At 60.0% G+C, this 57,671-nt stretch carries 47 protein-coding genes, 1 tRNA gene and 2 pseudogenes (2 of these 50 running past the window's edge); 29 read left to right on the forward strand and 21 right to left on the reverse strand.

The genetic code is table 11. The features are described 5' to 3' along the window. The 11 genes from BLS61_RS07875 to BLS61_RS07925 form a co-directional block, all read left to right on the forward strand. Positions 1 to 466, forward strand: the 3' portion of a protein-coding gene (locus BLS61_RS07875) for a DUF4411 family protein (protein ID WP_090429597.1). The gene continues 35 nt to the left of window position 1, outside the view; only the last 466 of its 501 coding nucleotides appear in the window; the start codon falls outside the window, past its left edge; it ends in the stop codon at positions 464 to 466. A 394-nt stretch (positions 467 to 860) separates the two neighbouring features. Further along, positions 861 to 1,634, forward strand: coding sequence for an ABC transporter ATP-binding protein (locus BLS61_RS07880; protein ID WP_090429599.1), 774 nt, complete (start codon positions 861 to 863; stop codon positions 1,632 to 1,634). Positions 1,635 to 1,649: 15 nt separating this feature from the next. After that, positions 1,650 to 2,402 (forward strand): ABC transporter substrate-binding protein, encoded by a 753-nt coding sequence (locus BLS61_RS07885; protein WP_004374017.1) that lies wholly within the window; start codon positions 1,650 to 1,652, stop codon positions 2,400 to 2,402. A 54-nt stretch (positions 2,403 to 2,456) separates the two neighbouring features. Continuing rightward, a complete protein-coding gene (locus BLS61_RS07890; RefSeq protein WP_090429601.1) occupies positions 2,457 to 3,152 on the forward strand; it encodes an ABC transporter permease in 696 nt (231 codons plus the stop codon). A 77-nt stretch (positions 3,153 to 3,229) separates the two neighbouring features. Continuing rightward, positions 3,230 to 3,919: an ABC transporter permease gene (locus BLS61_RS07895; RefSeq protein WP_090429892.1), complete on the forward strand. Its 690-nt coding sequence runs from the start codon at positions 3,230 to 3,232 to the stop codon at positions 3,917 to 3,919. A 50-nt stretch (positions 3,920 to 3,969) separates the two neighbouring features. After that, positions 3,970 to 5,208 (forward strand): methyltransferase, encoded by a 1,239-nt coding sequence (locus tag BLS61_RS07900; RefSeq protein ID WP_090429604.1) that lies wholly within the window; start codon positions 3,970 to 3,972, stop codon positions 5,206 to 5,208. 270 nt (positions 5,209 to 5,478) lie between these two features. Then, a tRNA-Thr gene (locus BLS61_RS07905) sits at positions 5,479 to 5,554 on the forward strand. A 631-nt stretch (positions 5,555 to 6,185) separates the two neighbouring features. Continuing rightward, the gene (locus tag BLS61_RS07910) at positions 6,186 to 7,358 is read left to right on the forward strand and encodes an NDP-hexose 2,3-dehydratase family protein (RefSeq protein WP_167358707.1); all 1,173 of its coding nucleotides are present in this window, start codon (positions 6,186 to 6,188) and stop codon (positions 7,356 to 7,358) included. A 10-nt stretch (positions 7,359 to 7,368) separates the two neighbouring features. Next, positions 7,369 to 8,205 carry a glycosyltransferase 61 family protein gene (locus tag BLS61_RS07915; protein WP_090429608.1) on the forward strand — a complete coding sequence of 279 codons (837 nt, stop codon included), beginning with the start codon at positions 7,369 to 7,371 and terminating at the stop codon, positions 8,203 to 8,205. Positions 8,206 to 8,328: 123 nt separating this feature from the next. Continuing rightward, on the forward strand, positions 8,329 to 8,928 hold the full coding sequence (cysC, locus tag BLS61_RS07920; protein ID WP_090429610.1) for an adenylyl-sulfate kinase: 600 nt from the start codon (positions 8,329 to 8,331) through the stop codon (positions 8,926 to 8,928). Positions 8,929 to 9,036: 108 nt separating this feature from the next. Then, positions 9,037 to 9,741, forward strand: a complete 705-nt coding sequence (locus BLS61_RS07925; protein WP_090429613.1) for a hypothetical protein — start codon at positions 9,037 to 9,039, stop codon at positions 9,739 to 9,741. On the opposite strand, the gene BLS61_RS07930 is transcribed toward BLS61_RS07925, so the two are convergent. The 15 genes and pseudogenes from BLS61_RS07930 to BLS61_RS07995 all read right to left on the reverse strand — a co-directional run bounded on the left by BLS61_RS07930 (position 9,728) and on the right by BLS61_RS07995 (position 25,183). Next, positions 9,728 to 10,405: a sulfotransferase family 2 domain-containing protein gene (locus tag BLS61_RS07930; RefSeq protein WP_090429615.1), complete on the reverse strand. Its 678-nt coding sequence runs from the start codon at positions 10,403 to 10,405 to the stop codon at positions 9,728 to 9,730. The two genes, BLS61_RS07925 and BLS61_RS07930, sit on opposite strands and share 14 nt — an antisense overlap. Before the next feature lie 21 nt (positions 10,406 to 10,426). After that, positions 10,427 to 11,605 carry a hypothetical protein gene (locus BLS61_RS23370; RefSeq protein WP_139205540.1) on the reverse strand — a complete coding sequence of 393 codons (1,179 nt, stop codon included), beginning with the start codon at positions 11,603 to 11,605 and terminating at the stop codon, positions 10,427 to 10,429. A gap of 169 nt (positions 11,606 to 11,774) precedes the next feature. After that, the gene (locus BLS61_RS07940; RefSeq protein WP_090429619.1) at positions 11,775 to 12,440 is read right to left on the reverse strand and encodes an HAD family hydrolase; all 666 of its coding nucleotides are present in this window, start codon (positions 12,438 to 12,440) and stop codon (positions 11,775 to 11,777) included. Between the two features lie 7 nt (positions 12,441 to 12,447). Then, a complete protein-coding gene (locus BLS61_RS07945; protein ID WP_090429622.1) occupies positions 12,448 to 13,194 on the reverse strand; it encodes a 3-deoxy-manno-octulosonate cytidylyltransferase in 747 nt (248 codons plus the stop codon). Positions 13,195 to 13,206: 12 nt separating this feature from the next. Further along, positions 13,207 to 14,814 (reverse strand): aldolase catalytic domain-containing protein, encoded by a 1,608-nt coding sequence (locus BLS61_RS07950; RefSeq protein WP_394328138.1) that lies wholly within the window; start codon positions 14,812 to 14,814, stop codon positions 13,207 to 13,209. Between the two features lie 41 nt (positions 14,815 to 14,855). Then, positions 14,856 to 16,670: a hypothetical protein gene (locus BLS61_RS23375; protein WP_139205541.1), complete on the reverse strand. Its 1,815-nt coding sequence runs from the start codon at positions 16,668 to 16,670 to the stop codon at positions 14,856 to 14,858. Positions 16,671 to 16,719: 49 nt separating this feature from the next. Next, positions 16,720 to 17,991, reverse strand: a complete 1,272-nt coding sequence (locus BLS61_RS07955) for a rhamnan synthesis F family protein (RefSeq protein WP_090429623.1) — start codon at positions 17,989 to 17,991, stop codon at positions 16,720 to 16,722. A gap of 100 nt (positions 17,992 to 18,091) precedes the next feature. Then, complete coding sequence (locus tag BLS61_RS07960; protein WP_090429625.1) at positions 18,092 to 18,559, reverse strand: hypothetical protein; 468 nt, start codon at positions 18,557 to 18,559, stop codon at positions 18,092 to 18,094. 29 nt (positions 18,560 to 18,588) lie between these two features. Then, positions 18,589 to 19,188 (reverse strand): annotated as a pseudogene (locus BLS61_RS07965) (ABC transporter ATP-binding protein); the annotation flags it as partial. Positions 19,189 to 19,286: 98 nt separating this feature from the next. Beyond that, complete coding sequence (locus BLS61_RS07970) at positions 19,287 to 20,738, reverse strand: ABC transporter permease (protein ID WP_090429628.1); 1,452 nt, start codon at positions 20,736 to 20,738, stop codon at positions 19,287 to 19,289. Between the two features lie 14 nt (positions 20,739 to 20,752). Then, positions 20,753 to 21,298, reverse strand: coding sequence for a dTDP-4-dehydrorhamnose 3,5-epimerase (rfbC, locus tag BLS61_RS07975; RefSeq protein ID WP_090429630.1), 546 nt, complete (start codon positions 21,296 to 21,298; stop codon positions 20,753 to 20,755). Next, positions 21,298 to 22,182: a glucose-1-phosphate thymidylyltransferase RfbA gene (rfbA, locus tag BLS61_RS07980; protein ID WP_090429632.1), complete on the reverse strand. Its 885-nt coding sequence runs from the start codon at positions 22,180 to 22,182 to the stop codon at positions 21,298 to 21,300. The genes rfbC and rfbA overlap by 1 nt, the downstream gene beginning before the upstream one ends. 2 nt (positions 22,183 to 22,184) lie before the next feature. Beyond that, positions 22,185 to 23,081 carry a dTDP-4-dehydrorhamnose reductase gene (rfbD, locus tag BLS61_RS07985; protein ID WP_244157923.1) on the reverse strand — a complete coding sequence of 299 codons (897 nt, stop codon included), beginning with the start codon at positions 23,079 to 23,081 and terminating at the stop codon, positions 22,185 to 22,187. Further along, positions 23,078 to 24,148 (reverse strand): dTDP-glucose 4,6-dehydratase, encoded by a 1,071-nt coding sequence (gene rfbB, locus BLS61_RS07990; protein ID WP_090429635.1) that lies wholly within the window; start codon positions 24,146 to 24,148, stop codon positions 23,078 to 23,080. Before rfbB ends, rfbD begins: the two co-directional genes overlap by 4 nt. Before the next feature lie 3 nt (positions 24,149 to 24,151). After that, complete coding sequence (locus BLS61_RS07995) at positions 24,152 to 25,183, reverse strand: glycosyltransferase family 2 protein (protein WP_341844481.1); 1,032 nt, start codon at positions 25,181 to 25,183, stop codon at positions 24,152 to 24,154. A 383-nt stretch (positions 25,184 to 25,566) separates the two neighbouring features. Between BLS61_RS07995 and BLS61_RS08000 the strand changes: the two are divergent. After that, positions 25,567 to 25,884: pseudogene (locus tag BLS61_RS08000) on the forward strand (sugar nucleotide-binding protein); the annotation flags it as partial. Here BLS61_RS08000 and BLS61_RS08005 read toward each other — a convergent pair. Beyond that, positions 25,866 to 27,491, reverse strand: coding sequence for a methyl-accepting chemotaxis protein (locus BLS61_RS08005; RefSeq protein WP_090429639.1), 1,626 nt, complete (start codon positions 27,489 to 27,491; stop codon positions 25,866 to 25,868). The pseudogene BLS61_RS08000 and the gene BLS61_RS08005 sit on opposite strands and share 19 nt — an antisense overlap. Before the next feature lie 231 nt (positions 27,492 to 27,722). Here BLS61_RS08005 and BLS61_RS08010 point away from each other — a divergent pair, with 231 nt between their 5' ends. The 6 genes from BLS61_RS08010 (at position 27,723) to BLS61_RS08035 (ending at position 35,140) form a co-directional block, all read left to right on the forward strand. After that, positions 27,723 to 29,537 (forward strand): sensor histidine kinase, encoded by a 1,815-nt coding sequence (locus tag BLS61_RS08010; RefSeq protein ID WP_090429896.1) that lies wholly within the window; start codon positions 27,723 to 27,725, stop codon positions 29,535 to 29,537. After that, positions 29,534 to 30,919 carry a sigma-54-dependent transcriptional regulator gene (locus tag BLS61_RS08015; RefSeq protein ID WP_090429641.1) on the forward strand — a complete coding sequence of 462 codons (1,386 nt, stop codon included), beginning with the start codon at positions 29,534 to 29,536 and terminating at the stop codon, positions 30,917 to 30,919. The genes BLS61_RS08010 and BLS61_RS08015 overlap by 4 nt, the downstream gene beginning before the upstream one ends. A 305-nt stretch (positions 30,920 to 31,224) precedes the next feature. Further along, positions 31,225 to 32,217 carry a C4-dicarboxylate TRAP substrate-binding protein DctP gene (gene dctP / locus BLS61_RS08020; protein ID WP_090429643.1) on the forward strand — a complete coding sequence of 331 codons (993 nt, stop codon included), beginning with the start codon at positions 31,225 to 31,227 and terminating at the stop codon, positions 32,215 to 32,217. Between the two features lie 137 nt (positions 32,218 to 32,354). Next, entirely contained in the window at positions 32,355 to 32,981 is a 627-nt protein-coding gene (locus tag BLS61_RS08025) for a TRAP transporter small permease (protein WP_090429646.1), read from the forward strand. Further along, entirely contained in the window at positions 32,981 to 34,261 is a 1,281-nt protein-coding gene (gene dctM / locus BLS61_RS08030; protein WP_090429648.1) for a C4-dicarboxylate TRAP transporter large permease protein DctM, read from the forward strand. The genes BLS61_RS08025 and dctM overlap by 1 nt, the downstream gene beginning before the upstream one ends. A gap of 207 nt (positions 34,262 to 34,468) precedes the next feature. Continuing rightward, positions 34,469 to 35,140 (forward strand): DUF502 domain-containing protein, encoded by a 672-nt coding sequence (locus BLS61_RS08035; protein ID WP_090429650.1) that lies wholly within the window; start codon positions 34,469 to 34,471, stop codon positions 35,138 to 35,140. Here BLS61_RS08035 and BLS61_RS08040 read toward each other — a convergent pair. Continuing rightward, positions 35,137 to 35,604, reverse strand: coding sequence for an Lrp/AsnC family transcriptional regulator (locus BLS61_RS08040; RefSeq protein WP_090429652.1), 468 nt, complete (start codon positions 35,602 to 35,604; stop codon positions 35,137 to 35,139). The genes BLS61_RS08035 and BLS61_RS08040 overlap by 4 nt on opposite strands. Positions 35,605 to 35,731: 127 nt before the next feature. On the opposite strand from BLS61_RS08040, the gene BLS61_RS08045 reads away from it, so the two are divergent. Continuing rightward, complete coding sequence (locus tag BLS61_RS08045; protein WP_090429654.1) at positions 35,732 to 36,058, forward strand: hypothetical protein; 327 nt, start codon at positions 35,732 to 35,734, stop codon at positions 36,056 to 36,058. Positions 36,059 to 36,181: 123 nt separating this feature from the next. Further along, positions 36,182 to 37,966 (forward strand): type IV pilus assembly ATPase TfpB, encoded by a 1,785-nt coding sequence (tfpB, locus tag BLS61_RS08050; RefSeq protein WP_090429656.1) that lies wholly within the window; start codon positions 36,182 to 36,184, stop codon positions 37,964 to 37,966. On the opposite strand, the gene BLS61_RS08055 is transcribed toward tfpB, so the two are convergent. Next, positions 37,941 to 38,615 carry a murein L,D-transpeptidase catalytic domain family protein gene (locus BLS61_RS08055; protein WP_208598781.1) on the reverse strand — a complete coding sequence of 225 codons (675 nt, stop codon included), beginning with the start codon at positions 38,613 to 38,615 and terminating at the stop codon, positions 37,941 to 37,943. The genes tfpB and BLS61_RS08055 overlap by 26 nt on opposite strands. 165 nt (positions 38,616 to 38,780) lie before the next feature. Between BLS61_RS08055 and BLS61_RS08060 the strand changes: the two genes are divergently transcribed. After that, complete coding sequence (locus BLS61_RS08060) at positions 38,781 to 39,035, forward strand: NfeD family protein (RefSeq protein WP_090429658.1); 255 nt, start codon at positions 38,781 to 38,783, stop codon at positions 39,033 to 39,035. A gap of 88 nt (positions 39,036 to 39,123) precedes the next feature. Beyond that, positions 39,124 to 39,453 carry a DUF2388 domain-containing protein gene (locus BLS61_RS08065; RefSeq protein ID WP_090429660.1) on the forward strand — a complete coding sequence of 110 codons (330 nt, stop codon included), beginning with the start codon at positions 39,124 to 39,126 and terminating at the stop codon, positions 39,451 to 39,453. Between the two features lie 96 nt (positions 39,454 to 39,549). On the opposite strand, the gene BLS61_RS08070 is transcribed toward BLS61_RS08065, so the two are convergent. The 3 genes from BLS61_RS08070 to desA all read right to left on the reverse strand — a co-directional run bounded on the left by BLS61_RS08070 (position 39,550) and on the right by desA (position 43,506). Then, positions 39,550 to 40,812 carry an OprD family porin gene (locus tag BLS61_RS08070; RefSeq protein WP_090429661.1) on the reverse strand — a complete coding sequence of 421 codons (1,263 nt, stop codon included), beginning with the start codon at positions 40,810 to 40,812 and terminating at the stop codon, positions 39,550 to 39,552. A gap of 424 nt (positions 40,813 to 41,236) precedes the next feature. Then, positions 41,237 to 42,208, reverse strand: a complete 972-nt coding sequence (locus BLS61_RS08075) for a GGDEF domain-containing protein (RefSeq protein WP_090429900.1) — start codon at positions 42,206 to 42,208, stop codon at positions 41,237 to 41,239. Positions 42,209 to 42,315: 107 nt separating this feature from the next. After that, on the reverse strand, positions 42,316 to 43,506 hold the full coding sequence (desA, locus tag BLS61_RS08080; protein WP_090429665.1) for a delta-9 fatty acid desaturase DesA: 1,191 nt from the start codon (positions 43,504 to 43,506) through the stop codon (positions 42,316 to 42,318). A gap of 169 nt (positions 43,507 to 43,675) precedes the next feature. On the opposite strand from desA, the gene dibA reads away from it, so the two are divergent. The 7 genes in view from dibA to BLS61_RS08115 are tightly spaced (at most 9 nt apart) and all read left to right on the forward strand, a layout consistent with a single transcriptional unit that may run on beyond the window. After that, complete coding sequence (dibA, locus tag BLS61_RS08085) at positions 43,676 to 45,976, forward strand: phosphodiesterase DibA (protein ID WP_090429667.1); 2,301 nt, start codon at positions 43,676 to 43,678, stop codon at positions 45,974 to 45,976. 2 nt (positions 45,977 to 45,978) lie between these two features. Further along, the gene (locus BLS61_RS08090; protein ID WP_090429669.1) at positions 45,979 to 47,100 is read left to right on the forward strand and encodes an HDOD domain-containing protein; all 1,122 of its coding nucleotides are present in this window, start codon (positions 45,979 to 45,981) and stop codon (positions 47,098 to 47,100) included. A 9-nt stretch (positions 47,101 to 47,109) separates the two neighbouring features. Next, complete coding sequence (locus BLS61_RS24045; protein ID WP_090429671.1) at positions 47,110 to 50,991, forward strand: PAS domain S-box protein; 3,882 nt, start codon at positions 47,110 to 47,112, stop codon at positions 50,989 to 50,991. Next, complete coding sequence (locus BLS61_RS08100) at positions 50,988 to 52,910, forward strand: ATP-binding protein (protein ID WP_090429673.1); 1,923 nt, start codon at positions 50,988 to 50,990, stop codon at positions 52,908 to 52,910. Before BLS61_RS24045 ends, BLS61_RS08100 begins: the two co-directional genes overlap by 4 nt. Further along, positions 52,907 to 55,792 (forward strand): CHASE domain-containing protein, encoded by a 2,886-nt coding sequence (locus BLS61_RS08105; protein ID WP_139205542.1) that lies wholly within the window; start codon positions 52,907 to 52,909, stop codon positions 55,790 to 55,792. Before BLS61_RS08100 ends, BLS61_RS08105 begins: the two co-directional genes overlap by 4 nt. Then, positions 55,789 to 56,175: a response regulator gene (locus tag BLS61_RS08110; protein ID WP_090429675.1), complete on the forward strand. Its 387-nt coding sequence runs from the start codon at positions 55,789 to 55,791 to the stop codon at positions 56,173 to 56,175. The genes BLS61_RS08105 and BLS61_RS08110 overlap by 4 nt, the downstream gene beginning before the upstream one ends. After that, a protein-coding gene (locus BLS61_RS08115; RefSeq protein ID WP_090429678.1) for a diguanylate cyclase crosses the window boundary here: on the forward strand, positions 56,168 to 57,671 show its 5' portion. 173 nt of this gene lie beyond the right edge of the window; the window shows 1,504 of its 1,677 coding nt (coding positions 1-1,504); the start codon lies at positions 56,168 to 56,170; its stop codon lies off the right edge, out of view. Before BLS61_RS08110 ends, BLS61_RS08115 begins: the two co-directional genes overlap by 8 nt.

The following is a 57,671-nucleotide window of genomic DNA, read 5'->3' on the forward strand; positions in this document are numbered from 1 at the left end:
AGCCAAGAACCGCTACTACGGTATGGCCTTCTGCCCTGCCTTCTGGCAATGGTTGCTCTTGCAGAACCAAGCACTGGAGTTAGCCAGCATTACATCTGTGATGGATGAGATAGCCAAAGGCAAAGACGAGTTGGCGGAATGGACTGCTAAAAACCCTGAGTTCTTCCACGCTATCAGCGATGAACAGACACAAGCCGCCTACATAGATGTCGCTGCGCATGTAGCGCAATTGGCGCCCAACATGAAGCCAGGAGCACTTGAAGAATTTCTGTCTGGAGCAGACCCGTGGCTGATCGCCAAAGCCATATGCACAGGGGCTACAGTGGTTACCCACGAAGTCCTAAATCTGGAAGTGAAACGAAAATTTATTATCCCCAACGTCTGCGAACACTTTCAGGTCCCTTATATGAATACGTTCGAGCTGCTCCACACCCTGGACGCGAAATTCGTCCTACCAAATCAATAGCCCTGTGGGCTTGGTGTCCCTTGCCTCGTAGCAGCGCAACCGAATAATCGCTATCTCGCCTCAAACACGGGTGAGCTCAGCGCAAATACAGGTGACTTGCCCTGTAAATACGAGTGACCTCGGTGCAAATACGAGTGACCTCTCCTATGCATTGCTCAAAATACAAACGACGCCTCGATGAGGCGGTCGCGCAGAATTTGAACGACATACGCTGATTGGCTCGTTTTGCATCCGCGCGACAAGCACCTGCAACCAGGCGACACCCTGACTGTAGAGCAAGCCATAGGCCAGCAAACGGCTTGGCGGTCACGGAAACGCTATGCTAGCTTGGCCGCCAGCCAGGACGGCCAGCAGCACGCCGGAGCGCTTTCGAAGAAGAAGAGGATCACACCCCATGGCCGAGGCGACGCCCGCGCTGGAAATCCGCAACCTGCACAAACGCTACGGCGACCTCGAAGTGCTCAAGGGCATTTCCCTGACGGCCAAAGACGGCGACGTCATCTCCATTCTCGGCTCCTCCGGCTCCGGCAAGTCCACCTTCCTGCGCTGCATCAACCTGCTGGAAAACCCGCATCAGGGTCAGATCTTCGTCGCCGGCGAGGAGCTCAAGCTCAAGGCCGCGAAGAACGGCGAACTGATTGCCGCCGACAACAAGCAGATCAACCGCCTGCGCAGCGAGATCGGTTTCGTCTTCCAGAATTTCAACCTGTGGCCGCACATGAGCGTGCTCGACAACATCATCGAGGCGCCGCGCCGCGTGCTCGGCCAGAGCAAGGCCGAGGCCATCGAGGTGGCCGAGGTGCTGCTGGCCAAGGTCGGCATCGCCGACAAGCGTCACGTCTACCCCAACCAGCTGTCCGGCGGCCAGCAACAGCGCGCGGCCATCGCCCGCACCCTGGCCATGCAGCCGAAGGTGATCCTGTTCGACGAGCCCACCTCGGCACTGGACCCGGAGATGGTACAAGAAGTGCTTAACGTGATTCGCGCGCTTGCCGATGAAGGTCGCACCATGCTGCTGGTCACCCATGAAATGAGTTTCGCTCGCCAGGTATCCAGCGAGGTGGTGTTCCTCCACCAGGGCCTGGTCGAGGAACAGGGGCCACCCGCCCAGGTGTTTGACAACCCGCAATCGGCACGCTGTAAACAATTCATGTCCAGCAATCGCTAACACGGAGCAACATGCATGCAGAACTATAAGAAGATCCTGCTGGCCGCGGCCGCTACCCTGGCTTTCGGCACCAGCGCTGTCGCCGCTGACAAACTCAAACTCGGCACCGAAGGCGCCTACCCACCCTTCAACCTGATCGACGCCAGCGGCAAGGTCACCGGCTTCGACGTGGAAATCGGCCAGGCGCTGTGCGCCAAGATGCAGGCCGAGTGCGAAGTGGTCACGTCCGACTGGGACGGCATCATCCCCGCCCTCAACGCCAAGAAGTTCGACTTCCTAATCGCCTCCATGTCGATCACCGAAGAGCGTCAGGCCGCGGTCGATTTCACCGAGCCCTACTACACCAACAAGCTGCAGTTCATCGCGCCGAAGTCGGCCGAATTCAAGACCGACGAAGCCAGCCTCAAGGGCAAGGTGATCGGTGCGCAGCGCGCCACCATCGCCGGCACCTGGCTGGAAGACAACCTGGGCAAGGTGGTCGACATCAAGCTGTACGACACCCAGGAAAACGCCTACCTCGATCTGGCCTCCGGCCGTCTCGACGGCGTACTGGCCGACACCTTCGTCAACTGGGAATGGCTCAAGAGCGACGCCGGCAAGAACTTCGAGTTCAAGGGCGACCCGGTATTCGACAACGACAAGATCGGCATCGCCGTGCGCAAGGGCGACCCGCTGCGCGAGAAGCTGAACACCGCTCTGCAGGCCATCATCGAAGACGGCACCTACAAGCAGATCAACGACAAGTACTTCCCGTTCAGCATCTACTGATGACCTGACGGCATTGCGCCGCCCATTCGGCGGCGCAGTTGCCCGAGCCCTCCGATGATCTTCGAACTCCACGGATTCGGCCCCGCCCTGGCGGCCGGCACCCTGATGACCATCAAACTGGCGCTGTCCGCGCTGGCGGTGGGTCTGGTGCTCGGTCTGCTCGGCGCACTGGCCAAGACTTCGCCGTACAAGCCGCTGCAGTGGCTCGGCGGCAGCTATTCCACCATCGTGCGCGGCGTGCCCGAACTGCTCTGGGTGCTGCTGATCTATTTCGGCACGGTCGGCCTGATGCGCAGCCTGGCCGACCTGCTCGGCGTAGAGAGCCTGGAGCTCTCCGCCTTCGCCGCGGGCACCATCGCCCTCGGCCTGTGCTTCGGCGCCTACGCCACCGAGGTGTTTCGCGGCGCCATCCTGGCCATCCCCAAGGGCCATCGCGAAGCCGGCATGGCCCTGGGCATGTCCAAGGGGCGCATCCTCTGGAAGCTGATCCTGCCGCAGATGTGGCGCATCGCCCTGCCCGGCCTGGGCAACCTGTTCATGATTTTGATGAAGGACACCGCGCTGGTCTCGGTGATCGGCCTCGAGGAAATCATGCGTCGCTCGCAGATCGCGGTGACCGCGAGCAAGGAGCCCTTCACCTTCTATATGGTTGCAGCCTTCATCTACCTGGGCCTGACCATCCTCGCCATGATCGGCCTGCATTTCCTCGAGAAGCGCGCCAGCCGCGGCTTCGTCCGGAGCGCGTCATGAGAAAGAACGCCGCCACCATCGCCTGGCTCGCAGCAGGCCTGCTCATCGCATTGGCGCTCTGGGCGAGCCTCTCCAGCCTGAACTGGGCGGTGATCATCAAGTGGCTGCCGCGCCTGTCCCAGGGCGCGCTGCTGACCCTGGAGCTGGTGGCCATCGCCGTCGTCGCCGGCCTGATCCTCGCCCTGCCCATGGGCATCGCCCGCGCCTCCCGCCACTGGTACGTGCGTGCCCTGCCGTATGGCTACATCTTCTTCTTCCGCGGCACGCCGCTACTGGTGCAGCTGTTTCTGGTCTACTACGGCCTGGCGCAGTTCGATGCTGTGCGCCAGGGCCCGCTGTGGCCCTATCTGCGCGACCCGTACTGGTGCGCGATTATCACCATGACCCTGCATACCGCCGCCTACATTGCCGAGATCCTGCGCGGCGCCATCCAGGCCGTGCCGCCCGGCGAGGTGGAAGCGGCGCGTGCCCTGGGCATGTCGCGTGCGCAGGCGATGCTCTACATCATCCTGCCGCGCGCCGCGCGCATCGGCCTGCCGGCCTACAGCAACGAAGTGATCCTGATGCTCAAGGCCAGCGCCCTGGCCAGCACCGTGACGCTGCTGGAGCTGACCGGCATGGCGCGTACCATCATCGCGCGCACCTACCTGCCGGTGGAAATCTTCTTCGCCGCCGGCCTGTTCTACCTGGCCATCGCCTTCGTTCTGGTGCGTGCCTTCCGCCTGCTGGAACGCTGGCTGCGCGTCGACGCCTGCCAGGGCCGCTAAGCCTGCCGGGCTGCCTGCAACGGTGGCCCGTACTCCCGACGATAGACGCCATGTCCGAGCCCCTTCTTGCCTCAGGCGACCTGATCGCGCGCTTCCAGGCGCTGGATGACTTTCTCCTGAAGCACCAGGCCCTCTGGCGCCCACGCCCGTTCCAGCATCTGCATCTGCCCTGGGAAAGCGAACTGCCCGAGCTGGCCGCCTGGCTGCGCTGTCGCTCTCTGGAGCAGGCTGAAGCCAGCGACAGCGAACTGTTCGCACTCATTGCGCCCGCCCCTTTCACCGATCTGGCCCGCCAGGCGCAGGCGCTCAGCCAATTGGGCGAACTGCCGCGCCTGAACAGCCCAGAGCGCGCGCATGCCTTCAGCGTCGATGTGCCCGGTAGAAAGCTGGCGCAGATCCAGGCCTTCGCCAGTCATCTGCAGTTTCGCCAGCGCCCCTCGCACTGGCTCGACTGGTGTTCAGGCAAGGGACATCTCGGCCGCTGGCTGACCCAGGACGATCAGCGCCTGACCTGCCTGGAGTACGACCCTTCGCTGGTCGCATCAGGAAGTGCCTTGAGCGCACGGCTGCGACTGAATGCCGAGCATCTTCAACAGGATGTGCTGGCCGACGACTGCAGCGAGCGCCTGCAGGAAAAACACACCCCGGTTGCCCTGCATGCCTGTGGTGATCTTCATGTACGCCTGCTGCAACTGGCCAGCCGCAAGGGATGCACGCAACTGGCAGTGGCGCCCTGCTGCTACAACCGTATTGCCGGCGTGCAGTACCAAGCGCTCTCGGCCGCCGCACAGGCATCGGCGCTGCAGCTTTCACGCGACGACCTAGGCTTGCCGCTAAGCGAGACAGTCACGGCAAGCGCACGGGTCCGTAGACAACGCGACCAGTCGATGGCCTGGCGCCTAGCCTTCGACCTGCTACAACGCCAACTGCGCGGCATCGACGAATACCTGCCAACGCCATCGCTGCCCAGTGAATGGTTCGGCAAACCCTTCGCCCGCTTCTGCCATGACCTCGCCACGCTCAGGGGCGTACCTTCGCCGGGCGAGCAGGACTGGGTTGCCCTGGAAGCGCAAGGCTGGCAGCGCCTGGCCGAGGTGCGCAACCTGGAGCTGCTACGCAACCTGTTCCGTCGGCCACTGGAACTCTGGTTACTGCTGGATCGTGCCCTGTATCTGGAAGACCAGGGTTACCGCGTCCGACTGGGCACCTTCTGCGACTACCAGCTGAGCCCCCGCAACCTGCTACTGCTGGCCGAGCGCCCGCGAGTTGCGCACAGAAGCTGTGGATAACTCTGTTGATCCTTTTTGGGCAAATGCTGCAAAGCCACCCGTGAATGGCCTCGTAGACAGCTGATCATTTTTCGAACAGAGCCTGAAGATTCAAAAAAAACAATGACTTGCGAAAAAGCGTGAGCAAACGCACAGACAGGGTGCGAAGTCGCCGCCAGCGCCTTCTATTTGTGCATAAGCCAATAACCCTTGATAGCCGAGGCCGGAAAAACCTGGCTCGATCCCGGCTTTACTCGGGCCGATGAATGGATATAATGGCGGCCCTTCCGTGCCGGTATAGCTCAGCTGGTAGAGCAACTGACTTGTAATCAGTAGGTCCCGGGTTCGACTCCTGGTGCCGGCACCATCTCAATCAAAGGCTTGCAGCGATGCAGGCCTTTGCTTTTTCAGTACCAGAGGCCTCTAGAGCAGGCCTTCGTCAGCTCAAGTGATAAATGTCCTTGCAGCATCTACCGTCCGTTCTGCTAGCCGATGGAAGCCAGCGCTTTCTTGCAAGGGGAACGAAGCCCGCGCAGATTGCGGGCTCAACTCAGGGCCCAGGCAGCAGCGTGATTTAAGTCTGTTTCAGCTGTTGTAGGCCTCTCCGAGCCGCAGCTCAGCCTGCTTACCCTTCTCCAGACAAGCGCACCGCTGATGATGCCGCGAAGCCGCGCCTGTAGCGCTTCAGCATCACTGGAGCTTGCGGCAGCCCTTACTACACTGTAATACCTTGGCGCTCAAGGTACGCACAGCCAGAGGTTCGTCTCTGCGAGCTGCTGCCATCAGAATTCAATGGGCATTTATGAAACCCCGGCACCTATGCTAGGTCTGTTCCCCATGTATACGGCGTTCAGCATATTGCAGCATAACGGCGGCGCATATTAGCGACTTACACGTAACGCTGTATTGCCACATAAAAACTAATTATGCTGTTCACAGAGCCAAGTAAATTTCACCACCGAAATCAAACCACGCTACCCAAATTGCAGAGCGCCACCATGAGTAACTACACTCCTGAGACGCAGAAGAAAATCGCAGATCGAGAGATCATTGACTCTATTGAGCAGCTTTTAAACTATAAGGGCACACATCAGGCCCTATCTACTACTGAGCCATGCGTAATCGACACAGGTGATTGGCAGATCAATGATCTAGAGCTACTCAACACCAAGAGTGACTACTTTAGAATTTCGCTTTACAAAAACGAGACAAATGCGACGCGCTTCCTGATAACGCAGTGCCAGCCTGCATTGGTGATGCTGCTGCTTACCGAAGTAGAAGGGAAACTATGCGCTCTGTTGAATATACGATATGAGCCAGGACTAATTGACAGCGTCAACTATACCACCACCATACAATCAACACCCAACAACTACCTCCGGCAACACGGCGGCAAGGAAACACCCTTTCTAGAGTTTGTCAAAAACCCCCAAGATTACGGCACCGTTTTATTCGACACGGAAAACTACGACTGGGGCGATCTTTATATTTTAAAGAGAAAACGATATTTAATAATAAAGATCAATAACTACGTAGCGCCACCTTCTGGCTTTTTCTGGGTAACCCGACAAACCCTTGTGCAAATGGCAACGCAAGATCAGTTGATTACCAATGACTTGCGAGTCTGCATCCCGCTGCTAGACATCGAGACGCCTGCAAGCATACCTGGCGAAGTGTCCTTGGACAAAGCACAGAAGACCATTGCCAAACTACCCTTCAACTATGAAACCTTTGACAGCGAAGGTATACATATAAGATTTTTCCGCGCGCGAACCCGTGCACGTGAGGTTGCCACCTGGACACAACCACTTTTGGCCGGGTATAAATCCAGACAAATTAATCTAATATTTAAAGAAAATGCCGGGTCAAGACAATACGCACTAACTCGAGCCAGCCAAATCGGGCTACTAGGTAGAACCGTCTGGTTTCCTGCCGAAGTTGCGGCTGCCGATGTCTGTAGCTCGGTATGCACGTCTGCAGAAGGAGGCCGGTTCTGGCGGCACGCCATCCACATTCAACTATTGAGACTTACAACCGATATCAACGCCGCTGATGAGAACGAAAAAATAGTCTGGGTTTCCGAAAAGCAGCTACTGGATATGATTGCTACCCCCTTAGCGACGTCCTTGGAACTTAGGATGGCGCTCTCGCTAGTTGATTTGACCGCATGAGCGCAGAGAGATGTCAAGCACACCTACCTATGTGAGAAGCGATAATTTTCTCAAGACCAAGCCAAGCAGAGTGAGGCAACCATCTAGCAACAATGAAATTGCCGATAATACACAACCAAGTGGTGGCTCCAGAGAACACTACTTTCACTTCTTGCTCGGCTATCTGCTGCCATTGATTCACGAACAAGAAAAAAGGCAACTCTCAAGCTTCCAGGTTCTAGAGTGCGGCCCATTGATGACGCCAATTCTAAATAAAACGCTTTCACTGCTGGGCTATAATTTTGAGACAATAGAAAACGAAGCCATTGAAGAGCCCATATACCTAGAAAAATGGGACTATGAATGGCGCTGCCACGATGCAGCAGAAAAGACAATAGAAAAAATCAAAAGTGCCTGGTCTGCAGAACCATGCTGCAAAGATTTAGAATCAGAAAATCTACTGCTTGTACGTTCACAGCCAAGTAGTTACTACGTAAACGGTGGGGCTGAGATCAAAGGCTACGGTACCAGCCGAAGGGAGATCACTAACTGGCGAGAAATCAGGGACTATTTGGCAGCGCATGGCATCCAAATAGCAGCCTATGAACCCGGAAGCCATTCGCTGGGTTGCCAAATGAGAACGTTCCAGCGAGCAAAAAAAATAGTCGGCATCCGAGGCGCAGAATGGGCAAACGTCGTATGGTGCAATGAGCTGGATGCCCTTATTTTTGATCCACGCCCCCCGGCAACGACTTTGCTCAGCCTTCTCAAACGGAAAAGAATAACCTACCAGTTCCATTATATTGATCAGGAAAAATGCGTCGTGGATCCCAGGCTAATCTATGATTACCTATCGCGGCGGGTATGAGCACCAAGAACGGCGGCGAGGATTTAGCCATGCATTTCAATGAGCTTATATAGCCTTCCGCGACTATCAAGAGATGCCACAACCAGCGCCCAACCAAAAAATTACGCAGGTCAAAGGTAGCCCATGCAAAACCCGGAAGTAACAGTCACTCAAGCCGAACGGGAGTCCCTAAACGGCCATCGCGGCGCAGTCATATGGCTGACTGGCTTATCAGGTGCAGGAAAGTCTACTCTAGCGAACGCCTTAGAACGTGTCTTACATATCAAGGGCATACGCACATACATTCTTGATGGGGACAAAGTCCGAGATGGACTCAATAAAGACCTGTCATTCAGCGACAACGACCGACGCGAGAATATTCGGCGGATAGCTGAAGTTGCAGCCTTGATGATGGATGCCGGTATAGTAGTCATTACCGCATTCATCAGCCCGTTCCGCGCCGAACGACAAATGGCGAGACAGCTGATTGGCGATAAGAACTTCTTTGAAGTTTATGTCTCAACCCCTCTTGCTCAGTGTGAAAAGCGCGATACGAAGGGTCTTTATCGAAAAGCCAGGTCAGGTGAATTATTGAACATGACGGGGATTGACAGTCCCTATGAAGAACCACAAAGGCCAAATCTACAAGTCGACACCACACAACGCACGGTTGAGGAAGTTGTCCAGGAGATCTACGCTCATCTGCAAGCAGCGGCGCTTGTTGTAGATACTTCAGAAGACTAACTTTGAAGGCTCAATCACGTGAGTCAAGCCCACAGGCGATAGAGTTTGTACTTTTGCAAAGCAGCAGGAAAGCAAACGAAATCCAGCGAAAACCGGTGGTAATAAATAATGCGCAGCCTCATACATATCGGACAGCATAAAACCGGCACAACGTCTATCCAACATTATTTGAAATCCAACCGTAAAGCCTTGCTTGAGCGCGGCCTGTACATAGCGGACTCAATCGCCGGATACGATGCGCCCTCGCATTTTATTTTAAACATTTATGCACTCAAGCCGGAGCGTCTTTCATCGATGAAAGAGCGCTTTATAGAGAACGCGGGCATCGAGGCACTTTGCGAAATATACGAACACCTACCGGCAGAGATTGAGAGGCACTACGAGGCAGCCAAAACAGCAAGCTGCAAAGATATCATATGGAGCAACGAAGGCCTTTATTTATTAAACTCAGCAGAAGAATACCAAAAACTCAAAAATTTATTTTTGCCGCACTCGGATGAAATGGTCTGCCTATGCTGCTTTCGAGACCTTGACTCCTATAAAACATCCTATAGAAAACAACATGAGAAAAGCGGCATAGCGCCGAGTGATGACCCAGATTCCTATAAGTATTTGGGCAATGACTCTTGGCTATTCGATTACTCCAGAAAACGAGAGCTTCTTTCCAGCACCTTTGACAACTTGATTTATTTCAAGTACAGCAAAAATAACATGGTAGAGCGATTCATGAAATATGTCGGCTATCCTATTGACACTCCCGAGCACGAGATTCCGCGACTAAACGTCACCGGCACGAATATTAACAACCCCTAGCATTGACCACTGGCTGAATCTGCTCAACACAGGTTGCGTCGCTGATGCTATAGCCGAAAACGGATATATCATCCTTATATATTTCCGCAATCTGTTCACAGCTATCTCGATCAAGAACCTCTAATCGAGATGCATCGCTTGCATTCAGGTGTGGAACTTGATCACAGGAAAGCCCTATGCGTCGGACCGCAAACTTGACCGCATGCTCGAATTCTTCGAACCGCCCGATATAATCAACCAGGGAATCACCCGACGCACTCATAACAAACCTATACTGAGGGAGCCATTGCACATGCTCTTTTGTCTGGATCCGTTCCAAGTAGCGCTTGAAACAGTCACGCTCACTCATACCAACGAAACTCATTAGATCCGGTCGCTTGGTCATGTAGCGATATTGCGACAACGCTTTATCCCATGGATTTCTAACAATAGAAAACTTGAAATAACTGGAAAACACCTCATCACCAAGAATATTGCGCACCTGATGCGCAAGTAGATGCTGTAGGCCTCCCGTTTGAAATTCATTGTGATAAGCGTCCTTGAATCCCATCCATAACTCCGCTTCGGAGCGGCCTTTCTCCATGGGCCAGATAATTTGCTCAATGCTACTTCCGCCCGTTTTGGGTATATGAATGAAAATAGCTTTTAGCTCGTGCGAGACCATGGCATTTAATTATCAGCGGAGTTAATCGAAAATTTTTCCGATAGAGCTGAAAGACGAAAATCGTCCTTCTTTACGTCCAAATTGCTTGAAGTGTAGTATTGGGTCGACCCCAGCAGCCAGAACATCCCGGTTCAGTAGCAGGTAGTGCACAGGGTCGAAGACATCGCGCGTAGGGAGTAACTGCTTAGCATATTCACTGACCTGCTCTTCGATATGCATACTGTTGAAAATTTCTTCGAGCGCCATCTGCATCAAGCCGTCAATGTCAGGTTGTACAACAGGCACTGCCTCCGATTTATTTTCTTCTGTGGAACGCGCACCGCCTGTAACAGCCAGCAGGCGCTCCAGCATGGCTAGGCAAACGGGCGCTGCAAAACGCTCGCCTTGCTCGGAGATAAGCTGACGGAGCACGACGACTAACTGCTCTGGATCCGTATTATCGACCATGCTTGGCGCCTGCGGATTGGCATAGATCCAACGATCGCTAATGCGTGTTGACAGCTCCGGTTTTTTGAAAATCGCGTTTATCTGACGCAATAGCTTCAGCTCAAGCTCCGTCAACGAGCGATTAACTGTCTGATCGGTGAAGGGAACATGCAAACCGGAATCTTCGCCTAAGAATTCCAGTAGTACAGCCAACAACCCGCCGGCTTTGTAGTCGAAAATATGCGTGACACAAGGTAGGTTTCCGATCAATTCGACTTGCTGCAACATGTGGCTGCTGAACGACTCAAAGAATTCTGCGCCATACACACGTGACTCTGCGTGACGTTTAACCTCTTGATGGTAACGCGAATAACACAAGCGATCGATCGGACGCACAAAAACCAACACCTCCACGGAAATCGCATGTGCTTTCAATATATCAAGCACATGCACCATGCGTTCCGGGTCAGCATTGCTGAAATGCTCGCTAGATATAAGCAGATTGGCTTTCGACTGATCTGCCTTAGCCAGCAGTTCCGCCGTTAAACGAGCAACCGTCTGAACGCAAAAATCAGGTACTTTTTCGACCAGAAGCTGAAAGGCGATAGCCTCGCCATTACCCGACTGGATACGTGTATGATCTTCGCAAGTATTAAGTACAGGATAACTGGTACGCAAAAGCTCACCCTCTCTGGACAGAGCGTCTAGTGCGTTCTGCAAATAGCTGGTGCCTGTCTTGGGCAGACCAATATGAAGGTATATCTTATTAAACATCTTTCTGCCCCTGGCAATTCAGTTGAATGCTTACCTACTGAGCTTCATCAGCTAAAATAGTTTTCCCTTGTCAGCGCCGCGCGCGCCCCATCGAACAGGAGCGAACTCGCATCTCACGGGCGGTGAATGCGCGTTCTGAATCTGACATACGCATATGTGGCAGCAAGCCTTACTCTCCCTCGCATGCCTTCAGCAGTGCGCTTAGGTCGAGGCAATGCTGAATACTGTGCTTCCCACACCAGGATTGGTAATTTTCGACCTCACTCCAGCCAGAAAGAAATACAAAATCCAGGCCCGCTGCGCTGGCCGCACGATAGTCATACTGACTATCACCGATAAATAGCGCAGGCATGCTTATATTGCCGATATCCTGCTCGCGCCGAAGAATCTCGTCTTTCGTATCGGGGCTGCCGTAGATGCCCCCATCAAACAGATACGCTAGACCTCGCGCGGCAAAAACTTCACGCAACTCGGACTGATCCCCGCCGGACACGATCAGCCAGCGGGCTGAGGGGGTCGCTTCGCGCAGCGCCTGCAAAGCCGGCGCAACTTCGCAGCTGAGGAGCCCTTGCCTGACGCCATCGGCGTAATGTGTCAGCAGTTGCTCAAGGTCGGGGCCTGATCCTGCTGCGAATTCCGGAATAATCACGTCGAGAAAGTGAGTGAATTTCTTATAACGCGAAATACCGCCATTAGCGGTGTGATAGGCGACCAGCGCTCTGGCAGCTTCTTCACCGTAGGGGAGCGCCGCTTCGTAAAAGGCACGTGTCTTTACCGCATTCGAATTGAGGACAACGCCATCACAGTCAAACACTATCGTTGAATAGTGCTGCATGGCTCGCTCAACGCTCACGATTACTACGTTCCCGTAACAGCGCTTCAACTTTCTGGACATCTGCCGGTATGTCTACCGCATGACTTCCTGGACGCGTTTCTATCATCTTTACTTTCTTCCCTACTTCTAGGAAACGCAGGATTTCGATATCTTCACTGTGCTCTAATGTACTTTTTCTAGCAAACGCTTTGAATGCACTGAGTTCTTCACGATTGAACGCATAGATACATACCTGCTTCTTATAACGTGCCGGTGCATTCTTCGCTTCCTTGAACCCAGGCAAGGCGGAGCGAGACATGTAAACCAGCTCATCTTGTTCATTAGTGATGACTTTAGGGATGTTGACGCTTTGTGGATCTTCATCATCAGCGATCCAGCTAAACCCATTTATAACGTAATTGGGCATCTCCAGCTTGGCATCACGAACCTTAATAATATCTTCCGGTTCAACAAGCGGCTCATCTCCCTGTACATTGATATAGATATCAGCTTCTATCCATTGCGCTGCTTCAGCAAGTCTATCCGTTCCGGTAATGGCATCCGCAGAGGTCATTACCGCCTGGAATCCCGCTTGCTCAACAACGCTGGCAATTTCTTGACTTTCGGTCGCTACATAGACGTTAGCGGCTCCAACTGCTCGCGCTGCCAGCTCTGATACCCAGATGATCATTGGCTTATCCAACAAATTAACGAGCGGTTTTCCGGGGAAACGACTGGAGCTGAAACGCGCGGGTATCACAACGACAGTTTTCATAAGCACAATCCTTTAAAAGGCATATACTGAGCGCGCCGGCAAGCTGTAACGCGTCTCGGTTATGCTTTGCATCGGGCAGGCATCTACCTGTTGCCGGTAAAGATCAAGAAGATGTTGCATTTCTCTGCTTCGCGGATCGTCACCGCTGTAACCGTCAAAACCAGCCAGCCATAAGTGTGCAGCCTTACCACTAGTGGCAATAGCCAGCGCATACGCTACGACAAGGGAATTCGGCAATGTGCAGTCATGTTTATTAAACACAAATGCCTCGGGTGTCACTTTTAAGCCGAAATCAAGGACATTACCTTTATCCAGTGCTCTTTGAATGTCCTCCGGTAGCATGGAAAATGGGGTAATCAGAGGCTGGGGTAGCTTGCTGTGCGCCTCACAGTCAGCACGCAAACGTACCGGATGACAGGCAACCCGGTAATCAATCAGGTCGGCGGATATGGCACTTTGTGTATTCAATGCGACGACAAGTGGTCGACGCTTGTGAATGAATGCCTCGATGGCGGTTCGGTGTTTTGCCACCCCCGGCCCGGTGCCAAGTAGAAGAACCTCACGTCCGGCAAAGACATCGACAGGAGACCAGTTACCCTTTGGCTCCCCTTGATAGAAGTGGCGGGCAGCATCCAGCGCTTTGGCATTGAACTTACGCCCCCCTTCAATCCTGAGGTGCTCGATCACCGCCAGGATATCCTCTTCGCTGTAACGTGTGTCGCTGAGCATCTCCTGGATATAGGTAGGATGAATGCCATATTTACCCGCCAGGTAGTAGTAGGGATTGGTGCCCCAGCCGCATTGCTGCTGCAACGGCTTGAAGTAGGAGCGGATCAGCGCCATGAGTGGCACCAGGTTTACAGGCCGGGCGAGGCCCTCAGCCAGCTCGATGGCCAACTCCTCGGTACGCGCATTGCCTGGCCCCCTGCCCATGCCCGTTACTGTGGCATCTACCCAGGTCACACCTTCATCCAGGGCATGCAGGGTATTGGCGAGTGCCAGGCCCATATTGTCATGGGTATGTATACCCAGAGCGCCGCCCCATTCGCTGCGCAACCATCGAATGGTTTGGGCGACCTGCTGCGGATTCATGCCACCCATACTGTCGGCGAAATAAAGAACTTCGATCGGATGGCCGCACGCCAGCCTGGCCAGCGCCTGCACCTCCTGCTGCGAACAGTGGGCTACCTGCATAAGATTGAAACCTACCCGGTAGCCCCGTGATTTGAGCCAATCGGCCGCCGGTAGCGCCTGTGCGAACTCGTGTACATGGCAGGCCACCCGCACCAGATCGACCGGCGACTCGTCCGCGGGTAAGGGGAACAGGCGTTCCAATGCTTCAGCCAGCGGCATATCGCCCACCAACTCGCTGGCATTGACCATAACGCTGACAAGCAGCGCTTCAGGAACAGCCAGGGAGCGAAGAAAGGTATCGGTGCTGTAAGCACAGGCACCGCTGAAACTGCTGTTCTTCAGCGAACGTAATCCCAGCTCTACAACATCCACCCCGCAAGCCAGCATGGCCTGCAGATAATCCTGGATAGTTGACTCGGGAAAGTCCCAAGCATTGTAATAACCGCCGTCGCGGAGGGTGCAGTCCAGAGCAAAGATCGTATCCACTGAAAACCTCTGATTAGCTCATGAGCGTTTGCAAAAGCGCACTATGCTTTAATCTTTGAAGCAAGCACATCTTCGACAAAGGCACCAAAAAAATCTTTATCAATTCGATAGCTAACGAAATCTACCCTATTACAACTTTCGTCTGGCACGTCAATTACATATTCTGCCGGAACGAGCTGTGTATCAGAGTGTATATGCATATCCTTCACAGCGCTTAGCATAGAATTGCTGAGATGGGCTACGCCCGGAAGCCCAAAGAAACGAGCCGGATACATAGACCCAGTGGAATAGTTTGAGATAAAAAAATGTGTTTTTGAGGCAACAAATATTTTCTCTAAGCTACCACAACCCACAAGAGTGTAACTGGATACATTAGAAGGCAAACAATCTCTAATCTCTGAAACCACCAATGCATCTTCAGCAAAACTCTTATCATCCATGCAACCAAAGACATCCGTTGTCATACCGTCGAATATTATGCTTACCTTCTTGTACTTATTACTCAGCCGGATGATAGTTTCGACGAGGGCTTCCTTCTGATTCAGCCATGCTCTTTTCTGCTGGCTAATGCCAATCCATATTACCAGATCGCTAGACTCAAGAGACTTATATCGCGAAGCGAAAGAGACTTCGCCTTGCGCAGTCGCTATTAAAAAACGATCCATGCCGGCAAGCTCGTCAATACTTAAAGATTTATAGGATACGCCCGCAACACACAGCGCATCAGAGCCAATCCCCCAGGTTTTCAACGATAATGCCCCCTCATTTACAGAGCTCACATTACCACTGACACCTCTTAACTTCCGCACATCAAAATAGCAACGCGAGTTAATTACATAATAATCTTCAATGGTATTTAGCCCACCTTCTTGACTAGCGATATAGAGCGCGGCCAGACAATCATAGAAGAAATGATACGGGCTCACACCATTGATCAAGACGGCAGAAAAATTAACGCTACGCCCATTGCTTAAGGATAGATTTTTCGCATTCTTGGCCGCATACAGCATAAGTGAATGCAAGTGGTCGTGATTATAGACGGCGTTATCCAGCACAAACAAAAAGTCTCGCGAAGGCACATAAATAAAGTCTGCAGAATGGAGATACTGACCTATATAAAATCTTTCCCCTTCGCATTCAAATATCAGAAAATTAATCTGTTTGAACACGCTTCCTACAAGAATGGACCGACTTGATGAGAACGGCGATGGGATACACACCTCATGAGCCAGACCTTCCTTCAGCATCCTCCCTAGAAAAGAAGACGAGGACAAGTAATCTTTAAAGGCAGCAAACCTGCTTTTCTCTACTTCGTTCAACCGTAGCGTATTCAGGCTGTCAGACCGGTAAACTGTAACGCTTCGATGTAGCCTCGCCGCACTCTCCATTGCCAGCTCGGATGTATATTTCTTGCCAAATTCTTCAGCCTTTTCGCCATGCGCTAAAAGATTACGCAAGGCCATAACGCTATCAAAATCGGGAGACTCGGCTGCTCTGAGCACTTTCCAGGGAAAAATTGAGTTCTTGATCCTTACGCCAATCTTGATTTCGTTGGAGAAAGGAACTTTGGCATGAAAACCATTAAAATCCTCCTGCCCCGTCAGTGGCACAGCACCTATTTTTTGGGCCACATCTGGTCTTTTTATATTTGGAGGAATATGAAGAGTGCCAAAGTCACCCTCCACAATCAACTCATAATATTCATTGCCCGGAGGAATTATCCACCCAGCAATTAACACATCAGAGAGTTTAAATGCCTTTTTCAACTCGGGCTTATCAAGCACCGCAATAAAGCGCTCATTGAACTCTCGAGCAATAGAAGCAAGAGTAAAGTCTTCAAAAAAAATAATTTCCACTGAAATCTCGCAAATGTCAAAGAGCATAGCCCATAACAGTAACCAAAGATTATATAAGCCCCCGCATAAAAGCTGCTAACTTCCAGCCCACCAGCACATCACCACCATAGGGTCTGGAGTACATAGTCCTCAGGAAGAGCTCACGCTGCTCGAAGTCGAGATCACTGGCAATTTTTTCCACGTCGTTCGAGTTGAAAGGCCCTCGATACAAACCATCCAGCTTGATAATTGGCAGGCCAATCTTATGCAAGAAAATATTGCTCTGGTGTATCTGCGACCCTTCAGCAAAACAGTCCATGAAGTGAGAGATGGCTTTCTCATTGAAGATCTCGTTAAGCCTTGCACTTGCATTCGCAGAATCACTTAGCGCGTCCCTGATGAACTCCTTATACTCGCTTAAGGTTTTAGCGTAGTGAATCTTCAACGTATCGACATCTTGCGCCCTGATACTTACTTCAACGTCCGTAATTTTTGCGATATTATGTAAATATGTCTTCTTCAGAAGTTTAAAGACACCAGCGAACGTGAAGCGTTGCCAGTGCACGAGATCACTTCTACGAGAAAGCGCAAGGATATTTTCCAGCAACTCTGGCGAATTCTTCAGTGTATGTGACACATGGGCCATGTCATACAGGGCCCTAAAGTGCATAGGTGAGCGGACAATACTCTTGAGCAGCTTTGAAAGCTCCATTTCACCGGATTCTATAACCTTCGGCCTTATATCGGTGCAGCTATAACTCTTCCAGTAGCGCTTCATCTTTTGGTGGTTGAGGATGCGCCGACTCATGGCGATACAGAACGACCCGAGGTGATGTTCGATTTCAAAGTTTTCAGTCGCGCCCAGTACTTCTATATTATCGACAAACATATCTTCGATAAATTTATCGACGTGCTTCTTACTGAAAAATACACTATCGTTTATCATCAGCAGGCGTGGGCATTTTTCAGCCAGGCCGTTGCCATAGATATATTGAAACCCGGATTTATAGCTGCCAAAGTCGCGCCCATAATTGAAGCGCTCGATATAGCAGTCCATGTATTCGCGGCAGGTATCGGGCTCTGCGACCTTGAGCGTGTTCACGCCAATCACGTAGATGCCTTGTGCTTTGGCGGCGGCCAATACGGTGATCACATCAGCACGCAGTTCCCCTTTCTGATACAGGGCCATCAGCATGATTTTCTGGCCGCTGTAGGGTTCGGCGAAGTGCACCTTGTCCCTTTTGCCTATGCTGCGTAGGCCGTTACGCATAGATTGATAGGCCACATAGCTGTACGCAGCGGGATAGATAAGACGGTTTTTCAGTTGTTCGATGATTTTCATTGGTTGCTGATATGAATAATTCGACTGGTGATCAGTACGTCCTATGACGTTCCAACCGGGAATGGTCGCAAGGCGGTTAAACGGGCCTTGCGGCAGACGGCTATTGCTTGAGCAGTAGAACCTTGCGAGTTCTGCAGGTGATCACACTGTCTTCGGTGGGCATCTGCAGACTGATCATGTAAGTGTCGTTGGCCAGGGAGGATACGTCGGCCAATACGCGATAACCGGATTGCAGGTAGCTCGCTTCGTTAAACGCTTTGACCACATCAGGCCTTGAGTTGCGCTGCGCATGGGCGAATGCGTACGCGTGCCCCTGCTTGTTGGTCAGTACCAGGTTCAGGTTGCCTGGCACAGTCTTTCTTTCGCTGTCTACTGCCCAACCACGAAAATCGACTGTCTGGGTCTTGGACTGAACCACAAGATCCTGACTGCCATTGATGGCGTCGAGCGCGCAGAGTGTGCTGATGCGCTGCTGCAGCGCCGGCGCTGACTGCGAGGGCGTCTGGTCGCAGCCACTTATGAATATCAGGCAGGATGCAGCTAATGCTGATCTTATGGTTCCTTGCATGTGGTTCTCCTGGGAGCTAGAGCGGAAACCTATTCGCGGTGCATGAGTTGGTCGTAGAGTTTCAGGGTTTCATTGAGGTTCGCGCCTTCGATCAGGCCGCCATCGTTGAGTATCACGCAGCGGTCGCAGAGGTTTGCAATCTGTCCCCGCGAATGCGATACCAATACGACTGTCTGGCCGCTGGCGATCTTCTGCAGCATCGTACGCTCGGCCTTTTGCTTGAAATGCGCATCGCCGACGCTCAGGACTTCATCTATCAGCAATACGTCGGGGCTGATGATGGTGCTGATGGCGAAGCCGAGCCGAGAAGCCATGCCACTCGAATAGTTGCGCACAGGCTCGTCGAAGTAGTCGCCCAGTTCGGCGTAGGCGTTGATTTCATCAAGGCGCTGCGTGACTTCTCTTCGTGTGTAACCGAGTAGCATGCCGCCGAACAGGGCGTTGTCGCGCCCTGTCAAGTTGCTGTCGAATCCGGCCTGCAGTGCAAGAAGTGCGACCCTGACACCATGATTGATCACTTCCCCGGTATCTGGCTGCAAAGCCCCTGACATGATTTTGAGCAAAGTGGATTTGCCGGCACCATTGGCACCTAGTACCCCTAGCGTCTCTCCGGCGTGTATATCCAGCGATACGCCCTTAAGGGGCTCGTTAAACGGCTGATGTGCATGCTTGCCGCTGAGCTTGAAACGCACGCCGATATTTCGTAGCGATAGTACAACCTGCCCCATCAGCGTAGCCCCTGACGCACGAATTTATGCCGTAGGCTGCGATAGAGAGCGGCACCACTCAGTAGCAAAACCATGGCGACCATCAGCACGAACCCTAGACCAGCAAAGTCGGGCGGATTGCCCTCCAGGATGATCTGGCGATAAGTGCTGATCACCACTGCCATTGGGTTGTATTCGAGCCACTGAGCGATCCTTCCCGGCATAGACCGGTAGTCGTATATGACCCCGGAAAGAAACATCAGAAGCATAAGTCCCGTACCCACCAGGTTAGCCAGGTCGCGCAGGAACGGAACGATAGCGGCGATCAGGAGGGCCAGCGCAACGGTAAGCAAAAGCTGCACGAGCAAAACCAGAGGCAGCCAGAGGAGACTCCAGCTGAGCGTCTTGATGTCAGTGGCCAGCCCAAGCGCGAGCAGGCAGAGCAGGGCTGGCAGCTGTTTGAGAGTCGCTTGCGCTACGCTGACCAGAGGGAAGAACATCGGAGCGATGTTGGTGGTCAGCATGAGTGACTGCCCCCCGAGAATACTGGTGGCACTGGTAGAAATTGCCTTGGCGAACCACATCCAGGGCACCAGCCCGCAGAGCAGGAAGAGCCCGTAATTCTGGATACCGGCGTTCAACAGCTGGCTGAACAGGACGTAATAGATGATGAGGTGCAAGAGGGGTTCGATTACAACCCAGGCATAGTTGAGATGAGTGCGGGATGTTTCGGATTTCAGCCCCAGTAGCGCCTTGGTCAATATCAACTGCGCAAAATGCAGCTTGCCTGCCGCGCCTCTGCTCCTGTTCTGCGCCCCTGTCTGCGGAACCGGCTCGAGTAGTTCAGCGCCGTACTGGCCAGCCAGTCGATAGCGGCGTGCCTCTTGGTGTCTACTCTGGCGGGTAAATACAGTAGACAGTCGAGTGTATGCTTGCCTGTAATCAGGCTTCTTCTGAAGCAGCTGCTGCCAGCGTGCCTCGGCCTCAGGCCAGTCCTCGCACTTTTCGGCCAGTTCGGCATGCTGAATCTGAGGTTCGATGCGCTGTTCGTCCGCGGCACGAGCCCCCTCATTGAAGATTTGAGCCTGTATCAGGTTGCCCAGGCGTATCTGCAAATCTGCACTTCGAAACAGAATTTCCCAATGTCCCGGACAATTAGCCAAGCCTTGAGCCAGATATTCTTGCTCCTGATCGCGATCATGCATCAAGCGCGCCCACTCAGCACTGGTCAGCCAGACACTGGCATGCTTGGCATAGCGCTGGCGGGCCTGGTTGAGAATGGCAGCGGCACCTGACATATCGCCAAGACGCATGAGGCAGGTAGCACCCTGCGTCCAAGGAGCAGGATGCCCAGGATATTGATCACGATAAAGTTGCCAGAGAGCGCTGGCTTCGAGCCAACGCTTTTCTCGCATGGGGGCATTGGCGAGGGCAAATGCTTGGGCCGGCGCCAGGAGTTCAGTTTTCAACATGCCGGAGGCCACGGTCAGGCGAATAGGTCGGCATCTGCCAGCGATTTACCTAGCTGGTCTTTTTTCGATAGCGCAGGTGCTTCGCTGATCGGCCAGTCGATCCCGAGATCGGAGTCGTTCCAAATAACACAGCGCTCGTACTCTGGGGCGTAGTAATCCGTGGTCTTGTAAAGAAATTCGGCAGTTTCGCTCAGCACAACAAATCCATGGGCAAAGCCCTCGGGAACCCAGAGCTGATGCTTGTTCTCAGCGCTCAGGTAGGCACCAACCCAATGCCCAAAACTTGCACTGCTTCTGCGCAAGTCAACTGCAACATCGAATACTTCACCCTGAACCACCCGCACCAGTTTTCCCTGGGGTTGCTGGATCTGGTAGTGCAAGCCTCGCAAGACATTTTTCACGGAGCGCGAATGGTTGTCTTGCACAAAAGATACGGGCTTACCAACAGCCTTTTCAAAGCGACGCTGGTTGAAGCTTTCAAGGAAGAAGCCTCGCTCGTCGCCAAATACTTCGGGTTCGAACAGGATTACATCTGGGATGGCTAGTGGTGTAGCTTTCATTAGTAAATCGTCTCATTCAGAAGTCGTTTGAGGTACTGGCCATAGCCGTTCTTGGAGAGCGGTGCAGCGAGTTTTTCAAGCTGTTCTGCCGAGATCCATTTCTGCCGGAAAGCAATCTCCTCAGGGCAAGCGACTTTGAGTCCCTGGCGATGTTCCAGCGTGGCGATGAAGTGGCTGGCCTCTAGCAACGACTCGTGTGTTCCGGTATCGAGCCATGCATAACCGCGTCCCATGATTTCTACCGACAAGTTCCCTTGTTCGAGGTAGATACGATTGAGGTCGGTGATTTCCAGCTCGCCTCGATCAGACGGTTTAATGTCTTTTGCTATATCCACGACCTGATTGTCGTAAAAGTAGAGTCCGGTTACGGCATAGCTCGACTTAGGCTGCAGTGGCTTCTCTTCCAGGCTAATGGCTTTGCCTTGGGCGTCGAACTCGACAACACCATAACGCTCCGGATCGTTTACGTGATACGCAAAAACGCTGGCGCCATCCTGACGCTCCATAGCGCTGTGCAGCAGCTCATTGAAGTCATGGCCGTGATAGATGTTGTCACCCAGCACGAGCGCAGACAGATCATTGCCTATGAATTCCTCACCTATGAGGAATGCTTGTGCCAGGCCATCCGGCGATGCTTGCACCGCGTAAGAGATATTCAATCCCCAAGCACTACCGTCACCTAGCAGGTGCTGGAATCGCGGTGTGTCCTGCGGGGTGGAAATGACCAGAATATCGCGAATTCCAGCCAGCATTAGGGTTGTCAACGGATAGTAGATCATCGGCTTGTCGTACACCGGTAGAAGCTGCTTGGAGATCGCCAAGGTCGCCGGGTGCAGGCGAGTGCCGGAACCGCCGGCAAGGATGATTCCTTTACGTTTGAGCATTTTTACTTCTCCAATATCTCTGTAAGCATCCGTGCCACGCCGACTTGCCACTCAGGCAAGCTCAGCTCAAAGGCTTTCTGCAGTTTCTGAGTATCGAGTCGCGAGTTATTAGGCCGCTTTGCCGGGGTTGGATAGGCGCTGCTTGCAACGGCAGTGATCTGACTGCTAGATACTTGAAGAGCGACCCCGGCATTTTCAGCCTGTTCTAGAACGAAGCACGCATAGGCATGCCAATTGGTCTCACCCGAAGCCGCCAGGTGATAGAGCCCTCCAAGCTCTGGCTTCTGCAGGGTCGCGCGGATGGCATGAGCACTGACATCTGCAAGCAATTCGGCCCCGGTTGGGGCACCGAATTGGTCGGCAATCACATTGAGGCTGTCGCGCTCCCGGGCGAGGCGAAGCATGGTCTTGGCAAAGTTGTTGCCGCGCGCGGCGTATACCCAACTGGTACGCAGAATCAGATGCAGGCAACCGGTGGCCTGAATCGCCTGCTCACCGGCCAACTTGGTGAGACCGTAGACATTGACTGGGGCGACGGCGTCCTCTTCACGCCAGGGCTCCAGGCCATCACCAGAAAATACGTAGTCAGTGGAGTAATGCACCAGAAGGCTATCTAGCCGCTTGGCCTCGCGCGCCAGCACGGCAACCGCCTCGGCATTGATCCGCAGTGCCTGCTCAGGCTCGCTCTCGGCTTGATCTACCGCTGTATAGGCCGCTGCATTAACAATCACCTCGGGAGCGAAGCGCTGCACCGTAGTTGCCAGACCGTCAATGTCTCGCAGGTCACCGCAATATTGATTGCTTTGAGCATCAAGCGCCAACAATTGCCCTAATGGCGCCAAACTGCGTTGCAACTCCCAACCGACCTGGCCATTTTTGCCTAGCAGCAATATTTTCATATCTGGCGCTCGCTGTAGTTTTTCTCTAACCATTCGCGATAACTACCAGATAGAACATTCGCTACCCAATCTTGATTATTCAGATACCACTGAACCGTTTTTCGAATACCGGTTTCGAAGGTTTCAGAAGGTTTCCAACCCAGGTCCTCTGCAATTTTTGTAGCATCAATGGCATAGCGTCGATCATGTCCTGGCCGATCAGTTACATAAGCAATTTGCTGCTGGTATGGCTGCCCATCTGCACGCGGCCGAAGTTCATCGAGCAGCGCGCAAACGGTATGTACGATCTCCAGGTTAGTTTTTTCGTTCCACCCACCAACGTTATATGTCTCGCCCAGCTCACCGGCTTCAAGAACACGACGTATTGCACTGCAGTGGTCTTTAACGTATAGCCAGTCACGAATCTGCTGGCCGTCGCCATATACCGGCAGAGCTTTGCCAGCCAAGGCGTTGACGATCATCAGGGGAATGAGTTTTTCTGGGAAGTGATACGGCCCATAGTTATTTGAGCAATTGGTGGTAAGCACGGGCAAGCCGTACGTGTGATGATAAGCACGTACCAAATGATCGCTGGCAGCCTTACTGGCTGAATATGGGCTATTGGGCTCGTATTGATGCTGTTCGGTAAAGGCGGGCTCATCTTTATCAAGAGAGCCATAAACCTCATCAGTTGAAACATGTAAAAAACGAAACGCTTTCTGGCGATCCAGGTCAAGTCCTGACCAGTAGGCACGTACAGCCTCCAGCAATTGGAACGTACCGACAATGTTGGTCTTGATGAACTCTTCCGGACCATGAATAGAGCGATCAACATGAGACTCGGCAGCGAAATTGAGAACCGCCCGAGGTTGATGCTCAACGAGTAGCCCAGCAACCAGAGCACTGTCGCCGATATCACCATGAACAAAAAGATGCCTGGTGTCGCCGTCCAGACTGGCGAGATTCTCCAAGTTGCCGGCATAGGTCAGCTTGTCTAGATTGATAACCATCTCATCTGACTGTGCTAGCCAGTCAAGTACGAAATTGCTACCAATGAATCCCGCACCACCAGTCACAAGAATAGCCATGTATCAAATCTTCCCGAGAATTGCTGCAGCGATAAGCCCAATGTTACCAAGTAGTGTCTGACGATAAACACCACTGCGTTTAATATGAACAACACGAGGAATAAGACTCATACTTCGGGCATCGACAAAACGCCGAAGTAGCGCCTGATTTTCTGGTGTAAGCCTATGCTCTAGCGTGAAAAGTGCGGCAATGTTGCCGTCGTTCCAGCGTTTAAACCGCCCCTGAAACAACATGCGAATACGCTTTAGACGAGCGGCCCAACCGTTATTGGTGCCAACCACATTATCACCGTGCTGGCGATAGCGCAGCGTCGGCACGGCATCATAGTGCACCTGACCACCACAGCCGGTCACGACCATGTATGCCCACCAATCATGAGTGATGACTGACTTATTCTCCCCCGCTTCGCGCAACAACTCGCGCGCAGCATTGTTGAATACCATGGTATTGCCCCCGGCAATATTTTGAACCAGTGCATTAGCAAAACTTGGCGCTTTAGAAAAAAGTGGCGAAACACCAATCTCGTTATTATCAGCATCCACCAGGCGTGTGCGCGAGCAATACAATGCCGGCACATTTACCGGTATGCTTTCCAGCCACGCCAATGCTCTCGCCAACTTATCTGCCTCCCAAACGTCATCTTGGTCTGAATAGGCATAGAAATCTGCGTTGATACTGGCCCTGCAGGTAAGCGATAAGAAGTTGGCAGCAAAACCCTCTGCCGGCCCAGAATGAATAGACAGACGCCCCACAGGCCATTTTTTCTTGTATTCCACCAGAATGGAATACGTGTCGTCCTTTGATCCATCATCGGAGGCCCAAACTTCCCAACTCTGATGTGACTGAGCGGCAAAAGACTCTAGTTGCTCAGCAAGATAACGCTGGCCATGAAAAGTGCATAGAAGAATAGCGACTTTGGAGACTTGCCCTGCCTGCATGCACTGCGAGGCAGGCACAGCCATGCCATCACTTAAACAAACAGTGCCCGCAGTTTTAAAACGAGAAGACGGCACTTTTAGTTGTTCCATCAACATTTTAATAATCAAGTACCTAAAGGCACTAATACACTCTGTTAGAAAATTTCATACGAGTTGCCCACGCTCATTTAGCAGATGGAGAGAACCACAGCAGCAAAATATCAGCGACCGTTTTCTGTAGGCGGCACGCGAAATAAGATTGATTACGGCGTCATTCCATGACTGAAGTGAACTCAGCGGAAACAAGACTACACCCTGTCACGAAGAATCAGTTCGTTTTTCCTCAGCTGAACCGCATCTACCGCTACTCAGCAGGCTCTACCTGCGAAGAGCGCAGTGGCGATTCTACATCATTGAGAGAGGATTCTAAGCGAGTTGGGCTTTTTTTAGGCAAGCGCAAGCCAATATTGGCTCCATGGTACAGACAAGTTGACTATGGCGCTCAGACGACGGCCGAACGGATCGGAGCTTGGCAGGCGGGTAATCGCCATCACTGGGGCACCTACCACCTGACCTGCCGGGGCGAGACCAGCTGGTTCGGCTTCGCCAGCGCCATCGCCGAACGCCTGCGTGCGGCCGGCAAGCCCTGCGCCAGGCTGCGCCCCATACCCAGCAGCGAGTACCCGACGCCGGCACGTCGCCCGCTCAATTCACGCCTGGATGGCGAGCGCCTGGAGCAGGAGTGGCAAATTCGTCTGCCGGACTGGCGCGCCGCACTGGATGCCTGCCTGCGCGCTCCTCAGGCCGTGAAGCGCTGAACCTGCTGCTGCAAGCCACTGGCCAGCTGCGCCAGCTCGCGACTGGCCAGTGAGCTCTGCTCGGCACCGCTGACCACTTCACCGATGCTGTCGTTGAGACTGCTGATGTTCTGGCTGATCTCGCCAGCTACCGCCGTCTGCTGTTCGGTGGCTGCCGATATCTGCACGTTGCCGTCAGCGATACCCTCGATGGCATTGGCGATGTGATTGAGCACCACGTCGGCCTCGCGGGCGTGATTGACGCTGCTCTGCGCCTGCTCACGCGACTGCTGCATGGCATTGACCGCACTGCGCGCACCGTTTTGCAGGCCATCGATCATGCCCCGAATCGACTCGGTGGCCTGCTGCGTATTGCTCGCCAGGCTGCGCACCTCGTCGGCCACCACTGCGAAGCCGCGTCCGGCCTCACCGGCGCGGGCCGCCTCGATGGCAGCATTGAGCGCCAGCAGATTGGTCTGCTCGGCGATGCTCTGGATCACGCTCAGCACCTTGCTGATTTCCTCGCTCTTGCTATTGAGGCTGTCGATCACCTTGCCGGCCTCGTCCACCGATGACGACAGGTTGCGAATGGCCAGCAGATTGGCCTGCACCAGATCCCGCCCCTGGCGCGCCTCGCGATTGGCATCGGCGGCGGCGCCAGCCATGGTCTGGGCGTTGCGCGCGACCTCCTGCACCGCCACGCTCATCTCATGCACAGCGGTGGCGACCATGCTGGTCTGGTCGCCCTGGGCTGTAGCCGCCTGGCTGGCCTGCAGGCTGATCGCATTCATTTCCTCGGCCGCCGCGGCCAGCTGCGAGGCGGTCTCGTTCAGGTGGCGAATCAGCGCCTGCTGGTGCTCGAGCAGCGTATTGAAGGCCCGCGCCGTGTCGGCCACTTCGTCGCGGCCCGCCACATCGGCGCGCAGGGTCAGGTTCGCACTCTGCTGGACTTCGCTGATCACGCCACGCAACGCCGAGAGCGGGCGGATGATGGAGAGGCTGATCAGCAGGGCGATCAACAGCACCAGCAGCAGCGCCACGGCGCCTATGGCAATGAAGGTATTGCGCATCGATGCGTAGACCCGGCCCGTCTGCATGCCGAGCTTCTCCCCTTCGCTCAGTTGCAGCGCGATGAGCGCTTCCAGCTCGCTCCCCAGCGGGTCGAAGGTGGTGTAGAGCTCGCGATTGAAGGCCGCATCATCGATGCTGCGCAGCTGGCCACCGTCCAGCCTGGCGGTGTACTGATCGACCAGTTGCTGCACCTGTTGCAGATCGCTGCGCACGCGCCCGACTCGCTGGACTTCGTCCTCGCTCATATTGGTCGCCAGAAAGGCCTGCCAGGCCTGATCGCCGCGCTGCCGTGCCGAGGCCAGCTCCTGACGCAGCCGCGCCTCATCGAACAGCTGCGCGCGGTACTTGTGCAGGGAGTCGACGATGGCTACCGCATAGGCATCGGAGAACACCTTGAGCTGGCTGACCGGCTGCAGACGATCCTTGAACAGCTCCTCGAAGCTGTTGTTGAGGCGGCTGGCGTTACTGACCGCCATGACGATCACTAAAAGAAGCACGAGCAGAGGAAGCAGGGCGAGGAACAACAGCCGTGTACGAACCGTGAGTTGAGACAGCATGGCAGAACTCCTGCAGGGCAACGCGCGACGACCGTCCCTGAGCAGCGCAACGAGCGGCACCAGACTCCCGTGCGCCACCGGACAGCGTCACGCGCGCACGCGCTGAGCCCGGCCCGAGTCGACTGGCCGGTGCAAACACGCGCAATGGCAGGTGATGCTGCGCTAGAGTATGGCCCCTGTTTGGCGCCTTGCATGGGCCGCTGCGACAATCACTCCCAAGCGATCATTTCGATGAGCTCGATCACCGCCACTCCCCGACGTCTGCGCTGGCGCAGCCTTGTGCTGCTGGCGCTGCTGCTCGCCCCGCTGCTGTGGCCGGTGCACTTCCTGGCCGAGCGCTACTATCGCGAGGTACTGATCGAGCAGAACCGCCAGACGCTCGACCTCTACGTCGCCAACCTGCTCGGCACGCTGCGCCGCTACGAGGTACTGCCGCAGATTCTCGGCGACCTGCCCGGCCTGCGTGCCGCCCTGCAGGCACCCGAAGACCCCGCCGTGCTGGACAGCGCCAACCGCCTGCTGGCGCGCGTGAAGAAACAGACCGGCGCCGACGTGATCTACCTGATGAACACCCGTGGCGTCACCCTGGCCGCGTCCAACTGGGACAAGCCCGACAGTTTCGTCGCCGGCAACTTCGCCTTTCGCCCGTATTTCCGCGAAGCATTGGCTGGCCGTCTGGGGCGCTTCTTCGGCCTCGGCACCACCTCCGGCAAACGCGGCTACTACTTCGCCTACCCGGTGCGCGAGGGCGATCAGAACATCGGCGCACTGGTGGTCAAGGTCGACCTAGACCACACCGAAACGCTGTGGGGCAATACCCCGGAACAGTTGCTGGTCACCGATACCAACGGCGTGGTGATCCTCACCTCGCGCCCCGACTGGCGCTTTCACGCCAGTCGCCCGCTGGACCGCGTCGAGCAGTCGGCCATCGCCGCCAACCAGCCCTACCCGACCCAGGCGCCACCCGCGCTGGACATCGATGCCAACGCCTGGCTGACGCAGAGTCGCGCCCTGGACGAAACCGGCTGGACGGTGAGCATTCTCGCCCCGCGCATCCTGCTCGACCGCCCCGTGCGCAGCGCCGTGGCCGTGGGTGCGGCCGCCCTGCTGGCCCTGCTGCTGCTGCTCGGCCTGCTGATCCTCCGCCGCCGTCACTACCTCGAACGCATCGCCCTTGACGCCCGCGCCAAGGCCGAGCTGGAACAGCGCGTGGCCGAGCGCACGCAGGATCTGGAACTGCTCAACAGCCGCCTCAAGCAGGAAGTGCTCGAACGCGAACAGGCCCAGCAGGAACTGGTGCGCGCCCAGGACGAACTGGTCCAGGCCGGCAAGCTGTCCGCACTCGGCACCATGAGCGCCAGCATCAGCCATGAACTCAACCAGCCACTGGGCGCGATCCGCAGCTACGCGGAGAACGCCAGCACCCTGCTCGACCACCAGCGCAGCGAGGATGCCCGCGCCAACCTCAAGCTGATCAGCGAACTGACCGAGCGCATGGCCTCGATCATCGCCCATCTGCGCGCTTTCGCCCGCCGTGACCAGCACGCGCCCGAGCGGGTCGCCCTGCAGCCGGCGCTGGACGACGCCCTCGCCTTGCTCGCCAAACGCCGTCGCGCCATGGATGTGGAGCTGATCCGTGATCTGCCGGACGCCACGCTCTGGGTACAGGCCGGCGAAACGCGCCTGCGTCAGGTACTCGGCAACCTGCTCGGCAACGCCCTCGATGCTCTGGTCGACAAGGCGCCGCCGCGACGCATCTGGATCAGCATCGAGCATCAGGCCGAGCACCTCGAGCTGCTGCTGCGCGACAACGGCCCGGGTTTTACCGCCGAATCGCTGGCCCGTGCGCGCGAGCCCTTCTTCACCACCAAGACCAGCGCCCAGGGCCTGGGGCTCGGCCTGGCCATCTGCGACAGTCTGGTGCGCGCGCTGGACGGCGAACTGCTACTGGCCAATCATCCAGCCGGCGGCGCACTGATCACCCTGCGCCTGCGCCTGGCCAGCCCCGGCGTCAACCTGCAACCCTCTGAGGACCCTTCGCCATGACCAGTGACAGCGCCATCGACAGCCGCATTCAGGTATTGCTGATCGACGACGACGCGCATCTGCGCCAGGCGCTCAGCCAGACGCTCGACCTGGCCGGGCTCAAGGTCCTCAGCCTGGGCGACGCCCAGGGCCTGGCTGCGCGTATCCCGGCCGGCTGGCCCGGCGTGGTGGTCAGCGATATCCGCATGCCGGGCATCGACGGCCTGCAGCTACTGGGTCAACTGCGCGAGCGTGACGCCGAGCTGCCGGTGCTGCTGATTACCGGGCACGGGGATGTGCCCCTGGCCGTGCAGGCGATGCGCGCCGGCGCCTACGACTTTCTGGAAAAGCCCTTCGCCAACGACGCCCTGCTCGACAGCGTGCGTCGCGCCCTGGAGCTGCGCCGCCTGGTGCTGGACAACCGCAGCCTGCGCATGGCGCTCAACGACCGCCAGCAACTGGCCAGCCGCCTGGTCGGCCAGTCGCCCGCCATGCAGCGCCTGCGCGAGCAGATCGGCGCGCTCGCCGGTATCGCCACCGACGTGCTGATCCTCGGTGAGACCGGCGCCGGCAAGGAGGTGGTCGCCCGCGCCCTGCACGATCTGTCCAGCCGCCGCGACGGCCCCTTCGTCGCCATCAACGCCGGCGCCCTGGCCGAATCGGTGGTGGAAAGCGAGCTGTTCGGCCACGAGGCCGGCGCCTTCACCGGCGCGCAGAAGCGGCGCATCGGCAAGTTCGAGTTCGCCAACGGCGGCACCCTGTTCCTCGACGAGATCGAGAGCATGAGCCTGGACGTGCAGGTCAAACTGCTGCGCCTGCTGCAGGAGCGCGTGGTCGAGCGCCTCGGCGGCAACCAGCTGATCCCGCTGGACATCCGTGTGATCGCCGCGACCAAGGAAGACCTGCGCCAGGCCGCCGATGCCGGGCGCTTCCGCGCCGACCTCTACTACCGTCTGAACGTCGCACCGCTGTCCATTCCTCCGCTGCGTGAGCGCGGCGAGGACGCCCTGCTGCTGTTCCAGCATTTCGCCGATGCTGCGGCGGCCCGCCACGCCCTGGCACCGCGTGAGCTGCAACCGGGGCAACGCGCGCTGCTGCTGCGGCATCCATGGCCGGGCAACGTGCGCGAACTGCAGAATGCAGCCGAGCGCTTCGCCCTTGGCCTGGAACTGGCCCTGGACAGCAACGCGCCGAACCTGCCGCCGGTCAACGGCGGGCTCAGCGAGCAGGTCGAGGCCTTCGAGCGCGCCCTGATCGCCGCCGAGCTGAGCCGCCCGCATGGCTCGCTGCGCAGCCTGGCCGAAGCGCTGGGCGTGCCGCGCAAGACCCTGCACGACAAGCTGCGCAAACATGGGCTGAACTTCTCCGGCGCTGGCGGAAGCTCGCCAGAGGACTTCGACTGACTGGCGGCAAACCGCCAATTCCATCGTTCAATACCCGCGGCCAGCGGGCTCAAGAGCCCGCCCGCCCTTCGGCAAAAAGCCATCAAGGCCCACAGCCACGGGCTTTCCCACCACGCACTGGAGCCGCCCCTGGCAGACTGGCACAAGGGTTGCTCTAGGCTAGCCTCAAGCGAACCCACAAGTACAAGTCCAGGCCTCGCTGAAGCCACCGGCGTTTTTCTCCAAGCCGCCTAGACTTGCTCTTGTCCGTTCGTCAGCAGCGCCTCGGCGCCAATGCGATAAACACAACAAGAGGAAGCATCCGCATGTTCAAACTGACTGCCAAGGCGCTGGCTTGCGCCCTGTCCCTGTCCATCGCCGGCGTGGTTCACGCTGCCGACCCGATCGTCATCAAGTTCTCTCACGTGGTTGCCGAGCACACCCCGAAAGGTCAGGGTGCCGTGCTGTTCAAGCAACTGGCGGAAGAGCGCCTGGGCGACAAGGTCAAGGTCGAGGTCTATCCGAACTCCTCGCTGTTCGGCGACGGCAAGGAAATGGAAGCGCTGCTGCTCGGCGACGTCCAGATGATCGCCCCGTCCCTGGCCAAGTTCGAGCATTACACCAAGCAGCTGCAGGTGTTCGACCTGCCGTTCCTGTTCGACGACATGGCAGCGGTAGACCGCTTCCAGAAGAGCGCCGAAGGCCAGAAGCTGCTGACCTCCATGACCGACAAGGGCATCACCGGCCTGGCCTACTGGCACAACGGCCTGAAGCAGCTGTCGGCCAACAAGGCGCTGCTCGAGCCCAAGGACGCCCGTGGTCTGAAGTTCCGCGTACAGGCATCCGCCGTACTGGAAGAGCAATTCAAGGCCGTGCGCGCCAACCCGCGCAAGATGAGCTTCGCCGAGGTCTATCAGGGCCTGCAGACTGGCGTGGTCAACGGTGCCGAGAACCCCTACTCGAACATCTACAGCCAGAAGATGCACGAGGTGCAGAAGTACATCACCGAGTCCAACCATGGCCTGCTGGACTACATGCTGATCACCAACACCAAGTTCTGGGACGGTCTGCCGGCTGACGTACGCGACGAGCTGAACAAGATCATCGCCGAGGTCACCGTCGAGGTGAACAAGCAGGCTGACGCCCTCAACGAAGGCGACAAGCAGCGCATCATCGACGCCGGCACCACCGAGATCCTGACTCTGACTCCGGAGCAGCGTGACCAGTGGCGCGACGCCATGCAGCCGGTGTGGAAGAAGTTCGAAGGCGAGATCGGTGCCGACCTGATCAAGGCCGCCCAGGCCGCCAACCAGCAATAAGGCCGGAGAGCCGTAGGGTGGGCAGGACCTTGCCGTTCTGACCCACCACGACGCCCGCGACGGGCGTCGTTCAATGCTGTAACCGGTGGGGCGGCTGCCGTCCCACCCTACGCCCTTTCCATTCGGGAGACCCGACCATGAACGCCTTGCGGCGCGTCTGGGAGCACTTCGAAGAAGGCTTCATCGCCTTTCTTCTGGCAGCCATGACGCTGATCACTTTCGTCTACGTGATCCTCAACAACTTCTACACCCTGTTCTATTGGCTGGGTGACACCTTTGGCGGTAACGCGACCCTGCTCGCTATCGGCGACTTCATTCTCGACCTTGCCCAGGCGATGACCTGGAGCAATGCCCTGACCAAGGCCCTGTTCGGCTGGCTGATCTTCTTCGGCCTGGCCTATGGCGTGCGCACCGCCGGCCACATCGGCGTCGACGCGCTGGTCAAGCTCGCCCCGCGCGGCATTCAGCGCGTGATCGGCGTGATCGCCTGCTCGGCCTGCCTGGGCTACGCCGGCCTGATCGCGGTCGGCAGCTTCGACTGGGTCCGTACCCTGTTCATTGCCGGCATCGGTGCCGAGGATCTGGGCCACTACGGCATCCAGCAATGGCATATCGGCATGATCGTGCCGTTCGGCTACGCCATGGTGTTCATCCGCTTCCTGGAGATCCTCGTGCGTATCCTGCGCAACGAGCAGACCGGTCTCGGCCTGGCTGACGAAGCCGCCGACGCCCTCAAGGTCAATGAGCACGAGGAGGCCAAATAATGACCGTTCTGTTCCTCTTCCTGCTGCTGTTTTTGCTGATGTTCATCGGCGTGCCGATCGCTGCGTCGCTCGGCCTGGCCGGCTCGATCACCATCATGCTGTTCAGCCCCGACTCGGTGCGCTCGCTGGCGATCAAGCTGTTCGAGACCTCCGAGCACTACACCCTGCTGGCGATCCCGTTCTTCCTGCTGTCCGGCGCCTTCATGACCACCGGCGGTGTGGCCAAGCGCCTGATCGACTTCGCCAACGCCTGCGTCGGCCATATCCGTGGTGGCCTGGCCATCGGTGCGGTACTGGCGTGCATGCTGTTCGCCGCGCTGTCCGGCTCCTCGCCCGCCACCGTGGCTGCGGTAGGCTCCATCGCCATCGCCGGCATGGTGCGTTCCGGTTATCCGCAGGCGTTCGGTGCCGGCATCGTGTGTAACGCCGGCACCCTGGGTATCCTGATCCCGCCGTCGATCGTGATGGTGGTCTACGCCGCCGCCACCGAGCAGTCGGTGGGCAAGCTGTTCATGGCTGGTGTCATCCCCGGCGTGATGCTCGGCCTGGCGCTGATGATCGCGATCTACATCGTCGCCCGTATCAAGAAGCTGCCGGCCCTGCCGCGCGCCAGCTTCCGCCAGTGGCTGCGCGCAGCGCGTGAGGCCTTCTGGGGCCTGCTGCTGATGGTGATCATCCTCGGCGGCATCTACAGCGGCATGTTCACGCCCACCGAGGCAGCCGCCGTGGCGGCGGTCTACGCCGGCTTCGTCGCGCTGTTCGTGTACAAGGATCTGACCATCCGCGAGTGCCCGAAGGTGCTGCTGGAGTCCGGCAAGCTGACCATCATGCTGATGTTCATCATCGCCAACGCCATGCTCTTCGCCCATGTGCTGACCACCGAGCAGATCCCGCAGCAAATCACCGCCTGGGTGGTGGAGCTGGGCCTGCAGCCGTGGCAGTTCCTGCTGGTGGTGAACATCGTGCTGCTGGTGGCCGGCGCCTTCATGGAGCCGTCGGCGATCATCCTGATCCTGGCGCCGATTCTCTTCCCCATCGCCATACAGCTGGGCATCGACCCGATCCACCTGGGCATCATCATGGTGGTGAACATGGAGATCGGCCTGATCACGCCACCGGTGGGGCTGAACCTGTTCGTCACCTCGGCGGTGACCGGCATGCCGCTGACCTCGGTGATCAAAGCGGCCTGGCCGTGGCTGATGCTGCTGCTGAGCTTCCTGATGATCATCACCTATATCCCGGCGGTGTCCCTGGGGCTGCCGAACCTGCTCGGCATGTAACCGTTTCCACGAACGCTGCTACTTCGGTACCTCGTGTACCCACTCCGCCCGGCCTTGTGCCGGGCTTTTTTTTTCAGCCATGAAAACGCGGTAGGCTGAAGAAAAGCGCTGTAGCCATTTCCTCCGGCTCCCAACGCACACTGCACTGCCCACCGCCGCCTGCACCGGCGTAAAGTGCGCCGGCATCTTCATCTAGGAAACCGAGGCATGATCAGAAGCAGCCTGAAATCCATCGTTACCACCTGGCTGACCGGCCTGCTGGCGCTCCTGCCGCTGGTGCTGACCCTGGCCCTGCTGGCCTGGATATTCAGCCTGCTCAACCGCCTGGTCGGCCCCTCGACCCTGATCGGCCAGCTGTTCGCGGCGCTCGGTCAGCCCTTCTCCAGCAATGGCTACATGGCCTATCTGCTAGGTAGCCTGGTACTGCTCGCCAGCCTTTATCCGCTTGGCCTGGCCGTACAACTGGGCCTGCGCCGTCCACTGTCCTGGTTGCTCGACCGCACCCTGCGGCGCACGCCTCTGATCGGCAACTTCTACAACCTGGCCGACCGTTTCGTCGGCCTGCTGGACAGGAGCAAGAACCCCGATATCACCACCATGGCGCCGGTCTGGTGCTTCTTCGGCGGCGACGGCGCAGCAGTGCTCGCCCTGCGCCCGAGCTCGGAGAGCGTGGAGCTGGAAGGTCGCGCCTACTGCGCCATCCTCGTACCCACGGCGCCGATCCCCATCGGCGGCGGCCTGCTCTACGTGCCGCAGGAATGGATACGCCCGGCCGACATGGGTGTGGATCAACTGACCAGCATCTACGTGTCCATGGGGCTTACGCCACCCGGCAAGCGCAACGCCGAGCAGTCGCCGCCGGTGCTGATCAAACCCTAGGCAAGCGGCAGGCTGGTGGTGGACTTGATCTCCGACAGCGCGACGATGGAGTTGACCTCCTGGATCCCCGGTACCAGAGACAGTTTCTCGAAGAAGAAGCGCTCATAAGCCTCGATATCGCGGGTGACGATGCGCAGCATGAAGTCCACCGCGCCCATCAGCACGTGGCATTCCAGTACCTCGGGAAACTCGCGCATGGCTTCGGCGAACTCGGTGAGGTTGGAGCGGCCATGGGCGTTGAGCTTGATCTGGGCGAACACCTGCGTATGCAGGCCGATGCGCTTGCGATCGAGCAGGGTCACCTGCTTGCGGATCACCCCCTCCTCCTTGAGGCGCTGGATGCGGCGCCAGCAGGGCGATTGCGACAGGCCGACGCGCTCGGCGATCTCGCCGGTGGACAGGCCGGCATCCTCCTGCAGCAGGGCGAGAATGCGCTGATCATAGGCATCCAGGGCGACGGACATAAAAAATCCCTCATATGGTCGATAAGGGGCAAGACTATCCACAAACTCTAGGTTTTCCCACTAAACCAGGCAGAACTTTTGCTCAGGGAAAGCGGAAACTTGAGCAAAACCTGCCCGAGTGATCGTCATGCCCGATACCACGCCCTTTCCCGCCCTGCCTCAGCGCCGCGATCCCTGGCAGGATCGCGCCGACGCCTGCGTCGAATACCGGTTGCGCACCGATGCCGAAGCCGACGTGCTGTGCCGCCTGCTCGGCCTGTTCGCCCAGTTGCAGCTGCTCCCCGAGGCCCTGCATATGGAGCGCCTGCAGGACGATCTGCACATCAGCCTGCGCCTGCCCGGCCTCTCGCTGCACCGCGCCGGCGTACTGGCGCAGAAGCTGCGCGGCCTGGTGTGCGTCTGGCAGGTGGATTGGCAGCATCTGCATCACAGCCTGGAAACCGAGGTGGCCTGAAGCGGGTGCTCGGTCACGCCAGGCACTTCGCCCTGCTACTGCTTTTCGGGCATCCTAGCTCGGCTGAAAGGTCGTTGAAATACGACCTGCTACCCTTGTTCAGGCCGACCCCGAGGAGCCCGCATGTCCGCCTTCACCGCTACCGCCCCTGACCGTGTACTGGATCTTGGCGACCTGCTGCGCGAGCTGGTAGCCCAGGGCCGAGTCGAGCAGGACGTGGCCGAGCAGTGCCTGGCGATTCGCCGCAGCTCGCTGAACAACAGCCAGCACCCGCTGGAATTCCTCGCCGCGCAGCAGGTCGATGACCTGACGCGCCCGGGCAAGAAACTCGATCTGGAAACCCTTACCGTCTGGCTGGCCAACTTCGCCGGCCAACCCTACCTGCGCATCGACCCGCTGAAGATCGACGTACCGGCCATCACCCCATTGATGTCCTACGCCTTCGCCCAGCGTCACAAGATCCTCGCCGTTGCCGTGGACAGCGAAAGCGTCACCATCGCCAGCAGCCAGCCGCTGGTGCACAGCTGGGAAGCCAACCTGATCCACGTGCTCAAGCGCCCGATCAAGCGCGTGGTGGCCAACCCGGCGGACATCCAGCGCTTCACCACCGAGTTCTACCGCCTGGCCCGCTCGGTCAGCGGCGCCAATGCCACCGACCAGAAGATCAGCGGCGTCGGCAACTTCGAGCAACTGCTGAGCCTTGGCGCCCAGGATCAGGAACCGGACGCCAACGACGCGCACATCGTCAACATCGTCGACTGGCTGTTCCAGTACGCCTTCCAGCAGCGCGCCAGCGATATCCATATCGAACCGCGCCGCGAGCAGGGTACCGTGCGCTTTCGCATCGACGGCGTGCTGCACACCGTCTACCAGTTCCCCGCCCAAGTCACCATGGCGGTGGTCAGCCGCCTGAAGAACCTCGGCCGCATGAACATCGCCGAGAAGCGCAAACCGCAGGACGGCCGGGTCAAGACCAAGACCCCGGACGGCGGCGAGGTGGAGCTGCGCCTGTCGACCCTGCCCACCGCCTTCGGCGAGAAGATGGTGATGCGTATCTTCGACCCCGAGGTGCTGCTGAAAAGCCCAGATCAGCTCGGCTTCTCCCCGGACGACCTGCGCCGCTGGCAGAGCATGACCAGCCAGCCCAACGGCATCATCCTGGTCACCGGCCCCACCGGCTCGGGCAAGACCACCACGCTCTACACCACGCTCAAGCAACTGGCCACGCCGGAGGTGAACGTCTGCACCATCGAGGACCCGATCGAGATGATCGAGGGCGCCTTCAACCAGATGCAGGTGCAGCACAACATCGACCTGACCTTCGCCAGCGGCGTGCGCGCGCTGATGCGCCAGGACCCGGACATCATCATGGTCGGCGAGATCCGCGACCTGGAAACCGCCGAGATGGCTATCCAGGCCGCGCTCACCGGTCACCTGGTGCTCTCCACCCTGCACACCAACGACGCCCCCAGCGCCATCACCCGCCTGCTGGAACTGGGCGTGCCGCACTACCTGCTCAAGGCCACCATCCTCGGCGTCATGGCCCAGCGCCTGGTGCGTACCCTGTGCCCGCACTGCAAGGCGCCGGTGCAGCTGGACGAAGACACCTGGAACGGCCTGACCCGGCCCTGGAGCTCGCCACTGCCGACGCATGCGCACCATGCCGTTGGCTGCCTGGAATGCCGTGAAACCGGCTACCGCGGCCGTGCCGGGGTGTACGAGATCATGCTGATCAACGACGCGATCAAGCCGCTGATCACCGCCGATACGGACCTGACCCTGCTGCGCCGCGCCGCCTTCAAGGACGGCATGCGCAGCCTGCGCCTGTCCGGCGCGCAGAAGGTCGCCGCCGGCCTGACCACCATCGAGGAAGTGCTGCGCGTCACTCCGCAGAGCGAACAGCGCTGATGCTCGCGCAATCGCGATAGCGGTCCTGCTGCATCTGTGGATGCCAGGCGAACAGGTACTGGCCATCCTTGAGCTGATCCACCAGCACCCGGATCACTTCCTGCTGCACCGCCGGACAGCCCAGGCTGCGCCCCATGCGCCCGTGCCGATCGGCCCAGCCTGGCGCCACGTAATCGGCGCCATGGATCACCAGCGCCCGGGCTCGCGCCTGGTCGTTGAAGCCGGGTTCCAGGCCATCGAGACGCAACGAATGACCGTGCCGCCCGCTGTAGCTCTCGGCACCGCGAAACAGGCCGAGGCTGGACTGATGACTGCCCGGCAGGTTGGAGAAGCGCTCGGCGAACAGCTCGCCGGATTGCCGACCATGGGCCACGAACTCACGCTGCAGCAGATGCCGGTGGGTCAGATCGAACACCCACAGGCGCCGCTCCAGCGAAGAACGCGAGTAGTCGATCACCGCCAGCCGCCTGGCCTGATCAGCTACATCGACCTCGCCCTCGACGCATCGCAGCGCCTGTAGCGCATCCTGCAGGGCACGCACCTCAAGCTGCGGCGCTGCGCGCTGCAACGCATCAAGCAGCTCATCGGCCAGTGCATGCTGGCCAGGCATGAGGGCAAGCAAAACCGCACCCGTCAGACGCTTGAACATGCTCCAGTTCCCATCCATCGCCCGGCATCTGCCCACCTTGCGAAGAGGTCGGCGGCAGAGCCCGGGCCGCTGTGCTTAGATTGTTGAATCTGTCAAAGGAGTCTAAGCGATGCACACACAAGGACGATCAGCAAACTGTCTGACCACAGGTAGCCGCGTCTTCCCATGATCACCTACCTGCAACATCTGTCGTTCTGGGACTGGTTGGCCCTGGCCACCCTGCTGTTGATTCTCGAAGTGTTCGGCGCTGGCGGCTACCTGCTGTGGATTGGCCTGGTCGCCGTCACCGTCGGTGCGCTGACCTACCTCTTCCCCGACCTGCCCTGGGCCTGGCAATTTCTACTGTTCGCCGTGCTGGCGGCGGTCTCGGCGCTGCTGTGGTGGCGCCATCAACGGCGCGCGCGCAGGCTGCGCGGCTGAGCGGCCTGGCAACCGGCCATCGCCGGCAAGGAACCACCGGCGGCCGATTCGACTCCTAGGAAAGGAACCACCCAAAAGGAGTTTCATCATGCGTGTAACGAGCCATGCCGCACTGGCGTTCAGTGCCTGCCTGATCGCCCAGACCGCAGCTGCCGATGGCCTGCTGCGCGACATTCTGTCCTCGGGCGCCACCACGGCCTCGACCTACCTGACCTTCAAGGATCGCAAGCTGGTCGCTGCCGCCGAAGAGGATGCCAGCAGCTTCGTCGCCAGTAACGGCGAAATCCGCGGCCCGCACCTGGAAGCGGCCATGCAGCAGCTGCGCAGCACCAATCCGCAGTTGCAGGATGCCGATGACATGGCCCTGGCCAGCGCCATTCTCGCGGCGTCGGCCGCGCCGATTGAAAGCGCACGCTGAGCGCCCATAAAAAATGCCCGCATCCAATGGATGCGGGCATTTTAGTCTGGCGGCCGAGACATCGAGCCTTTGCAGGCCTCCCGACAGCCTCTCGTATTACATCAGCGGCAGGGTGTAGCTGACGATCAGACGGTTTTCGTCGATGTCGCGGCTGAAGTTGTTGCGCATAGTAGCGTTACGCCAGCGAACACCCAGGTTCTTCAGTGCACCTTCCTGGAAGACGTACATCAACTCGGTGTTGCGCTCCCACTCACGACCTTCGGAAACACCACGACCACGGTCAATGTTGTCACCAGTCAGGTAACGGGTCATGAAAGTCAGGCCCGGAATACCGATGGAGGCGAAGTTGAAGTCATAACGCGCCTGGTAGGACTTCTCGTCCTTGTTGGCGAAGTCGCCAATCTGCACGTAGTTGACCAGGAAAGGATCGGTACCGTTGATGAAGGCAAAGCCAGTGTCGCCACTCATTTTCTGGTAACCCAGGCCAAAGGCATGGCCATCCAGACCATAGGTAATCATGGCGCCGAAGGCCTTGTTGTCGACGTTGCTGCGGTTGCCGTCGTCAGTGGAACGCGCATAGCGCAAATCGGTCTTCAGGCTCTGCTTGTCGGCCAGCGGCAGGACATGCACGACGTTGAAGGAGTGCTGTTTGTACAGCTCGTCCAGATTGGAGTAGTAGTAACCGGCGCTCAGATCCTTGGTCAGCTTGTAAGTGCCACCGATGAAGTCGAAGGAATCGGTAGTGGAGCCGCCAACAGTGGTGATGCCACGACGACCACCAGTAGTGATACCGATGTCTTCGTAGTCGTTGGAGTTACGGTTGTTGACCTCACGGACGTGAGCGGCTTCCAGCATCAGACCGTCGATCTCCTGGGAGACGACGTGACCTGCTTCAAAGACCTGCGGCAGCAGACGGCTATCACTGGACGCAATTGCAGCGTTCTTGAACTGCATCTGGCCAACACGCAGAGTGCTGTTGGATACCTTGGCTTTAGCCGCTACAGCCAGACCAGAGTAGTTATCCTGAGAACCGAGACCATTGTTGCGAGAGCGATCCGGAACCAGCAGGCCACTGCCACCGGTACCGCCACCCGAATCCAGCTTGAAGCCGAACATACCGATGGCATCAGCACCGAAACCTACAGTGCCTTCGGTAAAGCCGGAGTTCATGCGCAGAATGAAACCCTGTGCCCACTCTTCGGATTTGGACTGGCCAGCATCCTCACGGAAATCACGATTAAAGTAGAAGTTGCGTGCTTCCAGGCTGACTTTGGTATCGCCGACCAGGTCGGCGAAGGCCACTTGGCTCAGGCCCAGGGTGCTGGCGGCTACGGCCAGTGCCAGGGAGGTCTTTCTCATTATGTTTCTCTCCAGTGTGTTTAAGGTGACGCTTCGTCCGGCGCGGACTTCGGCACGAAGAGGCAGGCCGGAACGAATGGGGCATAGGCACCCGCGAGCGGACACGGCGCAAGCCGGGCTCGAAGGGGTGCGTGAAAATTCAGGAACAACGAAACAACGGCGAACGCAGCGAAGCGACCGAAACAAGGCGGGCTGAGTGATGCATGGTGAGTACTCTCTCGTCGTTGTTATTTTGCGCCGACGTCCTGGGCGGCATCTGGCAGGAACTATGCAGATTGCGCGCCAGCGTCCTCCAATAGGCGCGCAATGCTTCTAGAACAGCAGGTTACATTTTTTCTGCAGACGCGTGACCAGGCGATGACAACTTTCTATCGGCAACTTTCCGCCCACCAAAACCCGCCACAAGGCGGAAAATCGCCAATCGTCATCCCAGCACGATCTGATTCTTGCCCTGCCGCTTGGCCAGGTACATGGCGGCATCGGCACGCGCGTAGAGCGCATCGAGGCTGACATCGGTCGCCAGCATGCTGGTCAGGCCCTGGCTGACGGTGATGCCGAAGCTCTTGCCCTCATGCTGGAAGCTGAGGCGTTGCACCTCACGCTGCAGCCTTTCCGCTACCTGCAGGGCCAGGTCCTGCTCGCAGCCCGGGAACAGCGCAGCGAATTCCTCGCCGCCGATACGCCCGAACAGGTCGCCGCGACGCAAGGCATTGCTGCCGCAATGGGCCAGGCGCCGCAACACCTCGTCGCCGGTCTGGTGACCGTACTGGTCGTTGATCTTCTTGAAGTCGTCGAGGTCGAGCAGCAGGAAAGCCAACGGGCTGCCGAACTTGCGTGCGTGCTCGAACTCGCGACGGGCGCACTCGAAGAAGTGCCTGCGGTTGCTGCTCTGGGTCAGCACGTCGGTGGTGGCCAGGCGATGCAGTTCGCCCTCGAGGCGCTTCTTCTCGGTGATGTCTTCGGCGATGCCGACGATAACCCTGCCCGGCTCCGCACCCGGCCTGGGGCTGACGAAGCATTTGTCGCTGAGCCAGCGCAGTTGGCCATCGGCACGAATGATGCGGTACTCGCGCGACTCCACCGCGCCGGTTTCCAGCACCTTGGCCAGGCTTTCGGCGGCGTAGTCGAGGTCATCCGGATAGATGCTGTTGCGCCACTCGCCGTAGTCGGCCAGCAGCAGCGCGGCGGAGCGGCCGAAGATGCGCTCGTAGGCCGGACTGACGTAAATCATCCGCTGCTCCTCCCAGTCGAAGGCCCAGAGCACGGCATTGACGCTGCCAAGCAGGCTACTGAACAGCTGTTCGCGCTCGCCCAGGCGCTCCACCTCGGCCCGGCTGTGCAACAAGGCCAGGGTCAGTTCTTCCAACTCGGAAACAGCGTTGCCTTGATCATCCATCACAGCGGCCATCCAATCCCTCGCATAAGCGTAAAGTGAGCATAGTGCGAGTCTTGGACAAACAAGAAGGCCCGCCAGTTCGGCGGGCCTTCGCGAGCGAAGAGCGGTCAGGCGATCGCGTTGGCGGGCCGCAGCGAGTAGGTCTTGAGCTGCTCGGCGAACTCGCGCAGCGACTGGATACCGCTGGCTTCGGCCTCGTGCACCCACTGCTTCATGGCCTCGAGCATGTCGTGGCCGTTGCTGCTGGTCTTGACCCAGATCTGCTGCAGGGCCAGGCGCTTCTCGTAGATCACCTTGAGTGCCTGGCTTTGCGCCAGCATGTCGGCGATACGTGCATGGTGCTGCTCTTCCAGCAGGCTCGGCTCACGCGACAGCAGGCGCTTGGCGCGGCGGAACAGATGGCGCACCGACTCGTCGGCCTTGGCCACTTCCTGCTTGACCAGCGGCGCGATCACCAGCTTGCGGTACTGCGCCATGATCTGGAAGCGGTTGTTGAGGATGGCCATGGCGGTGTCCATGTCCAAGTGGCCCTTGCCTTCGACGCGATGGGCGATGGGTGCGACGCGCTGCACCGTGGCCAGGCCGAAGAAGCTGAACAGCTTGATCCAGGCCCAGCCCATGTCGAACTCCCACTTCTTCACCGACAGCTTGGCGCTGTTGGGGTAGGTGTGGTGGTTGTTGTGCAGTTCTTCGCCACCGATGATGATGCCCCAGGGCACCAGGTTGGTGGCGGCGTCACGGCACTCGAAGTTGCGATAGCCGACCGCATGGCCCAGGCCGTTGATCACACCGGCAGCCCAGAACGGAATCCACATCATCTGGACGGCCCAGACGGTCATGCCGAGCACGCCGAACAGGGCCAGGTCGATGATCGCCATCAGGGTCACACCGCCGATCGGGTAACGGCTGTAGACATTGCGCTCGATCCAGTCATCCGGGCAGTTCTTGCCATAGATGCGCAAGGTTTCCTGGTTCTTCGCCTCTTCCTGATAGAGTTCGGCACCTTTGCGCAGCACGGTACCCAGCCCCTTGATCACCGGGCTGTGCGGGTCATCGACGGTTTCGCACTTGGCGTGGTGCTTGCGGTGAATCGCGGTCCACTCGCGGGTGTTCTGGCCGGTGGTCAGCCACAGCCAGAAACGGAAGAAATGCTTGAGCGCCGGGTGCAGTTCCAGTGCCCGGTGCGCAGAGTAGCGGTGCAGATAGACGGTGACGCTGACGATGGTCACGTGCGTCATCAGCAAGGTCGCAGCCACCAGCTGCCAGACCGACAGGTCGAGTAAACCGTTGTACCACATGGGCGCTGTTGCCTCTTGATAGGGGAACGCGGTTTGTCCTACAAGGACGAACCTGATCGCATTATCCCTGACCCAGGCCAGAAAACCAGTTGGTCTTTTAGATAAGAATGTTTCAGCCCCACCCCCATCTATACTGCTCGACATTTACACGGAGCGTAGCCGCCCACCCATGCGTATCGACACCGCCGCCTTGCGTCTGACCCTGGGCTACCTGCTACTGGCCGGTCTGTGGATTCTTCTCAGTGATCATCTGCTGACGGCCCTGGGGCTTTCGCTGGTGCAGCAGGAGCGCCTGCAATCGCTCAAGGGCCTGTTCTTCGTCGTGCTCACCAGTGCGCTGCTGTATCTCATCCTGCATCGTCATGCCCAGCAGTATCGCAGCGCGCGTCTACAGCTGGCCGGCAACGAGGAACGCCTGCGCCTGGCGCTCGATGCCACGCGCGACGGGCTGTGGGACTGGGACGTGTCGAGCCGCCGGGTGTTCTTCTCCGAAGGCTACGCCAAGCTGCTCGGCCTGACCCCACAGGCGCTCGGCGACACCCGCGAGGATTGGGCCGCACGCCTGCACCCGGACGACCAGGAGCGCGCCCTGCATGCGCTCAATGCCGAGCTGAGCGAGCAGTCCTACGAGAACATCTACCGCCTGCGCCACGCCGACGGCAGCTATCGCTGGATTCATTCCCGCGGTCGCCTGCTACGCGATGAGCAGGGGCAGCCGCAGCGCTTCATCGGCATCGCCAGCGACATCACTCGGCAGCGCGCCATCGACGACAGCCTGCGCCAGGCTGCCGCGGTATTCGACGCCACTCAGGAAGGCGTGCTGGTTACCGATGCCGAGCAGCGCATCGTTCACGTCAACCCCGCCTTCAGCCGCATCACCGGCTACAGCAGCGAGGAAATCCTCGGCCAGCACCCGACCCTGCTCAAGTCCGGCCGCCACGACGCCAACTTCTACCAGAGCCTGTGGCAGGCCCTGGAGAACCGCGGCGCCTGGAGCGGCGAAGTGTGGAACCGGCGCAAGAGCGGCGAAATCTACCCGCAGTGGCAGTGCATCCGCGTGATCCACGACGAACAGGGGCGCGTCAGCCATTACGTCGCCGTGTTCTCCGACATCACCGCGCTCAAGCGTTCGCAGCGAGAGCTGGATTACCTGGCGCACCACGACCCGCTGAGCAACCTGCCCAACCGCCTGCTGTTCACCGAGCGCGTCGCCCATGCACTGGAGCGCAGCAAGATCGAGGAACTGCGTGGCGCAGTGCTGCTGATCGACCTCGACCACTTCAAGCACATCAACGAAAGCCTTGGTCACAACGTTGGCGATCTGCTGCTCAAGAGCGTCGGCGAGCGCCTGCAGCACGGCCTGCCCAATGGCAGCACGCTGGCGCGGCTGGGCGGCGACGAATTCGGCCTGCTCAGCGAGAACTGCGCCGGCGCCACCCAGGCAGCCGAGCTGGCGCAGCGCCTGTTGCGCAACCTGGAAACGCCCTTTCGCCTCGACGGTCACGAGCTCTACATCGGCGCCAGCATCGGCATCAGCCTGTTCCCCGAAGATGCCGACAGCGTCGAGCAGATCCTGCGCAATGCCGACTCGGCACTGTTCAAGGCCAAGAGCAGCGGCCGCGAGGGCTATGCCTTCTACGTGCAGGAGCTGACCGACTACGCGCGCCAACGCGTCGAACTGGCCAGCAGTCTGCGCCATGCCCTCGACAATCAGGAGCTGCGCGTCTACTACCAGCCACTGCACGACCTGCGTGACGGTAGCCAGGTGGGCATGGAAGCACTGGTACGCTGGCAGCATCCGCAACGCGGGCTGATTCCACCCGCCGAATTCATCCCGATCGCCGAAGATAACGGCATGATCGGCGTCATCGATGCCTGGGTACTGGAGCAGGCCTGCCGCCAGATGGTGCGCTGGAACGACAAAGGGGGCAGGCTGAATTTCGTCGCGGTGAACGTCTCCAGCCGCCTGTTCAGCCGTGGCGAACTCGACCAGCGGGTCGCCGCGGTGCTCGCCGAAACCGGCCTGCCACCCGAGCAGCTGGAGCTGGAGGTCACCGAGAGCGCGATCATGGAAGACCCCGACGCCGCCCTGAAACTGCTCACCAGCCTGCGCGCGCTGGGCGTGCGGCTGGCCATCGACGACTTCGGCACCGGCTACAGCTCGCTGGCGCGCCTCAAGCGCCTGCCGGTGGACAAGCTCAAGCTGGACCAGAGCTTCGTGCGCGGCCTGCCCGACGATCCGGAAGATGCTGCCATCACCCGCGCCGTCATCGCGCTGGGCAAGAGCCTGGGCCTCAAGGTCCTCGCCGAGGGCATCGAGCAACCGGCTCAGGCCGATTTTCTGCGTGAACTAGGCTGTAATTACGGCCAGGGCTATCACTTCGGTCGCCCGCAACCGGTACCTGCCGAAACCCTCGACACCACCACAGCCAACGAAGCGAAGAATAGCCAGTCCAGCACCAGGAGCTGAGCATGCGCGTGCTGATTCTCGAAGACGATCCGTGGATCGCCGATCTGCTCAAACAGATCGTACTGAGCCTGCGTCCCGGCGCGCGCGTCGACTGCCAGGGGCGCGTGGCCGACGCGATCGCGGCCTGGCAACGCGAACCGGCGCAGATGGTGATCGCCGACTGGAACCTGCCGGACGGCAACGGCACGCGCCTGTTGCAGGCAGTGCGCAGCCAGGACCGCGAGGTGGCCCTGGTGATGATCACCTCGCGCGCCGACCGCGACAGCGTGCTCGAGGTGCGCCCGCTGGGCATCAGCGCATTCATCAGCAAGCCCTTCCAGGTGCCCAAGGTGCTCGATTGCCTGCGTCGCCTGCTGCCCGGCGACGATGCGCCCGCGCCGGCTACCGCCAGCGACCGGGACTTCCTCGGCCATCTGGCCGCCTTGCCCGACGAGGAGATCGATCTGCCGCTGAGCGCCGAGCTCTGCCAGCAGTTGCAGGACACGAGCGACGCCCCGGCGAACCTGCAACAACTCGGTGATCTCTGGCAGCACGACCCGGCCGTGCAGGCACGACTGGTCGCTGCCGCCAACAGCCCCCTGTACAACAGCGCCGGACAGCCGTGCAGCAACCTGGCCGACGCCGTCCGACGCCTGGGGGCGGCCACCGCGCTGAACCTGGTCCAGGGGCTGGCGCTGCGCCCGGTGGCGCGCCTGCAGGATGCCGATCTGCAAAGCCTGGGCGAGGGCCTGCTGCAGACGCAGCTGAGCGTGCGCCAGCGGGTCACCGAACTGGCCAGGGCCTGCCAGCTGGATCCGGCGCCCCTGCAATGCGCCGCGCTGCTGCAACGCATGGGCGAGCTGGCGGTGCTGCAGCAGGCGCAGATCTGGCGCGGGCGCGGCCTGGAGCTGCACGAGGATCAGCTGCAACGCGCCCTGCGCCAGCACAGCAGCGAGCTGGCCAACCGGCTCAAGGCGCACTGGCGCCTGCCCATCGTGCTGCGTGAGCTGATCGGCGCCTGCTATGGCCTGGCGCCGGGCAACACGCGCCGCGAACCCATTCTCATGCGCCTGGCCGTCGCCGAAATGCAGAACGCCGACAGCCGGGAAGTGCAACGTCTGCGCCGCCTGGCCGGGCTGGCCTGAGGCCGGCGCATGAAGATGCCGAAGCAGGTTGCGCGCTGGTTCGGGCGCTCGGGCGCCGAACACCGGGATGCCGGCCACCGGGATGCCGGCCACCGAATAGTCATCGGGGGGAGTCTTTGCCTGGCGCTGTTCTTCGCCTTTCTCGGCAGCCGCGCGCTGCAGGAGCGCGAAGCCCTCTGGCAGCTGCAGATCAGCAAGCAGGCCGAGATCCAGCGCATGGCGCTCAACAGCACCCAGCATGGCCTGCAGGAGCGCACCCAGCTGCTGGCCGAAACCATCGCCGCGGATGCCTGGGTCACCGAGCTGGTGCGCCAGGCCCATGCCCTGCCGGCGAGCGACCTGGAGGGGCTGGCCAGCATCCGCAACCAGCTCTACACCCGCCTGGCGCCGCGCTGGCGCAATCTGCAGGCGCACCAGCCGTTTCGCCTGTACGTGCACCTGGCGCCGAGCGTCAAGGTGCTGCTGCGCGTGCACGAGCCCGAGCACTTCGGCGACCTGCAGACCGGCTGGCGTCCCATGGTTCTCGAGGCGCTGCGCAGCGGCACCAGCCAGGCCGGCCTGGGCCTGACCCGCGGCAGCATCGGCATGCGCGCGATCGCGCCGCTGCTGGCTGAGGGTGCCGACGGGCCGCTACAGGTCGGCGCCATCGAAGTGGCCATGGGCGTGCTCGAGGACCTGGCCCAGCTGGACCGCGAGTTTGGCAGCGGTGTGGCCCTGCTGCTGCGCGAGGACCTGCTGCTGGGTTCGGGCAGCGGCGAGGAGTTGCGCGGCCTGGCCAGCGATACCCGGCGCTGGCAACTGGTGGAGCATTCGCGCCCGCAGGTCCTGGCCTGGCAGCGCGAGCAACGACTGCCCGCGCCGGAGGAAGGTGACAGCGTGCGCCTGCTGGACGATGGTGAACGCCACTACCTGGTCAATCAGGTGGCGTTGAGCAGCTATCAGCAGGGGCAGGAGCAAAGCAGCGAACCGCTGGCGGTGGCCCTGATCTGGCATGACATCAGCGACCAGTACAACGTGCACCGGCGCGACAAGCGCTGGCTGGTGATCAAGTGGCTGCTCGCCTGGTGCGGCGCCGAGGCCCTGCTGCTGGGCCTGCTGCGCAGCACCCGGCGCAGCACCCAGCGTCTGATGCAGCGCCAGCAGGCGGCGCTGCGCGCGCTCAACGAGATCGCCGCACTGCCCAGCCTGAGCCGTACCGAGCAGTTGCGTCAGGCGCTGCGTCTGGGCGCCGAGCATTTCGGCATGCCGCTGGGCATCATCAGCCGTATCGAAGGCGAGCAGTACCAGGTGCTGGTGCAGGTCTCGCCCACCGGTGCCCTGAGCGACGGCCAGCAATTCGAACTGGGCAACACCTACTGCAGCCTGGCACTGCAGCAGGACGAGCCGCTGGCCATCACCCACATGGCCGAATCGGCGCATCGACGCCATCCCTGCTATCGCCACTTCGCCCTGGAAAGCTACATCGGCATCACCGTGCGCGTGGCCGGCAAGCCCTTCGGCACCCTGGCCTTCGCCAACTCGCGGCCGCGCAGGCGACCTTTCGACGCAGCCGACCGCGACTTCCTCGGCCTGTTCGCCCGCTGGGTCGGCGCCATGCTGGAGCGCCAGCAGCAGGAGCGCGCCGTACGCTCGGCGCGCGCCTACCTGCAGGCGGTGCTGGATTCGGCCACCGGCGTATCGATCATCGCCACCGACACAAGCGGCACCATCAGCCTGTTCAACTCCGGCGCCGAACGCCTGCTCGGCTACAGCGCCGCGGAGATGGTCGGCCAGTGCACCCCGGCGATCATTCACCTCGAGGAGGAAGTCCAGGCGCGCGCCGCCGAACTCAGCGAAGTCGCCGGCCAGCCGGTGGAAGGCTTCGAGGTCTTCGTGCACAACGCCCGCGGCGGCGAACCGGAAACCCGCCAGTGGACCTATCGCCACAAGGACGGCAGCCTGCGCCAGATCAACCTCACCGTCAGCGCCATGTTCGACGAGGGTGGCCAGATCACCGGATTCCTCGGCATCGCCAGCGACATCAGCGAGCTGCTGCAGACCACCCGCGCCCTGCAGAAGAGCGAGAGCCGCTTCCGCGGCCTGGTGGCGAACCTGCCGGGGGTGGTGTACCGCTGCGCCAACGATGCCGACTGGAGCATGCGCTATGTCAGCGAGGAAATCGTCAACCTCTGCGGCTATCCGGCCAGCGACTTCATCGACAACCGCGTGCGCAGCTTCTCCAGCGTCGTCCACCCCGACGACCTGGCCATCACCTACCGCGCCGGCGAGGCCATCGAGCGCCAGGAAAGCTTCGAGCTGACCTACCGCCTGCGCCATGCCGACGGCCATGATGTCTGGGTCCGCGAGAAGGGCCGCGGCGAGTACGACAGCCGTGGCAGGCTGCTGTGGGTCGACGGTTTCATCTGGGACGTCAGTGAGCGCCAGGCCATCGAGAACGAACTGCGCCTGAGCCAGCAGCGCTTTCTCAGCGCCTTCAACACCGCCCCCCAGGGCATGGCGCTGATCGGCCCGGACGGCCGCTGGCTGGAAGTCAACGACGAGCTGTGCCGCATGCTCGGCTACAGCCGCGAGGAGCTGCAGGCACTCACCGTCCAGCAGATCACCCATCCAGACGATCTGGAGGCCGATCAGCACAGCCTGGAGAACCTGCTGGCCGGGCGGATCAACGCCTACCAGATGGAGAAACGCTACCTGGACAAGCAGGGGCGTACGCTCTGGGTCCTGCTCAGCGTGTCGCTGGTGCGTGATGGCCATGGGCAGCCGGTGCACTTCGTCTCGCAGATCCAGGACTTCAGCGACCGCGTCGTCGCCGAGCGCGCGGTGCGCGAGCGCGAACACTACCTCAGCACCCTGCTCGACAACGTGGTCGACGCCATCGTCACCATAGACGAGCAGGGCCACATCGAGACCTTCAACCACGCCGCCGAAGCGATCTTCGGCTACCAGCAGCAGCAGGTGGCCGGCAGGAACGTCAGGATGCTGATGCCCGAGCCCTACAGCAGCGCCCATGACGGCTACATCCAGCGCTACCTGCGCACTGGCGAAGCCTGGGTGGTGGGCCAGGTGCGCGAGCTCGAAGGCCTGCGCCAGAGCGGCGAGCGCTTCGCCATGGAACTGGCGGTGTCGCAGATCAGCCACCAGGGCCAGCGCCGCTTCATCGCGGTGATCCGCGACATCGCCGAGCGCAAGCGCATCGAGCGGATGAAGAACGAGTTCGTCTCCACCGTCAGCCACGAACTGCGTACTCCGCTCACCGCCATCGCCGGTTCGCTCGGCCTGATCAACGGCGGCGCCCTCGGCGAGGTGCCGCAGGCCATGCGCCAGATGCTGGCGATCGCCCACAGCAACAGCCAGCGCCTCAGCGCGTTGATCAACGACCTGCTGGACATGGACAAACTGGTCGCCGGCAAGATGCACTTCGACCTGCAGCCCCGCACCCTGCAACCGCTGCTGGAGCTGGCCCTGCTGCACAACCAGCCGTATGCCGAACAGCATCAGGTCCGCTTGCACCTGCAGGCCGAGGGCGACGCCCCGGTGCGTGTCGACGCCCAGCGCCTGGCCCAGGTGATGGCCAACCTGCTGTCCAATGCCGCCAAGTTCTCGCCGGCCGGCGGCAGCGTCGTGGTGCGCCTGCAGCACCGCGGCGAGGTGCTGCGCGTCAGCGTCGCGGACAGCGGCCCCGGCATACCGGAAGCCTTCAAGTCGCGCATCTTCAGCAAATTCTCCCAGGCCGACTCCGGCGACACCCGCCAGCAGGGTGGCACCGGCCTGGGACTGGCCATCTGCAAGGAAATCATCGAACGCATGGGCGGACACATCGGCTTCGACTCGTCCCCCGGCCAGGGTGCTACCTTCTGGTTCGAACTACCGATCACAGGGAGCGCGTCATGAGCCAAGCCCCGATTCCCGCCAACGAGCAGGAGCGCCTGGCGGCCCTGCGCGCCCTGGAACTGCTCGACAGCCCGGCCGAAGCGATGTTCGACCACATCACCGCGCTGGCCGCGCAGATCTGCGAAACTCCTATCGCCCTGATCTCGCTGATCGACGCCCAGCGCCAGTGGTTCAAGAGCCGGGTCGGCCTGGATGTCACGCAGACCGAGCGCGAACTGGCCTTCTGCGCCCATGCGGTGCATGCCGACGCCTGGCTGGAAGTGAGTAACGCCCTGGACGATGCGCGCTTTCGCGACAACCCGCTGGTCACCTCGGCGCCGCACATCCGCTTCTATGCCGGTATGCCGCTGCACGACGCCCGGGGCCTGGCGCTCGGCACCCTGTGCGTGATCGACCGCCAGCCGCGCGATCTCGATGAGCACCAGCGCATGCAGTTGCAACATCTGGCCAAGCTGACCGGGGAGCTGTTCGAGCTGCGCCTGCAGGCACGCCGCCAGGCCGAACAGAGCGCCATGCACCAGGCCATGCTGGACAACGCCGGCAGCGCGGTGCTGGTGCTGGACCCTCAGGGCCGGATCCTGCGCAGCAACCCCGAGGCGCAACAACTGCTGGGTTATCCGGCTGCCGAGCTCGCCGAGCAGCAGTTGCCGCAACTGCTGCTCGAGCCGGGCCAGTTCGAGGGCCTGTGCGCCGCCGCCACGGCCGGGCCGCAGAGCAGCGAGGGGCAGATGCGCACACGCAGCGGCCAGAGCCTGCCGGTGCGCCTGAACCTTTCGCCGATTCGTGCCGAGGGGCAGCCGCTGCAGGGCTATCTGCTGGTAGCCAACGACCTCAGCCAGCGCGAGGAAGCGCGCCTGCGCCTGCAGCGCATCGCTGCGCAACTGCCCGGCATGGTCTACCAGTACCTGCTGCGCGCCGATGGCAGCAGCTGCTTCCCCTACGCCAGCGCCGGCATCCACGACATCTACGGCTGCAGCCCCGAAGACGCCAGCGAGGATGCGCAGGCCATCTTCGCCCGCCTGCATCCGGACGATGCGGCGCAGGTACGCAGCGCCATCGCCCATTCGGCGGCGAGCCTGACCACCTGGCATCAGGAATACCGCGTGCTGCATCCGCAGCATGGGCTGATCTGGGTCGAGGGCCACGCCGCCCCGCAGCGCCTGGAGAACGGCACCACCCTGTGGCACGGCTTCATCAGCGATATCAGCGAACGCAAGCGCGGCGAGCAGTTGCAGAACGAATTCGTCTCCACCGTCAGCCACGAGCTGCGCACCCCGCTCACCGCCATCGCCGGCTCGCTCGGGCTGATCAACGGCGGCGCCCTCGGCGAGGTGCCGCAGGCCATGCGCCAGATGCTGGAGATCGCGCAGAGCAACAGCCAGCGCCTGCGCCACCTGATCGACGACCTGCTGGACATGGACAAACTGGTCGCCGGCAAGATGCACTTCGACCTGCAGTCGCTGGACCTGCGCCCGCTGCTGCAGCAGGTGCTGCGCAACAACCAGCCCTATGCCGAACGGCATCAGGTGCAGCTGCACCTGCTGGCCGGCGACGACTGTCGCGTGCTGGCCGACGCCCAGCGCCTGGAGCAGGTGCTGGCCAACCTGCTGTCCAATGCCGCCAAGTTCTCCGCTGCCGGGCAACAGGTGGAACTGGCGGCCGTGCCCGAGGTCGGCTGGATACGCATCAGCGTACGTGACCATGGTCAGGGCATCGCCGAGGACTTCAAGTCGCTCATCTTCAGCAAATTCGCCCAGGCCGACGCCAGCGATACCCGCCGCCAGGGCGGCACCGGTCTGGGCCTGGCCATCAGCAAGGAAATCATCGAACACATGGGCGGACGCATCGGCTTCGACTCCACGGAAGGACAAGGCAGCACCTTCTGGCTGCTGCTGCCACTGGCCGCAGGGCAACCATGAGAACCACAACCGATCTGCTCGTTTCCCCGTTCAGCCGGGTCAATCTGCTGGCCTGGGCCGTGCTGGCACTGGCCCTGGGCGCGACGCTGCTGGCCTGGTACAGCCTGCGGCAGAGCCAGTCCGACGCGGCCACCCGCCAGTTCGCACTGCTCACCGAGGAGCTGAGCCAGGCCATCGTCAAGCGCATGGAAGAGCAGGAAGGCATTCTGCTCGGCGCCGCCGGCCTGTTCGACGCCAGCGACGCAGTCAGCCGTGCCGACTGGCACGCCTACGCCGAGCGCCTGCGCCTGGACGAACGCTACCCCGGCATCCAGGGCATCGGCTTCACCCAGATGCTGGAGGCGCAGGAGCTGCCGGAATTCGAGCGCGAAATACGCGCCGAGGGCTTCCCCAACTTTCGCATGCACCCGCCCGGCCCGCGCGAGAGCCACGGTGTAGTCCGCCTGATCGAGCCCCTGGCCGGGCGCAACCTGGCCGCCTTCGGCTTCGACATGTTTTCCGAACCGGTGCGCCGCGCCACCATGCTCGACGCGGCACGCAACGGCCAGAGCCGCCTGTCCGGGCGCGTCACCCTGGTGCAGGAGACCCACGGCAAGGTGCAACCCGGCCTGCTGCTGTACGTTCCCCTGTACTGGCCGAATCGACCGCTGGACACTCCCGAACAGCGCCTGGCCGCGCTGCGCGGTTTCGTTTTCAGCCCGTTCCGGGTGCACGACCTGATGCACGGCATTCTCGGCGAACGTCAGCGCGAGCTGGACTTCGAGCTCTACACCGGCGCCATCGCCGACAACTCAGAGCTGCTCTATTCCAGCCGCGGCGAGACGCCGATCAGTACGCCGGCCGACAGCCAGCACCAGCTCGAGCTGTTCGGCCAGACCTGGCACCTGGATTTTCACTATGCGCCGGGCTACCTCAAACGCGAGCACCGCGGCGAAATGGCACTGCTGCTGCTCGGCGGCTGCATCAGCCTGCTGCTGTTCTTCCTGGTCAGCAGCCTCAGCCTGCGCCGCGCTCAGGTACAGCAGCTGGCCGCGCGCATCACCGAGCAGCTGCACCGCAGCGAGGAGCGTCTGGCACTGGCGCTCAAGGGCAGCAACGACGGCTGGTGGGATATCGACGTCAAGGCCGGCAGCTTCTTCGCCTCGGCCAACGGCTGGCAGATGCTCGGCTACCCGGAGCAGGGCCCGCCCGGCTTTGCCGACGATACCCGCGCCTGGGAAGCCCTGGTGCACCCGGACGATCTACCCGCGGCACGCGCCCGCCTGAAACAGGCGCTGAAGGAAGGCGCCAGCAACTTCACCATCGACTGTCGTCTGCTGCACGTCGACGGCAGCGAGCTGCCGGTGCTGCTGCGCGGCTACATCCAGCGCGATGCCAGTGGCTACCCGCTGCGCATCACCGGCACCACCATGGACCAGAGCGAGGCCAAGCGCATCGAGCGCCTCAAGAGCGAGTTCGTCTCCACCGTCAGTCACGAGCTGCGCACCCCGCTGACCGCCATCGCCGGCTCGCTCGGCCTGATCAACGGCGGTGCCCTCGGTACGGTGCCGGAGAGCATGCGCACCATGCTGAGCATCGCCCAGGCCAACAGCCAGCGCCTCAGCCACCTGATCAACGACCTGCTGGACATGGACAAGCTGGAGGCCGGCAAGATGCAGTTCGACCTGCAGCCCTGCCTGCTCGTCGAGCAGCTGCAGGAAGCGCTGGCCAACAACCAGGGCTACGCCGACCGGCACCAGGTCCAGCTGCGCCTGCTCGACTGCCTGCCGGCGCGCGTACGCATCGATGCCATGCGCCTGCAGCAGGTACTGGCCAACTTCATCTCCAACGCCGTGAAATACTCGCCGCCCGGCGGCGAGGTGAGCCTGCGCGCCGAGCGCCATGATGCCCGCGTGCGCGTCGAGGTGCGCGATCAGGGGCCGGGTATCGCCGCCGAATTCCGCCAGCGCATCTTCAACAAGTTCTCCCAGGCCGACGCCAGCGACAGCCGCAGCAAGGGCGGCACGGGCCTGGGCCTGGCGATCAGCAAGGAACTGATCGAGCGCATGGGCGGGCAGATCGGCTTCGACTCGGTCGAAGGCCAGGGTACCTGCTTCTGGTTCGAGCTGCCGATGCTGGCCGAGGCGGCCCTGCCCGCCTCGGGCGATGGCCGGCGCAAACTGCTGGTGGTCGAGGACGAACCGGACATCGCCAACCTGCTGCGCCAGTTGCTGGAGAATGCCGGCTATCGCGTGCGCATGGCCCACAGCCTGGAGGAAGCACGCGCGTGCCTGCGCGAGGATACCCCCGCCGCCATCAGCCTCGACCTGCGCCTGCCGGACGGCGACGGCCTGCAACTGGTGCAGGAGCTGCGGGCCGATGAACGCTATCGCGAGCTGCCGATTCTGGTGGTTTCGGCGGCCTGCGAGGAAGGTCGCCTGGCACTCGACGGGGTGCCTGCGCTGGACTGGCTGAGCAAGCCGATCGATCCGCAGCGCCTGCTCGGCAGCCTGGCCCAGGCGCTCCAGCACCTGCCGCAGAGCCCGCGCGTGCTGCACGTCGAAGACGATCACGACCTGCGTCTGGTGGTCGCCGAACAGGGCCGCGAACTGGCCGAGTTCATCCCCGCCGACAGCCTCGCCGAAGCGCGTCGCCTGCTCGCCGAGCAGTCCTTCGACCTGGTCCTGCTCGACCTCGGCCTGCCCGACGGCAACGGCCTGGAGCTGGTCGACGAGCTGCAGCGCCAGCGCCCGGGGCTGCCGGTGGCGGTGCTCTCGGCCAGCGAGGTGGACGGCCGTGAACTGGCCGGGGTGAGCGCGACACTGGCCAAATCGCGCAATGATGGACAACACTTCCTGCACATGCTGAACCGTCTGTTACCCAGCCAAGGAGACCGGCCATGAGTGAACTCAAGCGCATCCTTCACGTCGAGGACGATCCCTCGATCCAGGCCGTGGCCAAGGTCGCCCTCGAGGCTGTCGGCGGCTTCCAGGTGCTGAGCTGCGCCAGCGGCCAGGAGGCCCTCGATCAGGTGCAGGGCTTCGCCCCCGACTTCATCCTGCTCGACGTGATGATGCCCGGCATGGACGGCCCGCAGACCCTGGAGAAGCTGCGCGAGCTGGTGGATATCGGTGAGGTCCCGGTGGCCTTCATGACCGCCAAGGTGCAGCCCGGCGAGGTGGCGCACTACCGCAGCCTGGGCGCGCTCGACGTGATCGTGAAACCCTTCGACCCCATGCAGCTCGCCGAGCAGATCCGGCAGATATGGAGTCAGCGCCATGGATAAGCAGGACAACACCATCCCGCAGACCCTGCAGCAGCACCTGCAGCAGCTTGGCCAGCAGTTCAGCGAGCGCCTGCGCCAGGAATTGCCGGAGCTGGCGCAGCAGGGCGAACGCCTGCTGCAGAGCAGCGAGGGGCAGCGCCAGCAGCTGTTGCCGGCGCTGCGCGACCAGTTGCACCGCCTCGCCGGTACCGCCGGCACCTTCGGCTTCACCCAGCTGGGCCAGCAGGCCCGCGAGCTGGAGCAACAGGCCGAACGCTGGCTGGATCAGCAGCAGCGCCAGCAGCAGGACCTGGCAACCTTCGTCGCCGCGCTGCAGCAGCTCGGCGCCGAATCGGACGGCGGCAGCAGCCAGGGCGAGCAGCAGCGAACGGGCAGACCGGTGGTGCGCACCGAGGGCGATACCCGGCTGATCTACATCCTCGAGGACGAAATCGCCGTCGGCGAGAACATGCGCCTGACGCTGAGCAACTTTGGTTATCGCGCCGAACACTTTCGCACCACAAGCGATCTGGACGCCGCCCTGCAGCAGCAACTGCCGGACGCGCTGATCGTCGACGTCAACCTGGCCGACGAAGACTGCAGCGGCCTGGATTATGCCGCCAGCCTGCAGCAGCGCCTGGAGGTGCCGCTGCCGCTGCTGGTGCTGACCCACCAGCACGACTTCGCCACCCAGCTGCAGGCGGTACGCGCCGGTGCGCTGGGGTTCTTCGCCAAGCCGGTGGACATCCCGCAACTGGAAAGCCGCCTGGAGCGCTGCTTCGCCCAGCAGAGCGGCGAACCCTACCGGGTGCTGATCGTCGACGACGACCGCGATCTGGCCAGCCGTTACAGCCTGGTGCTGCGCGACGCCGGCATGCTGGTGGAAATCCTTCAGGACCCGGCGCAGATCTTCGACCACCTGCGCGACTTCAATCCCGAAGTGGTGCTGCTCGACGTCAACATGCCGTACTGCACCGGCCCCGAGCTGGCGCAGATCATCCGCTGCAACGACGACTGGCTGCGCATCCCGATCATCTACCTATCGGCGGAAACCGATATCGCCAAGCAGATGAACGCGCTGATCAAGGCCGGCGACGATTTCGTCACCAAGCCGATTTCCGACAACGCCCTGGTCGCCGCCGTGTTTTCCCGCGCCCAGCGCGCCCGCCTGCTGTCCGACGCCCTGTCGCGCGACAGCCTGACCGGCCTGCTCAAGCATGGCGACATCAAGGAGCAGGTAGCGATCGAACTGGAGCGCGCGTTGCGCACTGGCGACCGCGCCAGCGTGGTGATGCTCGACATCGATCACTTCAAGCGGGTCAACGACGAGCATGGCCATGCAGCGGGTGACAACGTCATCCGCGCCCTGGCCAACCTGCTGCGCCAGCGCCTGCGCCGGGTCGACAGCCTGGGACGCTACGGCGGCGAGGAGTTCCTCGCGGTGTTGCCGGACTGCACGCCGCAGCAGGCCAAGCAGATCATCGACGAGATTCGCGAACGCTTCGCCGAGCTGCGCT

The organism is Ectopseudomonas guguanensis, assembly GCF_900104265.1.
GTDB classification, from domain to species: domain Bacteria; phylum Pseudomonadota; class Gammaproteobacteria; order Pseudomonadales; family Pseudomonadaceae; genus Aquipseudomonas; species Aquipseudomonas guguanensis.

Excerpts from the sequence above, each read along its gene's own strand:
- BLS61_RS07880 (WP_090429599.1), top strand. The coding sequence starts at position 861 with ATGGCCGAGGCGACGCCCGCGCTGGAAATCCGCAACCTGCACAAACGC.
- BLS61_RS07885 (WP_004374017.1), top strand. The coding sequence starts at position 1,650 with ATGCAGAACTATAAGAAGATCCTGCTGGCCGCGGCCGCTACCCTGGCT.
- BLS61_RS07890 (WP_090429601.1), top strand. The coding sequence starts at position 2,457 with ATGATCTTCGAACTCCACGGATTCGGCCCCGCCCTGGCGGCCGGCACC.
- BLS61_RS07900 (WP_090429604.1), top strand. The coding sequence starts at position 3,970 with ATGTCCGAGCCCCTTCTTGCCTCAGGCGACCTGATCGCGCGCTTCCAG.
- BLS61_RS07910 (WP_167358707.1), top strand. The coding sequence starts at position 6,186 with ATGAGTAACTACACTCCTGAGACGCAGAAGAAAATCGCAGATCGAGAG.
- BLS61_RS07915 (WP_090429608.1), top strand. The coding sequence starts at position 7,369 with ATGTCAAGCACACCTACCTATGTGAGAAGCGATAATTTTCTCAAGACC.
- cysC (WP_090429610.1), top strand. The coding sequence starts at position 8,329 with ATGCAAAACCCGGAAGTAACAGTCACTCAAGCCGAACGGGAGTCCCTA.
- BLS61_RS07925 (WP_090429613.1), top strand. The coding sequence starts at position 9,037 with ATGCGCAGCCTCATACATATCGGACAGCATAAAACCGGCACAACGTCT.
- BLS61_RS07930 (WP_090429615.1), bottom strand. The coding sequence starts at position 10,405 with ATGGTCTCGCACGAGCTAAAAGCTATTTTCATTCATATACCCAAAACG.
- BLS61_RS23370 (WP_139205540.1), bottom strand. The coding sequence starts at position 11,605 with ATGTTTAATAAGATATACCTTCATATTGGTCTGCCCAAGACAGGCACC.
- BLS61_RS07940 (WP_090429619.1), bottom strand. The coding sequence starts at position 12,440 with ATGCAGCACTATTCAACGATAGTGTTTGACTGTGATGGCGTTGTCCTC.
- BLS61_RS07945 (WP_090429622.1), bottom strand. The coding sequence starts at position 13,194 with ATGAAAACTGTCGTTGTGATACCCGCGCGTTTCAGCTCCAGTCGTTTC.
- BLS61_RS07955 (WP_090429623.1), bottom strand. The coding sequence starts at position 17,991 with ATGAAAATCATCGAACAACTGAAAAACCGTCTTATCTATCCCGCTGCG.
- BLS61_RS07960 (WP_090429625.1), bottom strand. The coding sequence starts at position 18,559 with ATGCAAGGAACCATAAGATCAGCATTAGCTGCATCCTGCCTGATATTC.
- BLS61_RS07970 (WP_090429628.1), bottom strand. The coding sequence starts at position 20,738 with ATGTTGAAAACTGAACTCCTGGCGCCGGCCCAAGCATTTGCCCTCGCC.
- rfbC (WP_090429630.1), bottom strand. The coding sequence starts at position 21,298 with ATGAAAGCTACACCACTAGCCATCCCAGATGTAATCCTGTTCGAACCC.
- rfbA (WP_090429632.1), bottom strand. The coding sequence starts at position 22,182 with ATGCTCAAACGTAAAGGAATCATCCTTGCCGGCGGTTCCGGCACTCGC.
- rfbD (WP_244157923.1), bottom strand. The coding sequence starts at position 23,081 with ATGAAAATATTGCTGCTAGGCAAAAATGGCCAGGTCGGTTGGGAGTTG.
- rfbB (WP_090429635.1), bottom strand. The coding sequence starts at position 24,148 with ATGGCTATTCTTGTGACTGGTGGTGCGGGATTCATTGGTAGCAATTTC.
- BLS61_RS07995 (WP_341844481.1), bottom strand. The coding sequence starts at position 25,183 with ATGTTGATGGAACAACTAAAAGTGCCGTCTTCTCGTTTTAAAACTGCG.
- BLS61_RS08005 (WP_090429639.1), bottom strand. The coding sequence starts at position 27,491 with ATGCTGTCTCAACTCACGGTTCGTACACGGCTGTTGTTCCTCGCCCTG.
- BLS61_RS08010 (WP_090429896.1), top strand. The coding sequence starts at position 27,723 with ATGAGCTCGATCACCGCCACTCCCCGACGTCTGCGCTGGCGCAGCCTT.
- BLS61_RS08015 (WP_090429641.1), top strand. The coding sequence starts at position 29,534 with ATGACCAGTGACAGCGCCATCGACAGCCGCATTCAGGTATTGCTGATC.
- dctP (WP_090429643.1), top strand. The coding sequence starts at position 31,225 with ATGTTCAAACTGACTGCCAAGGCGCTGGCTTGCGCCCTGTCCCTGTCC.
- BLS61_RS08025 (WP_090429646.1), top strand. The coding sequence starts at position 32,355 with ATGAACGCCTTGCGGCGCGTCTGGGAGCACTTCGAAGAAGGCTTCATC.
- dctM (WP_090429648.1), top strand. The coding sequence starts at position 32,981 with ATGACCGTTCTGTTCCTCTTCCTGCTGCTGTTTTTGCTGATGTTCATC.
- BLS61_RS08035 (WP_090429650.1), top strand. The coding sequence starts at position 34,469 with ATGATCAGAAGCAGCCTGAAATCCATCGTTACCACCTGGCTGACCGGC.
- BLS61_RS08040 (WP_090429652.1), bottom strand. The coding sequence starts at position 35,604 with ATGTCCGTCGCCCTGGATGCCTATGATCAGCGCATTCTCGCCCTGCTG.
- BLS61_RS08045 (WP_090429654.1), top strand. The coding sequence starts at position 35,732 with ATGCCCGATACCACGCCCTTTCCCGCCCTGCCTCAGCGCCGCGATCCC.
- tfpB (WP_090429656.1), top strand. The coding sequence starts at position 36,182 with ATGTCCGCCTTCACCGCTACCGCCCCTGACCGTGTACTGGATCTTGGC.
- BLS61_RS08055 (WP_208598781.1), bottom strand. The coding sequence starts at position 38,615 with ATGTTCAAGCGTCTGACGGGTGCGGTTTTGCTTGCCCTCATGCCTGGC.
- BLS61_RS08060 (WP_090429658.1), top strand. The coding sequence starts at position 38,781 with ATGATCACCTACCTGCAACATCTGTCGTTCTGGGACTGGTTGGCCCTG.
- BLS61_RS08065 (WP_090429660.1), top strand. The coding sequence starts at position 39,124 with ATGCGTGTAACGAGCCATGCCGCACTGGCGTTCAGTGCCTGCCTGATC.
- BLS61_RS08070 (WP_090429661.1), bottom strand. The coding sequence starts at position 40,812 with ATGAGAAAGACCTCCCTGGCACTGGCCGTAGCCGCCAGCACCCTGGGC.
- BLS61_RS08075 (WP_090429900.1), bottom strand. The coding sequence starts at position 42,208 with ATGGATGATCAAGGCAACGCTGTTTCCGAGTTGGAAGAACTGACCCTG.
- desA (WP_090429665.1), bottom strand. The coding sequence starts at position 43,506 with ATGTGGTACAACGGTTTACTCGACCTGTCGGTCTGGCAGCTGGTGGCT.
- dibA (WP_090429667.1), top strand. The coding sequence starts at position 43,676 with ATGCGTATCGACACCGCCGCCTTGCGTCTGACCCTGGGCTACCTGCTA.
- BLS61_RS08090 (WP_090429669.1), top strand. The coding sequence starts at position 45,979 with ATGCGCGTGCTGATTCTCGAAGACGATCCGTGGATCGCCGATCTGCTC.
- BLS61_RS24045 (WP_090429671.1), top strand. The coding sequence starts at position 47,110 with ATGAAGATGCCGAAGCAGGTTGCGCGCTGGTTCGGGCGCTCGGGCGCC.
- BLS61_RS08100 (WP_090429673.1), top strand. The coding sequence starts at position 50,988 with ATGAGCCAAGCCCCGATTCCCGCCAACGAGCAGGAGCGCCTGGCGGCC.
- BLS61_RS08105 (WP_139205542.1), top strand. The coding sequence starts at position 52,907 with ATGAGAACCACAACCGATCTGCTCGTTTCCCCGTTCAGCCGGGTCAAT.
- BLS61_RS08110 (WP_090429675.1), top strand. The coding sequence starts at position 55,789 with ATGAGTGAACTCAAGCGCATCCTTCACGTCGAGGACGATCCCTCGATC.